This window comes from Knoellia aerolata DSM 18566 (assembly GCF_000768695.1).
GTDB lineage: Bacteria > Actinomycetota > Actinomycetes > Actinomycetales > Dermatophilaceae > Knoellia > Knoellia aerolata.
The window spans coordinates 1-57,671 of record NZ_AVPL01000020.1; the positions used below are offsets into that span (position 1 = coordinate 1).

The window sequence follows — 57,671 nt, forward strand, 5'->3', positions numbered from 1 at the left end:
GGGGGCGGGGGGGCGGGCGTATGCCGGTCAGCGGCGGTGACGGAGCCAGTCCGACAGGATGTGCTCGGGGATCGGTCGCTCGACCTCGGCGTCCCACGGCTCGGCAAGGCCCGCGAGGTCGAGGACCGCACCGAGCAGCATCGCGGTGAAGCCCCAGACGAAGAGGCCGCTGGCCTCGAACCCGGGCCCGCTGTAGCCCGACGGGTGGACCACGGTGAAGCGCCGCGCCGGGTCGACGAGCTCGGTCAGGCGAACCCGCTCGACCTGCGCCACCTCGGCCGGGTCGACGACTCGCACGCTGCCGGGCGTCGGCCACCAGCCGAGCACCGGGGTGACCGCGTTGCCGCTCGGCGTGAGGAACAGCGGCGGCATCGACCCGACGACGTCGACGCTCGCGGGTTCGATGCCGACCTCCTCGTGCGCCTCGCGCAGGGCCGCCTCGACCGGACCCGCGTCGGTCGGGTCGACCCGGCCACCGGGGAACGAGACCTGGCCGGGGTGCGCGCGCAGGTCCCGCGACCGCGCGGTGAGCACGACGTCGACGCCACCGTCGTCGGTGGGACCGAAGAGCACGAGCACCGCCGAACGGCGCTCCGGGTCGACCGGGGGAGCGAAGATCTCGAAGGCCTCCGGCTGCTCACGCTCGACCTCGGACATGACGCGTTCCAGCCAGGCCGGGCGGGCAGCGGTCACGACGACTCCCCGCGCTGCTCGCCGGGCAGCGGTCCCGGGGGCGGGTCGGGCAGCTCGGCGCCGGGGGCCAGCTCGTACTTGAGCAGCGTGAGCGCCACCCGGGGGTCGGTCTCGCCCTCGCCGTAGGACGGGCAGAGCCGCGCCACCGGGCACGCCCCACAGGCGGGGCGCCGGGCGTGGCACGTGCGCCGCCCGTGGAAGATGAGGACGTGGCTGAGCATGACCCAGTCCTTGCGCGGGAACAGCGCACCGACCTCGTGCTCGACCTTGACCGGGTCGGTCTCCTCGGTCCAGCCGAACCGTCGCGCCAGCCGGCCGAAGTGGGTGTCGACGGTGATGCCGGGCACCCCGAAGGCGTTGCCGAGGACGACGTTCGCGGTCTTGCGCCCGACACCGGGCAGGGTGACGAGGTCCTTGAGCCGCGGCGGCACCTCTCCCCCGAACCGGTCGACGAGGGCCTGGCTGAGCGTGATGACGGAGTTCGTCTTGGCGCGGAAGAAGCCGGTCGGCTTGAGGACCTCCTCCATCTGGGCCCGGTCGGCGGCGGCGAGCGCCTGCGCGGACGGCCACCGGGAGAAGACCTCGGGCGTCACCTTGTTGACGGTGACGTCGGTCGTCTGCGCCGAGAGCACGGTGGCGACGAGGAGCTGCAGCGGGGACGCGAAGTCGAGCTCGGCGTGCGCGTAGGGGTAGCGCTCGACCAGCGCGCGGTAGATCCGGCGGGCCCGGCGCGTGCGCGCGACCGGTGACTCTGCGGCATACGCGGTGGTGGTGACAGGCACGCCCGCCAGACTACGACCCGGCACCGACGGGCTTCCGGCGACACCGGCGGCGGCGTGACCGCGCATGGCACACTGTGCGCGTGGACCACGACGTCGTGCGCAAAGCCCCGCTCTTCGCCGCCCTCGATGACGAGACGGCCGAGAGCCTCATCGCCTCGATGACCCTTCAGCACATGGAGCGCGGTGACGTCCTGTTCCACGAGGGCGACGCCGGCGACCGGCTCTACGTCATCGGGGAGGGCAAGATCAAGCTCGGCCGCTCCTCCGCGGACGGCCGCGAGAACCTCCTCGCGATCCTCGGCCCGGGCGAGATGTTCGGCGAGCTCAGCCTCTTCGACCCCGGCGCCCGCACCGCCACCGCGACGGCGGTGGCCGAGACCCAGGTCGTCGGGCTGACCCACGAGCAGCTCAAGGCGTTCCTCACCGACCGCCCCGACGCCGCCTCGACGCTGCTCGCCGCGCTCGCGCGCCGGCTGCGCCGCACCAACGAGTCCCTCGCCGACCTCGTCTTCACCGACGTCCCCGGCCGGGTGGCCAAGGCGCTCATCGACCTCGCCGGTCGCTTCGGCCGGCCGGTCGACGGCGGTGTCATGGTGAGCCACGACCTCACCCAGGAGGAGCTCGCCCAGCTCGTCGGCGCCTCCCGTGAGACGGTCAACAAGGCGCTCGCGGACTTCGCGACCCGGGGGTGGCTGCGGCTCGAGGCGCGGGCCGTCCTCGTGCAGGACATGGAGCGGCTCCAGCGCCGAGCCCGCTGACCCGCCCGTGCGTCAGTGGCGCGCGCCCAGGTGGGCGAGCTGCGCGCGGATGCTCATCCGTGCCGCCGGCCACACCTCGCGCGGCACCTCGGCGTAGACCCGGGTGAGCACACCCTCGACCGGGTCGGCCTCCGTGGCCGCGCCGTCGGCGAGGGCCTGGCGGACCTGCTCGAGCCGCTCCTGCCGGTGCGTGCGGTAGTACGCCACCATCGCCGAGGCGTCCGGCACCACGGGGCCGTGGCCCGGCAGGATCGCGCTCACCTCGCCGTTGCCGGTGAGGTCGGCGATGCGCTCCAACGACGCGAGGTATGCCGCGAGCTCACCGTCGGGGTGCGCGACCACCGTGGTGCCCCGGCCGAGCACGGTGTCGCCGGTGAGGAGCGCGTGGTCCGCGGCGAGGGCGAACGAGACGGAGTCGGACGTGTGGCCGGGGGTCGCGACGACCCGCAGCTCCAGCGACCCGGCTCGGAGGACGTCACCGTCGGCGAGGTCGTCGTGCCCGCGGCCGACCGCGCGGACGCGTGAGCCGGTGAGCTCGGCGAACCGCGGCGCCGCCTCGGCGTGGTCGAGGTGACCGTGCGTGAGGATCGTCTCCGTGACCCGCGCCCCGGCGTCGGCGACCACGCGGCACACCCGCTGGAGGTGACCCTCGTCCAGCGGCCCGGGGTCGATGACGAGCGCCTCGGTCGACCCCGGCTCGAGCAGGACCCACGTGTTGGTGCCGTCGAGCGTCATCGGACCGGGGTTCGGCGCGAGGACGCAGTGCGCCCGCGTCGTGACCTGCCCGCCCGTCCATGCCGCCATGCGCCCACCCTGCCACCCCGCGCCTGTGGTTGACCCGACGGCCACGGAAGGTCCGGGCGTCAGGGGAGGTTAGAGCGCATGACGAGGCGGTCGCCGAGGTCGACGAGGACGGGCTCGATCCGCGTGATCGATGGCCGGTCGGCGAGGAAGTCGGCGACCGACCCGAACTCGGCCAGCTGCTCCAGCGCCACCACCGTCGGCGGCAGCATCACCGCCCGACCCTCGGCGTATGCCGCGAGGAGACGGCGCGGGAGGACCCACGCGTCGAGGTCGGTCTCGCTCGTCGTCCCGAGCGCCTCCTGCCCCTGCGGGAGAGGGGCCGCGAAGAACCACGTGTCGTAGCGCCGCTTCTCGAACGGCGGCGTGACCCAGTGCGCCCGGGGCACGAGGTCGGCGACGGACAGTCGCAGGCCGCACTCCTCCTCGACCTCGCGGACGGCCGCGGCGACCAGCGGGAGGGCGGTCGCGACGTCGAGTGCCATGAGGTGGGCCAGCGCCTCGATCGCGACCGGGTCGAGCTCGGCGGTGGCGTCCTCGTCGTCGACCCCGCCACCGGGGAAGACGTACATCGAGGGCGCGAAGGCCATCGTCGGCACGCGGCGCTGCACGAAGACCGACGGACCCTCAGGGGTGTCGCGGACGACGAGCACGGTCGCCGCACCTCGCGGCACCAGCCCGTCGTGGGGCTCGGCCAGCCAGGCGCGCGCCGTCTCCTCCCAGGAGGCCGAGCGCGGGGCAGCGAACTCGCGGGACGGCATACGGGGTCGTCAGTCGGCGACGTGGACGATGACCTCGACCTCGACGGGTGCGTCGAGGGGGAGGACCGCGACGCCGACGGCGGACCGGGCGTGGACGCCCTTGTCCCCGAAGGCGTGGCCGAACAGCTCGCTGGCTCCGTTGATGACGCCGGGCTGGCCGGTGAACGCCGGGTCGGAGGCGACGAAGCCGACGACCTTGACGACCCGCTCGACCTTGTCGAGGTCACCGACGACCGACTTCACCGCGGCGATCGCGTTGAGGGCACAGATCTGGGCGAGCTCCTTGGCACGCTCGGGCGACACGTGGCCGTCGCCCGTGCCGACCTTGCCGGTGTCGGCGAGCGCCCCGGCCACCATGGGCAGCTGGCCGGAGGTGAAGACCCGCGACCCGTCCCGGACGGCCGGCACGTAGGCCGCGACGGGCGGCGCGACGTCGGGCACCGTGAGACCGAGCTCGGCGAGGCGGTCCTCGACGGCGCTCATCGTCAGGCTCCCCTCGGGCGCTTGAAGTAGGCCACGAGACCGTTGCCGTCCGGGCCGGTGAGGACCTGGACGAGCTCCCAGCCGTCCTCGCCCCACTGGTCGAGGATCTGCTTGGTCGCGTGGATCATGAGCGGCACCGTGGCGTACTCCCATTTCTGCATGCCGACCACCCTAGTGCGCGTGCATCGTAGGGTTGCCCCGTGCCCTCCCCCGTCCTCGCCGACCTCGCGGCGGCCCGACTCCACGTCGTCACCGGCAAGGGGGGAGTCGGCAAGACCACGGTCGCCGCGTCGCTCGCCCTCGCGCTGGCCAGCACCGGGAAGCGCGTCCTCGTCATCGAGGTCGAGGGCCGCCAGGGCCTGTCGCAGACGTTCGACGTCGCTCCTCTGGGCGTCGAGGAGGTGCGGCTCGTCGCCCACCACAGCGGGGGCGAGCTGTGGGGCCTCTCGATCGACGCCAAGGCCGCCCTCCTGGAGTACCTCCAGCTCTTCTACAAGCTCGGCCGCGCCGGCTCGGCCCTCGAGAAGGTCGGCGCCATCGACTTCGCCACGACCATCGCGCCCGGCGTGCGCGACGTCCTCCTCACCGGCAAGATCTACGAGGCCGCCGGTCGCCCCAGGGGCGGTCGTGGCTCCAAGCAGCGCGGCCTGCACTACGACGCGCTCGTCGTCGACGCCCCACCGACCGGGCGGGCCGTGCGCTTCCTCAACGTCAACGCCGGGCTGGCCGACGTCGCCAAGGTCGGGCCGATCCGCTCGCAGGCCGACTCGATCACCGCCATGCTCCGAGACACGCGGACCCTCGTGCACATGGTCACGCTGCTCGAGGAGATGCCGGTGCAGGAGAGCCTCGACGGGCTGCGCGATCTCGCCGCCGCCGGGCTCCACCTCGGCGCGATCGTCGTCAACCAGATCCGCGAGCCCCACCTCTCCCCCGCGCATCTCACCGCGCTCGCCGGCAGCGACGACGACCTCGACGAGACCCTGCGCACGGAGCTCACGAGCGCCGGGCTGCGCCCGACGGGCCCGATGGTCAAGGGCCTGGTGAGCGAGGGTCGCGACCACGCCCTGCGCCTCGACCTCCAGGACGACATGGCCGCGGAGATCGCGGCCGCCGGGCGGCCGGTCATCGAGCTTCCCGCCCTCACCGACGGCGTCGAGGACGGCGGCATCGCCGTCCTCGCGGACGAGCTGCTCGACCAGGGAGTGCGCTGATGACGGCCCGCAAGGACACCGAGCACCCCCGCCTCGAGGTCGACGCCCTCCTCGCCGACCCGGGCGTCGGCATCATCGTGTGCTGCGGCTCCGGCGGGGTCGGCAAGACGACCACCGCGGCCGCCCTGGGGATCCGCGCCGCCGAGGCCGGGCGCAAGGTCGTCGTCCTGACGATCGACCCGGCCCGCCGCCTGGCGCAGGCCCTCGGGCTCACCGAGCTCGACAACACCCCCCGGCCGGTCGCCGGCGTCGACCTCGCGGCCGGTGGCTCGCTCGACGCCATGATGCTCGACATGAAGCGGACCTTCGACGAGGTCGTCGAGACGCACGCGACGCCCGACAAGGCCGAGCAGATCCTCGCCAACCCGTTCTACCAGGCCGTCTCCAGCTCGTTCGCGGGCACGCAGGAGTACATGGCGATGGAGAAGCTCGGCCAGCTGCGCTCCCAGGCCGTCGCCGACGGCAGGTGGGACCTCATCGTCGTCGACACCCCGCCGTCCCGGTCCGCCCTCGACTTCCTCGACGCCCCCAAGCGACTCGGCTCGTTCCTCGACGGGCGCTTCGTCCGCCTGCTCATGGCCCCGGCCAAGGCCGGTGGCCGCGCCTACCTCAAGGTCTTCAGCGTCGGCGTCGACCTCGCCCAGCGCACCGTGAGCCGCGTCCTCGGTGGCCAGCTCCTCATGGACGTCCAGACGTTCGTCGCGGCGCTGGACACGATGTTCGGCGGCTTCCGCGAACGGGCCGACGTCACCTACGCCCTGCTCAAGGAGGACACGACGGCCTTCGTCGTCGTGGCCTCCCCGGACCGCGACGCGCTCCGCGAGGCCGCCTTCTTCGTCGACCGTCTCGGCGCGGAACGTATGCCGCTCGCCGGCGTCGTCGTCAACCGTCTCCAGGCGCTCGGCGCCAGTGCCCTCTCGGCGTCCCGCGCCGAGGACGGCGTGGAGCAGCTGATCGAGGCCGGTGAGGGCGAGAGCCTCACCGCCGGGCTCCTGGGGCTGCACGCGGACCTCGCGTCGACGGCCGCGCGCCAGCACGGCGTCGTGTCGAGGTTCGCCGCGAACCACCCCGACGTGCCGATGACGTCGGTGGCCGCCGCGGCCACCGACGTCCACGACCTCGACGGCCTGCGCGAGGTGGGCCGGCTGCTCTCCGGCTGACCCGGCACACGGCGGTCCGGCTCGATGCGGTCCGGCACACGCCGACCGGTCCGTCCCCACGCGGGACGGGACCGGTCGGGGGGTCAGGCCTGCGGGCGGCCCATGGACTTGCTGAGCACTCCCCGCCACGAGCGGACCTCGGGGTGGCGGCGCAGCAGCGCCCGGCGCTCCCGCTCGGTCATACCGCCCCAGACACCGAACTCGGTACGGTTGTCGAGAGCGTCGGAGAGGCAGTCGAGGGCGACCGGGCAACCCCGGCAGACGACCTTGGCCGCGCGCTGCTCCTTGCCCTGGACGAAGAGGGCGTCGGGGTCGGTCCCCACGCAGGTTCCCCGGGTGGACCAGTCGGACGTGCTGTAGGCGGTGGTGGTGCTGGATGGTGCTGTCGCGATCGTCATGCGTCTTGTCCCTTGGCTGAGGCCATTCCCTCCCGAATGGCGCTAAGGGGAAAACTAGGCAGTGGCTGTACGCGTCACCATGACGAAAATGGGACTAGTTACATGGCTATAAAGTACTAGTTACTGTCTGGCCATGGCAAGGGCGGACGGCCGAGGGGCCCCCGGGTGCGCCTCGGCCGAGGCCACAACTTCGCGCGTTACCCTGCTGGCATGGATGGCCGTGCCCACAATCTCGCCCACGTGCTCCGTCTGCTGACGGGGCTCGTCGTCCTGAGCGTCCTCATGGGCCTGCTCATGGCCGGCCTCGCCATTCCCGCGATCGGGGCCGGGGGCAGCGCCACGAAGAGTGGCGTCAAGGCGTTCAACGACCTCCCGAGCGAGTTCTCGGTCTCCCCGCTCGCGCAGCAGTCCCGCATCCTCGACGCCAGCGGCAAGCTCATCGCCAACCCCTACGACGAGAACCGCATCATCGTCCCGCTCAAGAACATCTCCCCGTGGATGCAGAAGGCGCAGATCGCCATCGAGGACTCCCGGTTCTACGAGCACGGCGGCCTCGACGTGCGCGGCTTCACCCGGGCGATGGTGTCGAACTTCCAGAGTGGTGACGTGCAGGGCGCCTCGACCCTCACCCAGCAGTACGTCAAGATCACGCTGCAGGAGAACGCGCTCCGCCGCGACGACAAGGACGCCGCCAAGGCCGCCGTCGCCAAGACCTACACCCGCAAGCTGCAGGAGCTCAAGTACGCCCTCGACGTGGAGCGCAACTACACCAAGGAGCAGATCCTCACCGGCTACCTCAACCTCGTCTACTACGGCGACCAGGCCTACGGCGTCGAGGCCGCGGCGCAGAACTACTTCGGCATCAGCGCCAGCAAGCTCACCTTGGTCCAGTCCGCGCTGCTCGCCGGCATCGTCCAGCAGCCGACGACCTACAACCCGGTGCAGAACCCCAAGCAGTCGCAGACCCGGCGCAACGCCGTCCTCGACCGCATGCAGGTCCTCGGCATGGCCACCGCCAAGGACGTGGCCGCCGCCAAGAAGATCCCCGTCGCGAACATGCTCGGCAACCGCAAGCCGCCCAAGGGCGTCTGCCAGCGCTCGGCCGAGCCGTTCTTCTGCGCCTACATGATGGAGTACCTCCAGAAGTCGCCGCAGATGGCCGTGCTGGGCAAGACCCCGGCCGAGCGGCTCAAGAACATCAACCAGGGTGGCCTGACGATCACGACGACCCTGGACCCCAAGCTCCAGCAGGCGACGCTGCGCGAGCTGACCAAGGCCGTGCCGATCGGCAACCGCAGCAACCTCGGGGCCGCCTCGACCGTCATCGAGCCCGGCACCGGCAAGATCCTCGCGATGGCCCAGTCGACCGACTTCGCCAAGAGCCAGCTCAACCTCAACGTGGACCAGCGCTACGGCGGCAGCCAGTTCGGCTACCAGTTCGGGTCGACCGCCAAGACCTACGCCCTCGTGGCTGCCCTCGAGTCCGGGATGCCGCTCGACGGCACGATCAACGCCCCCTCAGCCTCCCCGGAGGACCCGCACTCGTTCACCCGTGCGGAGATGAAGGGCCGCTGCAACTCCGACAAGGACTGGTCCGTCGAGAACGACTACCGCAGCGGTGGGGAGATGTCGCTGGCCCGGGCGACGGCGGAGTCGATCAACACCGCGTTCGGCCAGCTCGTCATCGACGTCGGATGCAAGAAGGTCCACGAGACCATGGGTCGGATGGGCGTCCACCAGGGAGACGGCAAGCCGATCTACGACTCGGTCGCCTCGATCACCCTCGGTGCCGGCACGATGACGCCGATGACGATCGCCGCGTCCTACGCCACCCTCGCCGCGCGCGGCAAGTACTGCGAGCCGACCCCCATCGCCTCCATCACCTCCGCCGGGGGCAAGCCCGTCGCGGTCCCCCCGACGTCGTGCAAGCAGGTCGTCCGCGCTGACATCGCCGACGGCGTCAACGCCCTGCTCCAGGGGCCGCTGCGGGATCCCCGCGGCACCGCCCGGGGCTCCTGGGACGAGAGCCGGCCCGCGGCCGGCAAGACCGGTACGACGAACAACCACAACCAGTCCTGGTTCGTCGGCTACACCCCGCAGCGCGCCGCCTCGGTCTGGGTCGGCAACGTCATCGTGGCCAAGAACGCGCGGGGTGACCTCACCACCCTCAACGGCAAGTGCTTCGGCACCTACGGCTGCAAGCGGAGTGTCTTCGGTGGGACCATCGCCGGCCCGGTCTGGGGGGAGATCATGAAGGCCGCCACCGCCGGCCTGCCCGTCGTGAACTTCACGCCGCCTTCGGCTGCGGTCCGCAACGGCAACTACGTCCCCCTGCCGGACGTGGTCGGCAACAGTGTGGGCACGGCCCGGGCCAAGCTCGAGGCTTTGGGCTTCACGGTGAGGGTCGGTGCCATGGTCGACAGCCAGGTCGACGAGGGGCGTGTCGCCCGCACCAGCCCGGGCGCGCGGGCGCCCAAGGGTGGCGTCGTCACCCTGCTCATCTCCCGGGGCTACGAGAGCACCCCGACCGCTCCGGCCCGGACGCAACCGCGCCAGACGTTCACGCAGCCGACAACTCGGGTCACGACGCCGGTCGCACCGGATCCGACGCCCGGCGTCAAGCCACCGAAGCCGCCGAAGCCGCCGAAGCCTCCGACGCGCCCGTGAGCTGGTCCGTCAGCCGGCGAGGACCTTCCTGACGATCGCGGCGACGCGTCCACCGTCGGCGCGACCGGCGATCTCGCCCTGGGACGCCTTCATCACCTGGCCCATCTGCGCCATCCCGGTCGCCCCGGTCGACGCGACGGCCGCGCGCACGATGCGCTCCAGGTCGTCGTCGCCGAGCTGCTGGGGGAGGTAGGCCTCGAGCACCGCGAGCTCGGCGTCCTCGATGGCGGCGAGCTCGGCACGGCCCGCCCCGACGTAGGCCACCGACGCCTCCTTGCGTTTCTTGGCCTCCTTGGCGATCACCTTGAGGACCTCGTCGTCGGTCAGCTCCTTGGCCTCGGTGCCCGCGACCTCGGCGTTGGTGATCGCGGTCAGCGTCATCCGCAGCGTGCCCGAGCGAACCTTGTCCTGGCTGCGGATGGCGTCGTGGAGGTCGCTCCGCAGAGTGGTCTTGACGGTCGAGTCGGTCATGGCCCCAGTCTCGCACCCAGCCGCAACCGCGATACTGGCCCGATGACGTCGACGACCGGGACCGTGCTCCGTTCCCTCGCCGCAGTGGTCGGCACGGGGGTCGCGGGCGTCGCGTACGCCGGGCTGGTCGAGCGCAACTGGTTCGCCCTGCGCGCCGCGACCGTCCCCGTCCTGCCCCCGGGATCGGCGCCGGTGCGCGTCCTGCAGGTGAGCGACCTTCACCTCCTCCCGGGGCAGGAGCGCAAGATCCAGTGGGTGCGCCGGTTGGCCGACCTGGCGCCGGACTTCGTCGTCAACTCGGGCGACAACCTCTCCCACGTCGATGCCGTGCCGGCGCTGCTGCGGGCGATGGAACCGCTCATGGACTTCCCCGGCGCCTTCGTCCTCGGCTCCAACGACCGCTACGCCCCGGTCCCGAGGAACCCGGCCCTCTATCTCACCCGCCGGCACGCCCGTCCCCCGAAGGCGGCGCGCGGGGACCTGCCCGTGGACGCGCTCGTCGGCGGGCTGCGCGCGGGCGGCTGGTCCGACCTCGACAACGCGCGCGCGACCGTGACCATGGGTCGGCACCGCGTCGAGCTCGTCGGCGTGGACGACCCGCACATCGAGCGGGACCGGTATGCCGCGGTGTCCCGTCCCGCGGCCACCGACGTCGCGCTGACGATGGGTCTCGTGCACGCGCCCTACCAGCGCGTCCTCGACGCGATGGCGGCCGACGGCGCCGGTCTGGTCCTCGCCGGGCACACCCATGGCGGGCAGCTCGCGCTCCCGGTCTTCGGCGCGATCGTCACCAACTGCGACCTCGACCGCCGCCGCGCGAAGGGGCTCTCGCGCTGGTGGCCCGGGGCCGGCTCGGCGCCGTCGTCAGCGGCGCCCGAGGGCGCGGCCTACCTCCACGTCTCGGCCGGCCTCGGGACCTCGCCCTACGCGCCCGCCCGGTTCGCCTGTCGCCCGGAGGCCACACTGCTCACGTTGGTGGGGCGCTGACCGCAGCCGGGAAGCGCTGGCGATGGGCGGCCTCCCAGCCGGCGTCGCCCCTGCCGGCATCGACGAGCTCACCCTGCGGGTGGTCGTCCCTGTGGAGCTGGAGCTCGAAACCGTGCCCCGGCGGCCGGGTCCGGTAGGTCGCGTCGACCGTCGGCCACACGAGAGCGCCGTCCGCGCCGGGCGTCAGCGCGCCGGCCACACCGGGGACCGCGACGGACACGCGCACCTCTCGCAGGCCGTCGTGGTCCTCGACGACGACCGCCCGGGAGACGACGGCGCAGCCCTCCTCACCGGCATACGTCTCCTCGATCGCCACCCAGTCCCGGACCATCGCCGGCGTCAGCGGTCCGTCGGGCGAGAAGCGGGCATAGGGGCTGGTGCCCGTCTGGTACTCGACGAGGCCCCAGGACAGCTCGCCCAGACCGCTGGCGAGCACCCAGGCGAGGGAGGCGGAGACCGGCTCGTGCGACGAGATCGAGGCGCTCACCGGCCGCGCGTCCGGCCAGGACTGCAGCCGTATGCCGCCCGGTGGCGTCCTCGAGACCGCCGTCGCCCAGCGCTCGGCGAGGCCCTTCGTCACCGCTGCGCGACCGTAGCCGAACGACGAGGTGACAAGATCGGCCTCGTCCCGGCGCGCACTCTCGTCGACGAGGACGAACTCGTCGTACTCGGTGCCGTGCTCGACCTCGTCCACCTCGCGACGGACGTCGTCGACGAGGTCCTCGACCCGGCTCGGCGCGGTGCCGGGGGCCAGGGTCACCTGGAGGCGCTGGTCGCCCGAGTTGCCGAGGCTGCGCGCGGTGAACGACGCATCGACCGCACGGACGCCGGGAAGGCGCGACACCGCCGCGCTCACGGCGGCCTCGTCGGGCGTGGCCTGGCTGCACCCGGAGAGCGACGCGACGGCCCCGAGCGCGACCGCTGCTGCCGCCGCGCGCAGCGCGTCTCGGCCGACCCCCCTGCTGGACCCCATGGGCTCAGCATGCCCGGTGGTGATCGGATTTCAGGAGGGGGGCAGGCGTCGGTTATCCTCGGGTGTCGCGGTGCCGGAAGGTGCCGCGAACTGCCGGGGTGTGGCGCAGCTTGGTAGCGCGCTTCGTTCGGGACGAAGAGGTCGCAGGTTCAAATCCTGTCACCCCGACCAGCAGTGGAAAGCCCCTGACCAGCAGAGATGCTGGTCAGGGGCTTTCGCGTCCGCTCAGGTCGTCGCCGACACCGGGAGCCGTCCGAGGCGTGCGAAGCGCTCGAGCCGCGCCTCGTGGCGAGCCGCAGGGTCGACCGCCAGCAGCGTCGCGAGCTCGTGCTGGAGGACGGACCCGAGGCGGAGGGAGAACGCCTCGGGTCCGACGGCGGCGTCCGGGAGCTCGGGGACGATGCGGTCGACGAGGCCGTGGGCGAGCAGGTCGAGCGAACGGACCCCCTGGGCCAGCGCCATCTCCGGCGCGTGGTCGGTGTCGCGGTGGACGATCGCGGACGCGCGGCCGGGTCGGTCGTCGGCGGCTACGCGGGCTCGCACCTCGGTCGCCGCCTCCCCGAGCCCGTTCTGCGGGGCCTCGTCGTCGTCGCCGGCGTCGCGGCGGCCGTCCACCTCTGGACGTGACATCGTGGCGGGGCCGTCCCCGTCACCCGTCACCAGGAGCACCGTGAACCCCGACACCCCCTCACGCACGATCGTCATCACCGGCGCCAGCGACGGCATCGGTGCGGCTGCCGCTCGCACCCTCAGTGCTGCCGGCCACCAGGTGGTCATCGTCGGCAGGTCGCCCGAGAAGACCGCCGCAGTGGCCGCGGACCTCGGGGTGCCGTTCCACGTCGCCGACTACGCCGACCTCGCCCAGGTGCGACGGCTCGCCGACGAGCTGCGGCAGGCGTACCCGCGCATCGACGTGCTGGCCAACAACGCCGGAGGGATCATGGGCGGGCGGGCCATCACGCGCGACGGGTTCGAGAAGACGTTCCAGGTGAACCATCTCGCCGGCTTCCTCCTCACCGAGCTGCTCATGCCGACGCTCAGGGCCAGCCGGGCGACGGTCATCCAGACCGCGAGTGCCGCGGCGCGGCATTTCAGCCATTTCGACATCGACGACCTGCAGAACGAGACGGCCTACTCGCCACAGAAGGCGTACGGCAACGGCAAGCTCGCGAACATCCTCTTCACCCGCGAGCTGCACCGCCGCCACGGCGCGGACGGCATCTCAGCCGTCGCCTTCCACCCCGGCGTCGTCGCGACGAACTTCGCCAGCGACACCACCCACCTCATGCGGCTGCTCTACCACACGCCCGTCCTCAACCGGCTGGTCCTCACCTCGCCCGACAAGGGTGCGGCCCAGCTCGTGTGGCTGGCCCGGTCGACCCCCGGCACCGACTGGGAGCGCGGCGCCTACTACGAGAAGCAGCGGGTCGCCGGCTCCGCCCCGGCGGCCCACGACGACACCCTCGCCGAGGCGCTGTGGGAGTCATCGGAGGGGATGACCCGGCAGTCCGCCTGAGTCGAGCCGGCGAGGGAGGTGGTCGGTGCCCCTACGAGGCTTGCTCGGTCAGCTGCCCACCGTAGGTCAGGGCATTGCTGCACGACGTGGGAGCGGGGGTCTGGTCCGGTGGAGTGCCGACCCGGTTGCACCTCACGTTGAGTTCCAGGGTCGCCCCAGCGGGTGCAACGAACGGCGTCACGAAGTGGTAGTCCGTGGTCCGGAAGCTCTCCAGCGCCTGCCGGAGCAGGACCCGGTCGGCGTCACCCGGGAGGGCCAGGGTGATCGTGAGCAGCCCGCTGTCGCCCTGCGTGTTCTCGAGAACGAAGTCGGTCAGGGTGAGGCGCCCGCCGCTCGGCACCCGGAAGGTGTCACTGTCGGCCCGACCGGCGGCTGCGCTGACCGTGAGCCGACCCGACGCCGGTTGCGTGACGAGCCGGACGGTCGGTGACGGTGCCGCTGTCGGTGCCGCGCCACCTGATGGCTTGAGCGTGTCGAGGACCTTCTTGGCCTCGCCGGCGGAGCCCGCCGCCTCAGTCTGCGCCGCACCTGCCTGGTCGGCCGCCTGCTTGGCTGCCGCCGCATCCGCCTGGGCCTGCTTGACCGGCTCCTCCACCGCACCCGCCGCCGCCGACTCGATCGTCTTCTGGAGGACGAGGAACCACAGCGCGAGCAGCAGGAGCACCAGGGCGAGCGCGGCGAGCAGCGCCTTGAGCAGCCACGTCGGCAGGGCCGGGTCCTGGACGTGGGCGGCCTCGAGCCGCACCTCCGGGCTGCCCTGCGGTGCCACGACGAGCGAGAAGGGCAGCGTTCGTGGGTTGCCGCGCCAGAGCCGCTCGGTCGACACGACCCTGAGGTCGGCGAACGCCGCCATGCCGGGGTCGACGGTCAGGGTCTCGGGGCTGGCAGTCACCTTCAGGGCATTGCTGTCCACGGTCGGCACGAGAACGACCGTCACCGGGACGTTGCCGCGGTTGTCGATCGCCACCTGGTGCTTGGCCCCGAAACGCCCGTGCGTGGTGCGCGGCACGAGTTCGGCCGTCGTGTCGAGGTAGGGCAGGACCTCCACCACGGCCTCAGGCACGACCGCCTGGTCGGGGTGTTCCGTCGGGACGACATGGACTCCGAACTGCAGCGCCCCGGCAGGCACCTCGGACGAGCGCGGTGGGTGGATGTCGACGGTGGCGTCCTGTGCGGTCCCGGGGTAGAGGGTGAAGTGGGCGGGCTCGACCGTGGTCCACGCGGACGGCACACCGACGATGTCGATGAGGTAGTCCTCCACCACCTCGCCGGTGTTCCTGACGTTGAGAGGCACCGAGACGCGGCTTCCCGCCTCCACGGTCACCGAGTCGACTTCGAGCTGCGCAACAGTGCTCACCTCACAGGTGTCCCATGGCGGCGGCGAGCCGTCACCGAACTTCGGAGCGAACTTCAGGGCACCTGATCTGCCCGTTGAGTCCTTGTTGAGTGCACGCAGAGCGTGCCCCGGCATGCTGCCAGGCGTCGTAAGGGTTGCTCGGGGGCAAGCGGGCTGGCCGGGCAGACGTCCAGAGGAGGACTCATGGAGTGCGTACCAGTCGTCGTGCACGCGCGCGACCCGATCTCGGCGGCGGGGGTCGCCAGCCAGCTGCGCCACCGCCCGGAGGTGCAGGTCCTGCGCGCCGACCAGATGGACCGGGCGCGGGTGGCGATCATCGTCGTCGACCGGATGGACGAGGACGCCATCCACCTGCTGCGGATCGTGCAGCGCCAACGGGTCTGTCGCACGGTCCTCGTCGCGAGCACGCTCGAGGACGGTGACCTCGTCTCGGCGGTCGAAGTCGGGGTCGTCGGGCTCGTCCGGCGCAGCGAGGCCACGCCCGAGCGGCTCGTCGACGTCGTCACGAGGGCCTCATCCGGAGAGGGCAGCGTGCCGCCGGACCTCCTGGGACGCCTGCTCGACCAGGTGGGCCAGCTCCAGCGACAGGTCCTCTCCCCTCGCGGGCTCACCTTCACCGGGCTGGCGACGCGTGAGCTGGAGGTGCTGCGCCTCGTCGCGGAGGGCCTGAGCACGTGCGAGATCGCGGCAGAGCTCGCGTACTCCGAGCGCACGGTCAAGAACGTGCTGCACGACGTGACCACCCGCCTGCAGCTGCGCAACCGGTCGCACGCCGTCGCGTATGCCCTGCGTCAGGGACTGATCTGACGTGGCCGCGGCCCCTGCCCGTTCGCGCGCCACCGACTGCCCCAAAGGCTGTCCGGCCGAGGTCGCGCACCGGGTCGTCGAGCAGGACCGTGGGACTGGTGCTGGAAGGGAGTGACGCATGCGCCGGTCGAGACGCCGCGGCCTTGCCGCGCTCGCGGGTGGCCTCGCGCTGTGCCTGACAGCGCTCGCGGCCTCCCCGCCGACCGCTGCGCTCGCACCGTGGTCGCGGGCGCCGTGGGCGGCGTGGGCGGCGCCCACCGCGCTCCCCGCTCTGGCTCCACCGACGGTGCACGCTCCTCGCCTCGCCTTCACCGACGACAGCGACGAGCTCGCCCACGAGTCCGGCTCCGGCTGCGCGACCGCGAAGCAGTGGGACTGCGCAGGCGACGGACGACTGCTCGCGACCGGGGCCACCCACACGGGTGAGGCGTCGTTCTCCGACGACGACCTCGTCCATGTCAGCACCTCGGACCACCCCCTCGGCGAGGTGTACCTGCGCACCGGTGGGAACGACGTCGTCTCTGCCCCCGCGCCCGGTGCGGCCCTGCTCCTCGACCGCGACCCCCGGCGGCTGACGTGCGACACCGCCACCGAGACGCACCCGGTCCTGTCCCCCGACCGGACCAAGGTCGCCTACGCCTCGGACCACGGAGGGGACTGGAACATCTGGGTGTCCTGGCTTGCCGCGGTGCCGCAGGGAAGCGATGGGCCCGGCGATCCGTTGCCCTGCGCCGACATGCCGCGGGTCAAGGTGACGGCGGGGCCGGGCCTCGATCTGTGGCCGACGTGGCTGGGTGACGACGCGCTGGCGTTCAGCCGGACGGTACCGGGGAGCGAGCCGGGTGACCCGGGCGAGCTGGGCGACCTGTATGCCGTCGCGCTGGCTGCCCGGGGGGAAGCCGTCCCGGAGAGCGCCGCGGTCAGGCTGACCGACGGACCGGCCGCCGAGACCCAGCCACGCGCCTTCTTCGTCACCGAAGGCGAGCGGGATGAGTGGCACATCGCCCTGACGACCACGCAGTACCGGAAGGACGGTTCGCTCGCGCTCATCGGACCGCTCGACATCGAGGATCCCGAGGTCCTTCCCGTGGTCTCCCTCTGGCCCGACGGGTCACCGGTCCAGAGCACGGAGGCGGTCTTCGCGGAGTCGGACGGCTCGATGCGTCTCGGGTTCACGAGCACGAGGGACGACCCGTTCGGTGACGTGTTCCGGGTGCCCCTGCAGGCCGAGTTCTCCGACTCGGGGGTGCTGAGCCTCCTCGCCGACCCCGAGACCGTGGAGCCCATCTCCGCCGAGGCCGGGAGGGCCGAGTCCCATCTCGCCCTCACGTCCGCGGCGTACGACGTCGAGACAGACGCGGTCTACACGAGGCGGGTCCACAGGGCCAACGTCAGCGACGTCGTCGCGAAGGACGGCACGGATCGGCGCGTCGTCGCGAACCAGACGGTCGAGATCGACGAGGAGAGGCTCCCTCGCGACGAGTCGTCGCCGACCTACTCGCCGGACGGGACGCGGATGGCGTACTCCCGGACCGCCGCGAGCGGGCGTGAGATCGTCACGGCCAGAGCGGACGGCAGCGATGTGCGGGCCTTGCTTCTCGCGCGCCCGCCGCAGGCCCTGGACCTCGAGCCGGCGTGGTCGCCCGACGGCACCCGGATCGCCTTCGTCCGCCAGCTCCAGCCGGAGGAGGGCCTCGCCGGCTCCCAGGTCTTCGTGGCGACGGTCGCGACCGGTGTGGCCACGCGCGTGTCGGCCGAGGTGGTGGACGCCTCGCTCTGGGACGAGAGCCCGTCGTGGTCGCCCGACGGGACGCGGCTGCTCATCGCCCGGCGGGTCGTGCCCTACCCGGACCTGTCCGTCAGGGTGGACGCACCGCCCACGGCCGTCCGCGGCACGACGTTCCTCGCGACCCTCGCGGTGACCAACGGCGGCGGGGCCTCCCGCGAGGGCGCCACGCTGCACGTCACGTCGTCGCTGCCCATCGCGACCACCGACCAGCGTTGCCGGCAGGTCCTGCCGACCAGGCTCGAGTGCGACTACGAGCCGCTGCCTCCGGGCGCGACCCCCGACGTGTCGGTCTCGGTGACCGCGGACCGGGCGGGTGCAGCGACGATCAGCGCCCAGGTCGTCACGTCCGAGGTGGAGTCGGACGACGGCAACAACCGGGCCGAGGCCGCCGTCGACGTCACCGAGCCACCGGACGTGTCGGTGTCCCTCGAGATGCCCCCGGACGTCGGCTACCGCACGACCGAGACCGTGACGGTCGCCGTCTCCAACGCCCCGACCGCGACCCGGACGGGCCCCTTCACGGTCACTCTCGTCGCTGATGCCCCAACATCATCCGGCGGACGGCTGGAGTTCCCCGACTCCGGGCTGCCCCGCGACTGCACCTGGGGCTCGGCGACCACCGTCGACTGCGCGGTCGCCCCCCTGGACCCGGACGACAGCGCCACCTTCGAGCTCACCGTCATCGGCACCAGCGGTGGCCGCGCATCCGTGACCGCGAGCGTGCCTCCCCTCCCCCTCGAGCTCGTCACGGACAACAACTCCGCCACCGGCACCACTCCGGTCCAGCCCGAGCCGCCCCCGCCTCCACCGCCACCGCCGAACGTGGCCGTGGCCCTGACTCTCCCCTCCTCCTTCTTCACCCGCACCGACGCCACGGTGACGCTCTCGAACGCTGAGGGGGCCTCCAGCACCGGCCCCTTCACCGTGCGCCTCGTCGCGGGGGCGCCGCCGTCCTCGACGGGACGGGTGGTGTTCCCGACAGGCCTTGCCGACGGCTGCCTTCAGGACACGTCTGCGACGGCCCACTGCGACGTCGCGAACCTCGCCCCCGGAGCATCCACCAGCTTTGCCGTGCCCATCGAACTGACCGAGGAGGGCCAGGTCCTCGTGAGCGCCGAAGTGCCGACGCTGCCGAGGGAGGTCGTGACGACCGACAACCGATCCGAGGACACGAGCTTCGGAAGCTTCACCGACATCGGTTCACCACCGGTGAACCGTCCCCAGCGCACGCCGCCCACCCGGCCGGCGGGCCCTGCGCTGACCATTCCGCTGGCTCCAGTGGCACCGAGCGCGATTCGTGCTCTTGACCAGGCTCCGCCGCCGTCGGCGCCGAGCCACCTCTGGGTCATCGACGCCTCGACCGGCGCCGGCTCGCACGTCGTCGTCCCTGCCGACCCCGACTGCCCCCCGACCAGGGTGTGCGTGCCCACGCCGATCGAAGGGCGCGTGCCGGCGTGGTCGCCGGACGGGCTCCGCGTGGCGTACGAGCACCTTGGCGACGTCCGGCTCGCGACCCTGACCGACGCCGACGACGACGCGGTGGCGGATCGTCCCGAGACGGTCGCGAACAGTGCTGCCGTGACCGGCTTCACCGCCGACGACAGCCCGACGCCGTCCCGACACCTGCTCTCCCGCGCGACCGACCCCGCGTGGTCTCCAGACGGGACCGAGCTGGCGGTGGCAGGTCAGCCAAGCGGCCAGCCCGACCAGAGCGGCATCTACGCCCTACGGCCGGACGGCACCGGACTGCGCACCGTCGCGCAGGACCGCGGCCCCGAGACCGAGCCCGCCTGGCAGCCGTTCGCGGACGTCGCGGTGCGGATCACGGCGACACCCGACGCCGGGGCGCCCGAGTTCGCGACGGTCCTCGACGCGACTGCCCTCAACGCCGGGCCGGCGGGCGCCACCGACGTCACCCTGCGGGTCGAGATCCCTCCGGGCCTGACGCCCGGAGACGCCCCACCCGGGTGCACCCTCTCGGGGCGCGAGTTCGCCTGCCTCGTCGACGCGCTCGCCGCGGGGGCGGAGAGGACCTTCGGCCTCCCGGCGACCGGGACGGTCACCGGGGCTCACCAGGTCATGGCCTCGGTGTCCACCTCCGTCGCAGACCGGGCGCCGGACAACAACATGGCCAGCGTCACGGTGACCGTGAGCGAGAGCGTGGCCGACCTCGCGGTGACCCTGGCGTCGAGCCCGCCCGCGGGGGTGCAGCCGCTCGACAGCGTCCTCGAGGCGGAGGTCACCAACAGCGGCCCCCAGCCGGCCCCCATCGCGGTCCTGAGCATCGAGCTGCCTCCCCTGCTGGCCTCGACCGCGACGCCGAGCGGGTGTCTCGTCTCCGGCCAGGTCCTCACCTGCGACGTCGGCCCGCTGGCCCCGGGGCAGACGGTTGTCCGGTCGTGGGCGGTCACCGGCCCGGACGTCGGCGCGCACACCGTCACGGCGCGAGTCTCCTCACCGACCGCTGACCCGGACCCCGACAACAATGTCGCGACAGCGACGGTCACCATCCGCGAGGCGGTCGCCGACCTCGCGGTGACGGTCGCGACGACCACGCCCGGCTACGTGGGCGGCGCCGGGACGACCACGGTCACGGTGCGCAACGCCGGACCGCAGCCCACCACCGGGGCGACGCTGACCCTGCGCCACCCGGAGCTTCTCGTCGCAGTGACGGCGCCGCGGCCGTGCCTCACGGGGACCGGTTCATGTCCGGTCGGCCCCCTCACCCCGGGCCAGTCGGTCACCTTCACCGCGGGGACCCGCTTCGTCGCCGCAGGAGTGGGAGAGGTGACGGCCACGGTGACGGGCGCCCCGCGGGACCCCGTCCCGGGCAACGACCGCGCGACGGCGGCGCTCACGGTCCGTCAACCGGCACTCCGCCTCTCGCCGAACGTCGCCACGCCCAACGGTGTCACCGTGGCGACCGGCACCGACTTCCCCCCAGGGGCCAAGGTCGTCCTGAGCTGGGACGTCGGGATCATGCAGCGGATGGCACCGGCGACGGTCGCCGCCGACGGAACGATCCCGCACGTGCAGATCATCGTCTTCCGCCGGGACCGGCTGGGCGTACGACGCCTCGTCGCCACCGGCGTCCTCGCCGACCAGTTCGAGCCGGTCGAGGTGGAGCTGCTCGTCGCTCCCCGCAGCGTCGCGCCACCCTCCTTCATCGAGAGGAACTGACGATGATCTCCGCGATCGACGAGGCCCTGCGCGGCCTCATCCGCTCCGACGTCCTCGACGGCTCCGACGTGGAGGTCGTCCTCGACGCGCCGACCAAGGACTGGGCGGCCCGGCGCAACGCCCCGACGATCGACGTCTACCTCTACGACATCCGTGAGGACCTCCGGCGGCGCGAGCGGGGTTGGGTCGACGTTCGCGGGCCGGACGGGTCGGTCGTCCGGAGGCGGCCGGCGCCCCGGCACTTCAAGATGTCCTACCTCGTCACCGCGTGGACACAGCGGCCCGAGGACGAGCACCGGCTCCTGTCGTCCCTGCTGCGCTGCTTCCTCAAGTACGACGCGCTCCCCCCGGAGCTCGTCGTCGGGCCCATCGCCGAGGCGGGCCTCCCGGTGCCCGTCTCGGTCGGTCTGCCGCCACCCGAGGATCGTGGCTTCGCGGACGTGTGGTCCTCGCTCGGCGGAGAGCTGAAGCCCTCGCTCGACCTCGTCGTCATCGCGCCGGTCGAGATCGGCATCGACTTCCCGGCCGGTCCACCGGTGCAGGAGGGTCCGATCGTCGACCTCGCCGACCGCTCCGGCGGTGGCCGGGACCCACGACGCCAGAAGCACGTCGCACCTCCACGTGGCGCGCACGGTGCCGAGGCACACGACGGGACCGGTTCTCGGCCCATCACGGTCAAGGGGGCGGCGGGGCAGCCGCCCAGGTCGCGGCCCCGGCGAGGTGCGAGATGACCGGCTCGTCGGACGTCGCCGAGCTCCTGACCCGGCTCCGAAGGCTGGAGGAGCACCTGCGAGCGCTGGTCGCGCTCAAGCGGTCCACCGACCCGGCTCCGGACGACCCGTTCCGCGGCCTCTACCTCAGCGACGACGCCATCGACCGTGTGCTCGACGGCGAGCCGGAGTCACTGCTGCGGCTCGTCGAGCGGCTCCCCGCGCGCGAGACCGTCGTCTCCGAGCCGGGGTCGACGAGCCGGCTCGAGGCCCTGGCCGCCACGTGCCGGCTGTCGCCGCTCGACGTCGACCTGCTGCTCGTCGCGGTCGCCTGTGACCTCGACCCTCGCTTCGAGCAGCTCTTCGGCTACCTCAACGACGACGTGACGCGGCGGCGGCCCTCGGTCGCCGTCGCCTTGGCCGTGTGCGGCGTGGCGCTTGCCTCCGTGGCGGGTCGTGAGCGGCTCTCGTGCGGTCCGCTCATCACGTGTGGGCTCGTCGTGGTCGAGGACCTCGACCGACCGTTCCCCGGCCGGGCCCTCAGGGTGCCCGACCGCGTCCTCGCCCACCTTCTCGGCATCGACGTCCCCGACGAGCTGGTGGCCCAGATCCTGCGTCCTGTGCCGGAGGTCGACTGGGGGGACGGCACCGAGCTGGCCGACGCCCTGGCGATGGGCACGAAGCTCGTCTACCTGCGAGAGCCACCGACCGGCTCGGGCATGCTCGTGGCCGCGAACGCCCTCGCACGTCTGGGGCTCCGCTCGGTGTGTGTCGACCTCGAGGCCCTCGGCCGCCATTCCGATGCCGCGGCGGCAGCACGTTGTGTGGCCCGCGAGGCCCGCCTGACCCGCGCGGGTGTGCTCGCCGGGCCCGTGTCGGAGAAAGGGATGAGTGCCGAGTTGCTCTCCGCCCTCAGCCCTCTTCCGCTGCCTGTGCTGCTCGTGGGTTCGTGCTCGTGGGACCCCGCCTGGTCAGCGGCAGTGCCGCTGCTCGTCGACGTGCCGAAGAGCACCCTGTCCGAGCGTGGATCCCTGTGGCGCGAGGTCCTGGCCGACGCCGATGTCGACTTCGACGCCGGCGACGCCACGTCTCAGTTCCTCATGCGCCCGACCCAGGTCGCGCGTGCGGCGGAGGCAGCGAGGCTCCAGGCCCGGATCGCCGACGACCGCCGGGTCACCGTCGAGCACGTGCGAGCCGGTGCCCGGGGAGAGAACGGCAGCGCCCTGCAGCGACTCGCACGCCGTGTCGAGCCGGCCGTCGGCTGGACCGACCTCGCCCTGCCGGTGTCGACGATGACTGCGCTGCAGGAGGTCGCGGCCCGCGCCCGCCACCGCGAGCGCGTTCTCGGCGACTGGGCGATGCGCCCGGGAGGCGGGCGGGGGTTCGGTGTCGCGGCCCTCTTCGCCGGGGACTCGGGGACGGGCAAGACGATGTCCGCCGAGGTCGTCGCGGGTGAGCTGGGGCTCGATCTCTACGTCGTGGACCTCGCCACGGTGGTCGACAAGTACGTCGGGGAGACCGAGAAGAACCTCGACCGGATCTTCGACGCGGCAGCCGGCGTCAACGGGGTGCTCCTCTTCGACGAAGCCGACGCCGTGTTCGGGAAACGCTCGGAGGTCAAGGACGCCCATGACCGCTACGCGAACGTCGAGAGCGCGTTCCTGCTGCAGCGCATGGAGAGCTTCGACGGCCTCGCGATCCTCGCGACCAACCTCCGCGCCAACATCGACGAGGCCTTCACCCGTCGCCTCGACGTGATCGTCGACTTCCCGATGCCCGACGCGGGCCAACGACTGGTCCTCTGGCGCAACTGCCTGCGCCCCCTGCCACAGTCGGAGTCCCTCGATCTCGAGTTCTGCTCGGAGTCGTTCGAACTGAGCGGCGGGGGGATCCGCTCGGCCGCGGTCACTGCGGCCTACCTCGCGGCGAACGCCGACTCGCCGGTGACGATGGCCCAGGTGGTCATGGCGGTCCAGCGGGAGTACCGCAAGCTGGGGCGGCTCTGCGTCGAGCAGGAGTTCGGCCGCTACCACGCCATGCTCGCCTGAGTGCCCGGAAGGGCAGGGTTCGATGCCCCATGAGCCGCTCGGTCCGCCGGTCCGTGCAGCGAGGGGTGGGGGCATCGTGGACCGAGACCCATCGACGAGGAGGGGACCGCGATGCACGCCCACGACCACGAAGCGGACCACGACAGCCTTCGACCCAGGTCCAGGCGCGAGGTGGGCGCCACGGACGCGACGCTTCTGCGAGCCGCCGCGGCGGGGCGGCCCGAGGTGCTCGGCAGCCAGGGACTGCTGCGTCTTCAACGGATCGTCGGCAACGACGCGGTCCAGCGCGTGGCGGAGACCGAGGAGAACCCGGTGAGCGCCGTGCTGGGGAAGGGCGGAGGTATGCCGCTCGGCGGGCCCGTGCGCGAAGACATGGAGCGGCGCTTCGGCACGGACTTCGCCGATGTGCGCGTTCACAACGGCGAGGATGCGCACGCCTCCGCCAAGGCGGTGAACGCCCACGCCTACACGGTCGGTTCCAACATCGTCTTCCAGCGAGGCACCTACGACCCGTCGTCCCCGTCGGGCCGGACGATGCTGGCCCACGAGCTGACCCACGTCGTGCAGCAGCGGTCCGGGCCGGTGGACGGGACCGCGACGGGCGCCGGCATCAGGGTGAGCGACCCCGGGGACCGGTTCGAGCGGGAGGCGGCCGCCAACGCCGAGCGGATCGTCGCGATGTCGACGCCGACTGCGACGGCCGCGACAGTCGCGGCGACCGCGACGGCACCCGCAGTCCAACGACTCGACGCGACGGTGCAGCGCGAGGGCGACGACGAGGAGGAGGTCCAGCGCTCCGTCGAGCCCGACCGCCCCCTGCAGCGCGACGAGGCCGAGGACGAGGAGAGCGGCTGAGCCGGCGCGGAGCGGTCCGCAGAGGACTCTGAGGGCCATGACCTCGGCGCCGATCCCCGCCCTCCGGGAGGCGAGACGACGGACCCGCACCCCGGGGCCGACGCCGGCAGCGGCGCCCGCCCCGTCGGCCGCGATGCCGCGGCACGCCCTGCTCGCGCTGCAGCGAAGCGCCGGGAACGCAGCCGTCACGGCCCTGCTCGCGGCCAAGGGTCGCCCGGGTGGCAGCGAGAGGGCCGAGTTGCTCGATGCCGCGATCGGTCAGGCCAGACGGGACGACCCGGACCTTCGGGTACTCGAGGACGGCCTGCGACTGGCCAAGTCCGTCGGCGTCCCCGTCGACATCGACGGCGCAGACAGGAAGCCGCCGGCCTCGGCGCTCGCTGTCACCAAGACCGGCTTCGGTCCGGCCGCGGTAGCGCCGAAGAAGCCCACACCCCCGGCCAAGCCCGTTCCGCCGAAGTCACCGCTGGCCAAGGGAGGCCGGGCCAGACCAGCGACCCGCAGGCCCGGCGGGGGCGGCGCCCCGACAGTGAAGCCCGGCGGAGGCGGGTCGGTGGCAGCGCCCATGGCCAACGGCCCGGTCGACGTGCTCGCGCCCCCGGTCGCCCCCAGTCGGCTCCGGCCGCAGGACGATCCCGCGTTCAAGGCTGTCACCGGCGCCGTCGGGGGATATGCGAAGGCGAAGCGGGCCCACCCCCCGGCGGCGAGCAAGGCCAAGGAGGCCCAGGACGCCGCACTGCCCCCCGCCAACGACGCCTCGAGCCAGGCCGAGGCCGCCAAGCTCGACACGATGGACGCTCAGCCCGCCGGCTCCTTCGACAAGAAGGCCTTCATCGCCGCCGTCAAGGCCGCCATCGAGGCCAAGGCCCCCAAGAGCCTCGAGCAGGCCGACGAGTACAAGAAGTCCGGACAGGCCGGCGAGGTCAAGGGCGAGGTCAAGGGCCTCGTCAGCGGCAACAAGCAGCAGTCGGCCGAGGCGATCGAGACGGCGACGACGACGCCCCCGGACTCGTCGAAGGCCGTGGCGAAACCGGTCGCCCCGATGACGCCGGAGGACCCCGGGCAGGCCGCGAGCATCCCTGCGGGCGGAGCGGTGCCCAAGCCCGCTCCTGCCGAGCAACTCAACCTCGAGGCGGGGAAGCGCCAGGCCACCTCGGAGCTCGACGAGGCGGGGGTCTCGCAGGAGCAGCTCGCGCAGTCGAACGAGCCGGAGTTCACCGGCGCGCTCGCGGCGAAGCAGGAGGCGGCCGCGCATGCGGACACCGGTCCGGCGCAGTTCCGCCAGGCCGAGGCGGCGACGCTGACCCAGGCCCGAGCGGGAGCGGATGCGGAGACGAAGACCGCCGTGGCCGGCATACAGGCGGCCAAGGGGACCGCCCTCGCCCAGGTCACCGGCAGCAAGGCTGCGACGAAGTCGAAGGACGAGTCCAAGCGCGCCGAGGTGGCTGCGCACGTCCAGGCGATCTTCGCCGGCGCCGAGTCGGAGGTGAAGAAGATCCTCGACGGGATCGACGCGAAGGTCGACAAGGCGTTCGAGCAGGGTGAGCGGGGCGCCCGTGCCACGTTCGAGGCGTTCGTCGAGGCGAAGATGTCGGCCTACAAGCGCGACCGCTACGGCGGCTGGCTCGGCGGGCTGAAGTGGGCCAAGGACAAGCTCGTCGGGATGCCGTCCGCCGTCAACGAGTTCTTCGAGGCGGGCCGCGAGCTCTACCTCAAGGAGATGGAAGGGGTCATCTCGGGCGTCGCCGACATCGTCGCCACCGACCTGGGTGCGGCGAAGGCGCGCATCGCCAAGGGCAAGGCCGATGTCGCGGCCTACGTGAAGACGCTCGGTCCGGATCTGGCGAAGGTCGGCGCCGAGGCGGCGGAGCAGGTGGCGGACCAGTTCGGCAAGCTCGAGTCCGACGTCGACGACAAGCAGAACGGGCTGGTCGACAGCCTCGCGAGCAAGTACGTCGAGGCGCGGAAGGGGCTCGACGACCGGATCGAGGCGCTGCAGGCGGAGAACAAGGGCCTGGTGGACAAGGCGATCGGCGCCATCAAGGGCGTCATCGAGACGATCCTCAAGCTCAAGGACATGCTGCTGGGCGTCCTTGCCCGGGCTGCCGCCGCCGTCGGGAAGATCATCAAGGACCCGATCGGCTTCCTCGGCAACTTCGTGCGCGCGGTCAAGACCGGAATCGTCAACTTCGGCGCCAACGTCCTCGACCACCTCAAGAAGGGCCTGCAGAAGTGGCTCTTCGGGGCGCTGTCCGAGGGCGGGATCGAACTGCCGGCGAAATTCGACCTCAAGGGCGTCGTCCAGCTCGTCCTGTCGATCCTCGGCCTCACGTGGGAGCGGGTCAAGGCCCGGATCTTCGCCAAGGTCCCCGGGCTGCAGCTGGTCTGGGACAAGGTCATCGGAGCGTTCGAGGTCCTCAAGATCCTCGTGGCCGAGGGCATCGGCGGGCTGTGGAAGTGGGTCCTGGAGAAGGCCGGTGACATCAAGGAGACGATCATGGGCCAGATCCAGGAGATGGTGGCCACCCAGATCATCAAGGCTGGCATCACCTGGCTCATCTCGATGCTCAACCCCGCCGGCGCCTTCATCAAGGCCTGCAAGATGATCTACGACGTCGTCATGTTCTTCGTCGAGAAGGCCGCCCAGATCAAGGAGTTCGTCGACTCGGTGCTGGACTCGGTCGAGTCGATCGCGGCGGGCGGCGTCGGGGCCGTGGCGGACAAGATCGAGCAGACCCTCGGCAAGCTCGTCCCGATCCTCATCGGCTTCCTCGCCTCACTGCTCGGGCTCGGCGGCATCGCGGACAAGATCAAGAAGATCATCGAGACCGTCCAAAGGCCGGTCATGAAGGTCGTCGACTGGGTCGTCGGCAAGGCCGTCGCGATGGGCAAGAAGTTCCTGGGCCTCGCCAAGAGGATCGGCGGCAAGATCAAGGCCGGCGCCAAGAAGCTCACGGCCAAGGTCAAGAGGAAGCTGGGCATCAAGGAGAAGACGCCCGAGCAGATCGCCAAGGACAAGCAGGACCGCCTCGACAAGGGAGTCGCGGCCGGTGTGGCCGCCGCGAACAAGTTCGCCGGGAAGCCCGTGGCCGGGAAGCTGCTGACTCCCGTGCTCGGAGCGATCAGGCTCCGCTACCGGATGCAGTCCTTGGTGTTGGTTCCCGAGGGCAACCACTGGTCGGTCGAAGGCGCCATCAACCCCAAGAAGAAGGGCGCGACGCAAGCAAAGCAACCTCAATACGGTCCCGCCGAAATCCAAGCCATGCAGGCCTGGCTGCTGTCATCTTCCGCGACGTACTCCCTGCCCCCGTTCCACGTCACCAGCGCCCTGGCGGAACGCATTCTGAAGGCCAGGAGCGTGGAAGTGGTGGAACGTGCGCTTCTGAAGGCGACGATTCACCACCGCGACCCATCAAAGAATGAGGCCGACATCGTGCAGGACGCCAGAGTGCGGGCTTATGGAGACCGGCCGGTTCCGGGCGCCCCCGACTACGCACGAGGACATCAGTGGCACCATCCCGAGCAACAATCTGGCCTCCGGTCCGCGATCGTAAATTACAGCCCCACCGACGATCCGACTCTTGACCTCACCGAGAAGGGGCATCACGGGACATTTAAGTCCCAAGGACAGCAGCGAGGGAAGGAAGGGACTCCTGAGCGCGCTCGTTTCCTCGGGACGCTCGGCTCGTCCGCGTCGGCCGAGGCTAACCAGCAGATCGCTGTGCTTGGGCTCGCTCGACGCAAGATGACTGAGGCGGAAAGGGAGGCTCTCGCGACCCAGGCGGTCCTGGCACATCAGGCGTACCTCTTTGGGCTGACGCCCTTAAGGGGCGCGAAGGCTGCTATCGCTGCACACGACCGAGTCACCAAGCAGCGGCGCGCTTTCGCTGTGGCAGCTCTGGCACACGCCCGAGTACTGGTTCCATGACAAGCCAGCAGCTGTGGTGACGTGCCGCAGGATCTTGCGCTGTGCCGATGACGGGGCGCGACGGTGGCCGAGGTCCACGACGGTTACGGAGGCCGGTGTGCCGCTCCCAGCCATCACCCGAATACAACAGCGCCCGCTCGCAGGGACCGCGCAGCCGTCGTCGGGGCCAGTAGCTACGCCTCATCACCGTTGCCCTGGCTGTGCCCCATGGGGCATGGCGGTCTACCCGACCTGACGGCCTGACGGACGTATCGACCGTGATCGCCCGGGAGGACTCTGGCTTGATCCTGCACGATCCCGAGGAGGCGGCATGCCGAACTACCTTTCACCCGGTGTCTACGTCGAGGAGGTCGAGGCCGGCAGCCGGCCCATCGAGGGTGTGGGCACCTCGGTCGCCGCGTTCGTCGGACTGGCGCAGAAGGGCCCGATGCACGAGCCCACGCTCGTGTCGAACTGGACCCAGTTCGCCGAGACCTTCGGTGACTTCATGCCCGGCGCGTACCTGGCCCACGCCGTCTACGGCTACATGCAGAACGGCGGGAGCAACTGCTTCGTCGTCCGCGTCGGTGGCGGGAGCACGAACGGGCACCACCCGGAAGCCATCGGCTCGAAGCCGGCGGGCAAGGCCGAGGTCCCCCCCGTGGTGGACGCCCCGCGCGCCCTGCTCGGCGGCTTCACGGTCACCGCCGCCAACGCCAAGGCGACCAAGCCGATCAGCGTCGAGGTCTCCGACGGCAAGGGTGACGACCTTCCGGCCGACGTCTTCACGCTCGCCGTCGTCGTCGACGGCAAGCCGGTCGAGACCTACGAGAACGTCTCCACCAAGGAGGGCGACGCCTACGTCGTCACCAAGGTGGCACAGTCGAAGCACATCAGGATCGAGGCGACCGCGCCGGACGCCCCGCTGGTCAGGATCGACCGCGGCGCCGTCGAGCTCGCCTCGCCCGAGCCGGAGCCTGCGGGACCGGACGCGACCGAGATGGGCGCGGGCGACTACGTCGGCGACGTCGCGCAGCGGACCGGATTCAGCGGGCTCGAGGCGGTGGACGAGGTGACGATGGTCGCCGTCCCCGACCTCGTCGCGGCTCTCGAGCAGGGCTCCATCGACCTCGAGACCTTCAAGGCCGTCCAGCTGGGCATCATCAGCCACTGCGAGCTCATGGGCGACCGCGTCGCGATCCTGGACCCGCCGCCCGGGCTCAACCCGCAGCAGATCCTCAACTGGCGGGTCAACGAGGCCGGCTACGACTCGAAGTTCGCCACCCTCTACTGGCCGTACGTCAAGGTCTTCGACCCGGCGACGGGCACCAACATCCACGTGCCACCGAGCGGCCACACGGCCGGCATCTGGGCTCGCAACGACGACACCCGGGGAGTGCACAAGGCGCCGGCCAACGAGGTGGTGCGCGGCGCGATCAGCCTGCAGACGCAGATCACCAAGGCCGAGCACGACCTGCTCAACCCGGTCGGGATCAACTGCATCCGGTCCTTCCCGGGCCGGGGGCTGCGCGTCTGGGGGGCGCGGACGCTGTCGAGCGACCCGGCCTGGCGCTACCTCAACGTCCGGCGGCTGTTCAACTACCTCGAGGAGTCGATCCTCATCGGCACGCAGTGGGTCGTCTTCGAGCCGAACGACCCGCAGCTGTGGGCTCGGGTCCGGCGCACCATCAGCGCCTTCCTCGTCAACGAGTGGCGCAAGGGCGCCCTCTTCGGGTTCACGCCCGACGAGGCGTACTTCGTCAAGTGCGACTCCGAGACCAACCCCGCCGAGGGGATCGACGCGGGCCAGGTCGTGTGCCAGGTCGGGGTCGCCCCGGTGAAGCCGGCGGAGTTCGTCATCTTCCAGCTGTCCCAGTTCTCGGGCGGCGTCAGCCTCGTCAGCGAGTAGCCGGCGACCCATCACGAAAGGACCGTGCACCATGCCACTGCCCGACGAGCTCGACTCAGCCGCCGCGAACGGCTTCCGCCTCACCATCGACGGGATCGAGGTGCCCAAGGTCATCGAGGTGTCCGGTCTCACCGCCGAGGTCGACAAGATCGAGATGAAGCAGCAGACCAAGGACGGCAAGTACATCATCCGCAACGTCATCGGCCGCCCCAAGGCCGGGCAGATCGTCGTCACCCGCGGCCTGACCGACAGCAAGGCGATCACCGACTGGCTCAAGCAGGTCATGGAGGGTGACCTCCAGGGCGTGCGCAAGACGGCCGCAGTGGAGATCACCGATTTCACCGGCGCGACGATCAAGACCCTGGAGTACAAGAACGTCTGGGTCCAGAAGGTCGAGGTGAGCACCCTCAAGGCGGGCGCCACGGAGACCGCGACCGAGAAGTTCACGCTCTGCTACGACGAGACGACGGTCGCCTGATGGCACGCTCGCGCATCAACGGCTCGCTGGCGGACCTCGGGGCGGCGACCGACCTCGACCGCCCTGCCCCGTTCGTGCCCGAGCGACCCACCCTGCGAACCCAGTTCGAGTTCGAGCTTCCTCGGGGCTTCGTCGACTCCGAGGGGGTCGTGCACCGGCACGGCGTCATGCGACTCGCCACCGCGCGCGACGAGCTGCTGCCCCTCTACGACGCCCGGGTCATGGAGAACGCGGCCTTCACGAGCGTCATCCTCCTGGCCCGGGTCATCACCTCGCTGGGGACCCTCACCTCGATCACGTCCGCGGTCATCGAGAACATGTTCGCCTCCGACGTGGCCTTCCTCCAGGACTTCTACCGGCGGATCAACACCGAGGGCCACACCCGCGCCGCGGTGACCTGCCCGCAGTGCTCGCACCGGTTCGCCGTCGACCTCTCGGGTGGGCGCCTGGGGGAATCATGACGTACGCCCCCAACCGGATCTACGAGGAGGTGGCGTACGTGGCCTTCCACTTCCACTGGCCGCTCGACGACATCCTCGACCTCGAACACGGCCAGCGTCGCCGCTACGTCGGGGAGATCGCGAACCTCAACGAGCGGATCTCCGAGGGGAGATGACGGATGCGCTGGCCGTGGAACCGTCGCCAGCCTGCCGGGGCGCCCGCGCAGGCAGTCGCGACTGCGTCGCAGCAGTCGGTGCTGGACCGCCCCACCGCGGCCTGGGCGGCACTGCCCGCACTCCAGCGCACGCTGCCCACACCGGCCCTCACGACGAACCCGGTCGAGTTCGCCACCGGCCTGGCCTCTTGGCGCAGCGCCGCCCTGACAGGCGCGCTCACGCGACAGGTGGACCCGGTCATCCCGCGGGTCGGCCCGGACCCGGACGCCTGGGGACTCGGTGGACCGACACCGGGAGCAGGCGCGACGGCGATGCCGGTGGCGGCAGGGCGGGTCCCCCCGCACCAACCACAGGTACAGCGCCGCTCCACCGAACCGTCGAGCACCTTCCCGACGACCTCGTATGCCGCAGTCCCCGCCTCCCAGCCCGCCGCGGGCTCGCCGGGGCTGACGTCCGCGCCGGACGACGGCCTCCCGCTCGTGCAGCTGACGGCCGAGTCGTTGCCGCTCGATGTCGCGCTGCCGGACGAGACCGAGCCGGTCCCCGAACCAGCGGCTCCCGAGGCCGGGGATGCTTCGCCCGTCCCGTCCGCCCCCGTCGACTCCTCCCCCGACGACACTCCGCCGTCGGTGGACGAACCTCCGCCGTCGGCGGACGCACCTCCACCGACGGTGTCCTCGCCGCTCGGGACGGCACCGGGGACGACCTCCCCCGACACCGCGGTGCAGGCACCGTCACTGCCGCGGCACTCCGTGGGGTCGGCCGAGCCGGCGCCACCGAGGCAGCCCAACGGGGGCGTTCCCGAGCGACCGTGGCCGGCCCTGCCGTCACCGACGGTGCAGCGAGCTGCGTTCTCGGTGGCACGCCAGTCGCCCGAGCCCACCCGGGAACCGTCGGGCCCGGGCCACGGCACCGACGGCCCGGGGAGCGTCGCCCCAGCACCGACGACGGGTCCGGAGCCCGCCGCCTCCGCATCGACGGCGGGTCCGGAGCCTGCCGCCTCGCGGGTAGCCGACGGGACTCCCGACGACGGGACCTTGGAGGTGCAGCGGTCCACGACGGCCGTGACTCCCACGTCCCACGACGACCTGTCCGGGGGCCGGGCGTGGGGCCCGGACCACCGGGCGGGGGAAGGGACCGCCCCTGCGTGGCTCGTCGAGCCGACCACCCGACCGGACCTCCACCCGACCCAGGAGCCGACGAAGCTCCCGACGCCGCTTCCGGTGCAGCGGGCCGTCGACCCGGTCGAGGTTCCTGTTGAGCCGGAGCAGTCCCCACCGTCGCCGTCGGGTGGGGAGGACGGCGCCGACCGGCCGGAGCCACCGCAGGACGTCGACGTCGGGACACCTGCCTCGGAGGCCGAGGTGCCTGCACCGGTGGCCGGCCCGGGCGCCCCGGCTCCGCGTCGGCCGCGGCTGGGACTCGGCGAGCCCCTGCCGTCGATGCCGGATCCCGGGCCGCCAGCGCCCCCCTCGCCCGGATCGGACGAGGCCGCAGGGACTGGCGCGGTGGTGCCTGACCCCGCGCTGCCGAGACCAGGTCACCAGCCGCTGAGCCTCCCCGTTGCCCAACGCACCGAGACCACGTCGGATGCCATGCCGGCGCCGCCGGACGAGAGTCACCGCGCGCCCATCGCCGGCCAATGGTCGGCGCCCTCACTCGCCGATGAGGCGCCACCCGTCACGCCCGACGTGACGGGCCGGGACCGCGACGACCCTGCCCCGTCCTCGGCGTGGGACGACCCAGTCACGGGCGGCTCGGCGTGGGACGACCCAGTCACGGGCGGCTCGGCGTGGGCCGCCCCGGCCTTCGGAAGTGGAACTGCGGCGGTGGTCCCGAGCGAACCCTCGGGCAGCGCCCCCGTGTCGGATTCACCCGTCGTTCGGCTCCCCGACCTCCGGGCCGTTCCGCTCACCGACCAGCGGGTCGTGCCGCTCCAGGGCCTGTTCGACCAGCCCTCGTCGAACGACTCACGCGCTGTGGGGACAGCCGCGACCGGGCTCCCGCGGACCTCGACCCCTCTTGCCGCCCGCACAGGCCGACAACCGTCGGCCTCCATCACGGCCCAGCGGGCAGCCGGCGCCGACGGTGTCTGGCTGAGCTCGCCGCAGAGGGCGAGACACGACGCCGCCCCCAGGTCGCTCGAGACCGTGCAGGCCCTGCGCATCGGCAGCCACCGAGCCAGCCCGTGGCCGCCGACCACCCAGCCGCAGGTTCCCGGCCCGGCGCCGGCCATCGGGATGCCGCTCGGGAGACCGAGCCCAGCGGCATACGACCGGGTACTGGTGCGCGACCCGGCCGAGGCGCCCTCGACAGCGGTGGGCGCTGGCAGTCCTCAACCGGATCCGGATCCAGCCGAGGTGCAGGTCGGCGCGGCGCCGAGCCCATCGAGCACCGCACCCTCCGCTCAGGCAGACGCGCCCGGCGGAGGCGCGGCGACGGCGGGCTCGGCCAGCGAGGTGGACGAGCTGGCGCGCAAGCTCTACGACCCGCTCATGCTCCGGCTCCGTGCGGAGCTGCTCGTCGAGCGGGAGCGGCGCGGGCTACGGACCGACGCATGGTGACAGGAGGATGACATGAGCGTGCTGCAGGACGTCGACACCGCACTGTCGGTGGCCTTCGTCGTCAAGCTCGACGACCAGAGCCTGGGTGCCTTCACCAGCTGCGAAGGGCTGGGCTGCGAGGTCGTGCTCGAGTCCCGCGAGGAGGGCGGCAACAACGGGTTCGTCTGGCAGCTGCCCACCAAGCTGAAGTACCCGAACATCAAGCTGTCGCGACCCCTCGGCCGCGAGACGGAGACCATCGCGAAGTGGTTCGCGAGCATGGCGACCGGCTACACGCGGGGCGCGACCGGCACCATCGAGGCGATGACTGCTGGGGGCCGGGTCATCGCGACCTGGGGGCTCATCGACGTGGTCCCGGTCCGGTGGACGGGGCCGAGCATGTCCGCCGACTCCCCGAAGGTCCTCACCGAGACGGTGGAGATCGCACACCACGGCTTCCTCGTCGCCGCCCCGGCGGCGGGGCCTCGCCCCGGGACGAACTGAGCAGCCATGCCGACCCCAGTCGCGTTCTCCGCCACCGGTTCCGGGAAGACCGGCAACACTGCGACGGGTGGTCGCCCGAAGCTCGAGCACGCCTACCTGCAGCTGCACGAGCCGTCGCCGGACGGGTCCCTCTCCAAGCCGGGCGCGCAGATCGCGAAGATCGAGTTCCAGTTCAACCCCAAGGAGCTCAGCCTGAGCAAGTCGGCCAAGTGGAGCCGCGAGACCGGGAAGGGCAACAAGAAGAGCGCTCCTCCCCAGTACCAGGGCCCCCAGCCCTCGAAGCTCACCCTCGAGATGTTCTTCGATGCCTCGGACAAGCAGGACGACAGCGTCGTCAAGCGGGTCGAGCAGCTCTTCGCCTGCTGCGTGCCGACTCCCTCGTCACACACCAAGAAGAAGGGCTCGCCACCGTGGGTCCTCTTCCGATGGGGAGGGCTCACCGGGTTCCTCGCCTACATCAGCAGCGTCACGGCGAAGTACACCGTCTTCACCTCCGGAGGCATGCCGATCCGGGCGATCTGCACGGTCCAGCTCGACGAGCTCGCCGGGGAGACGCCGGGGCAGAACCCGACCTCCGGGAGCCTGGTGCCGAGGCGCGTCCACGTTCTCGTCGACGGCGACACCCTCCCCGGCATCGCCTACCAGGAGTACGGCGATGCCTCGATGTGGCGAGCGGTCGCGCACGCCAACGACATCGACGACCCCCTGCGGCTCGCAGCGGGACGGAGCATCCTGCTCCCCGCGGGAGAGGAGCTCCCCAGTGCTGGGTGAGGAGACGAGCAGCACTCCGGTCGTGCAGATCAACGGCAGACCGCTGACGGCCGAGGTGGCCGCCAAGCTGACGAGCGCGACGGTGGACGACTCGCTCGGCGTCCCCGACATGCTCGTGCTCCGCTTCCTCGACGACGGTGCGGAGGTGCTGGGTCTGGCCGGTGTCGAGATCGGCACGCCGGTCACCCTCGCGGTGCAGCAGAGCGGTGACGGCGCCCCGACGAAGCTGTTCTCGGGTGAGGTGACGGCGATGGAGGTGGAGCTGACGACCGGCGGCACGCGCACGGTCGTCAGGGGCTACGACCTCTCACACCGGCTCTACCGAGGGCGACGGGTGGAGTCGTTCGTCAACCAGAAACCGGCTGACATCGTCCGGGCCAAGGCCGGGGGCGTCGGCCTCCAGATGGGGTCGGTGGAGGCAGCAGGGGGGGTCCTCGAGCACGTCGCCCAGGCCGGTGTGAGCGACTGGGCGCTGCTGCAGCGACTGGCGGTCCGGACGGGTGCGGTGCTCGCGGTCAAGGAGGGCAAGCTCGAGTTCCGCAGGGCGACGTCCGCCTCCACGGCCCCGGGTGGGGCCAATGCGCGACGGGATCCCCTCGTCCTCGAGAAGGGGGTGAACCTCGTCTCGCTCCGCGCCTGCGTCAGCGCCGCCGACCAGGTCCCGTCCGTCGAGGTCCGGTCGTGGGACGTCAAGCAGAAGAAGGCGATCATCGGCACCGCGACGGCCGGGACCACGAGCGCCACCGTGGACGGGCTCGACCCCGGGAAGCTGGCCAAGGTCGTCAAGGCCCCGCCGCTCGTCGAGGCACGGACGACCCAGCCCGACCAGCAAGGCTGCACGACCATGGCCACAGCGATCGCGGACCGGATCGGCGGCACGCACGCAGAGCTCGAGGGCATGGCTCGCGGGAACCCCAAGCTCCGCGCGGGCGCGGCCGTGTCCCTGGCCGGAGTCGGCAAGCCGTTCAACGGCAGCTACACCCTCACGTCGACCCGCCACGAGTTCGGAGCGGACCGCGGCTACCTCACCGCCTTCACCGTGAGCAACACCTCCGACCGGACGGCATACGGACTGGCCACGGCAGGGGGCTCCGAGGCCCGGTCAGGGCGTATGCACGGGGTCGCCGTCGGCGTCGTCAGCGACGTCAAGGACAAGGAGCGGCTCGGCCGGGTCCGCGTCACCTTTCCGGCCCTCTCCGACAACTTCGTCAGCACATGGGCGCGGACCCTCCAGCCCGGCGCCGGCAAGGGGAGGGGCTGGGTGATCCTGCCCGAGGTCGGCGACGAGGTGCTCGTGGCCTTCGGCCTCGGCGACTTCGAGGAGCCGTACGTGCTCGGCGGCCTCTACAACGGCAAGGACCTCCCCACGGTGCCCATGGACAAGCACGTCGACGGCGGCACCGGCAGCATCGTCCGGCGGGCCTTCGTGTCCCGCACCGGGATGCTCCTCGAGCTGCTCGAAGAGCCCGGCAAGGAGAGCATCACCCTGTCCACCCACGACGGCAAGCAGCGCGTCACCCTGGTGCAGAAGGCCGACGCGGCGATCGAGATCGTCAGCGAAGGACCGGTCACCGTCACCGCCAAGAAGGACGTCAAGGTCGCCACCTCCGGCGGCAACATCGCCCTCGAGTCCAGCTCCGGTGACATCACCCTCAAGGGCATGAACGTCACGATCGACGCGAAGACCGACTGCGCCATCAAGGGCGTCAACGTCAAGCTGACGGCGCAGGCGGCGGGCGAGCTCACCGGCGCCACCGTCAAGGTCGCGGGGCAGGGGACGGCCGAGCTCTCGGCGAGCGGCTCGACGACGGTCAGGGGCGCGCTCGTGAAGATCAACTAGCGGCCGACGGGCGGGATCGCCCCGGCCGATCACCAGACGGACCACCATCCGGACGAACACCATGGAGGACGGACAGATGCTCCCGGCAGCGCGGGTCACCGACCAGACGGCCCATCCCGGCGTGGTCACCGGTCCCGGCGTGCCCACCGTGCTCGTCGGCAGCCTGCCCGCAGCCGTCGTCGGGGACCTGCACACCTGTGCGTTCCCCCCGCCGGCGGTTCACCCGCCCACTCCGTTCCCCAAGGGCTCGGCGACGGTGCTCATCGGCGGTCGACCAGCGCTGCGCGTCGGCGACCTGGCCGGGTGCGGAGCCCCGATCCTGCCGCCGGGTTGCCCGACCGTCCTGATCGGGGGCTGACGTGGCCGAGGAGTTCGTGGGCCAGGGCTGGGCCTTCCCCCTGCGCGCCGACGCGACCGGGGGGATCGCTCTGGCCTCGGGGGTCCGCGAGATCGAGGAGAGCATCCGGCTCATCCTCGCAACGGCCCCCGGTGAGCGTCCGATGCGGCCCGAGTTCGGCTGCGCCGTCCACGACTACGTCTTCGCACCTGCCGACGCGAGCACAGCCGGGGACATCGCGTATGCCGTGCGCGTCGCCCTCGAGCGGTGGGAGCCGCGCATCGACCTCGAGGCGGTCGACGTCCGCTTCGACGAGGTCGACCAGGGCACCCTCCACATCGACATCCGCTACGCGCTGCTCGGCACGAACGACCCGCGCAACCTCGTCTTCCCGTTCTACGTCATCCCGCCGACCGAACGGAGTGGCTCCTGATGTCGATCCCGCTGCCGAACCTCGACGACCGCCGGTTCCAGGAGCTGGTCGACGACGCGAAGAGGATGGTCCAGCAACGATGCCCCGAGTGGACCGACCACAACGTGTCCGACCCCGGTGTCACCCTCATCGAGACCTTCGCGTACATCACCGACACCCTCCTCTACCGGCTCAACCGGGTCCCGGACAAGCTCTACCTGGCCTTCCTCGAGCTCATCGGGGTGCGCCCGCATCCGCCCACCGCGGCGAGCGTCGACGTGACCTTCTGGCTCTCTGCGGCGCAGGCCGACGACGTCGTCGTGCGCGCCGGCACGCAGGTGAGCACCGTGCGGACCGAGCACGACGACGCGACGGTCTTCGAGACCTCTCGGGACCTGGTCATCCCCGTGCGGTCGATGGCTGCCGTGGCAACCCAGTCGCGGGACGAGGAGGTCGTGCCGCGGGCGGTCGAGCTGCGTGAGGCGACGGGGTTCGCCGCGTTCTCCACGACGCCGCGACCGGGCGACGCCCTCCTCGTCGGGCTCAACGAGGCCGCGCCGGGCTGCGCCGTGTCCGTGCACCTCGACTGCGAGGTGCGGGGGGTGGGTGTCAACCCCGACCATGCGCCACTGCGCTGGGAGGCATGGACGGGCACGTCGTGGCGGGTGTGCGACACCGAACGTGACGGCACCGGCGGCCTGAACCGCCCCGGCTCCGTGATCGTCCACGTCCCCGCGGGACACGTGACGTCGGTGGTGGGTGGCGTCCGCGCCGGCTGGCTGCGCTCCGTCGTCACCGAGCCGGAGCTGGACTACCCGCCGTACGTCAGCCCACCCCTCGTGCGATCGGTCGAGGTCCAGACCGTCGGCGCGACCGTCCCGGCCGTCCACGCCGAGGAGGTCGTCGACGAGGTCGTCGGCCTCTCGGAGGGCATCCCCGGGCAGCGCTTTCCCCTGGTACGGGCGCCGGTCGTCGACGACGGTCAGCCCCTTCGTCTCGAGGTGGCGGCCGGACCCGGGTGGCAGACGTGGGAGGAGGTGGCGACCTTCGCCGACCACGGAACGGACGACCTCGTGTTCCGGGTCGACCGCGCCGCCGCCATCATCGAGCTGGCCCCGGCGGTCCGGGAGCCGGACGGGACCCTCACCCGATACGGAGCGGTGCCACCCAAGGGCGCACCGCTGAGGGTGCCGGTCTACCGCTCCGGAGGCGGCCCGCGCGGCAACGTCGCCGCCCGGGCGGTGTCGATCCTGCGAACCTCTGTCCCGCTCATCGAGCGGGTCGAGAACCGCCGGCCGGCAAGCGGGGGGACGGCGGGCGAGACCCTCGAGGAGCTGCGGGTACGTGGTCCGCTCGACCTGCGGACCAGAGACCGCGCCGTCACCGCACTCGATGTCGAGATGCTCGCCCGGCGCGCGGCCCCCTCGATCGCGCGGGTCCGCTGTGTGGCGGAGGGCGACCTCGGGGCCCGGCTCCTCGTCGTGCCGAGGGCCCCGATCGAGGCGGACGGGCGGCTCTCCTTCGAGTCACTCGTGCCTGCCGAGCCGGTGCTCGAGGCGATCGCCGGCTACCTGGACGAACGGCGCGTCGTCGGGACCCGGCTGGTCATCGAGCCGCCCAGCTACCAGGGCGTCACCGTCGTGGCGCGGATCCTCGCTCGGATCCGCCAGGACCCTGACCGGCTGCGCGCCGCGGCGCTCGCCGCCCTCTACCACCACTTCAACCCACTGACCGGGGGGCCGGACGGCGACGGGTGGCCGTTCGGGCGACCTGTGCACGCGGGTGAGGTCTACGCCGTGCTGCAGGGCCTCCCCGGCACCGAGCTCGTCGAGGACGTCAAGCTGTTCGCCGCCGATCCCACGACCGCCGAGCGCGGCGACCCCACGGACCGGATCCTCATCGACCCCCACGCCCTGATCTTCTCCTTCGGGCACCAGGTCCGGGTCACGAAGGGGGGATGACGGTGCGCGGCATGGTTCCGGGGCTCGAGACCCCCCACCCGGTCCTCCACCTCCTCCCGGGGGTCTTCCATGACGGCGACTTCACGGCGCGCTTCGTGTCGGCCTTCGACGACGCGCTGGCTCCCGTGTTCGCCACCCTCGACAACCTGACCGCCTACGTCGACCCGGAGACGGCGCCGACCGACCTGCTCGCGTTCGTCGGCGCCTGGGTGGGCGCCAGCCGTGAGGCGAGCACCGACCTGTCGACCCAGCGGGTCGCCGTCCGGGAAGCGGTCGAGGCCCACCGGCGGCGGGGAACCCCGGCAGGGCTGCGCCAGGTCCTGCGGCACCTGACCGGCGGAGAGGTCGAGGTGGCCGACTCCGGCGGCACCAGCTGGTCCCTCACGCCCGGCAGCGACCCGCCTGGAACCTTCCCTGCCCACGTCCGGATCCGCATTGCACTGGACGACCCCGAGTCGGTCGACCTCGCCGTCCTCCGGTCGGTGGTCACCGACGCGACGCCTCCCCACGTGACCCACGAGATCGAGGTGATGGGCCGATGAGTGACGCGACGACCCGTGGCAGCACGGTCATCTGTACCGAGTGCGGATCCGTCAACGAGGACGGTGCGACGTTCTGCGGCGGCTGCGGGGCGTACCTCGAGTGGGAGGGTGAGCGAATCGGCCCGGCGGAGCCGGAACCGGAGGCCGAAGCCGAGCCCGTGCCCGAGGTGCCGGAGCCGTCGAGGCCGACCCTGGTCGACCGGGTCAAGGCAGGCCTGGGCCTCGAAGCGGACGCCACCCCGGCGGCCGACAGCGGACCCGTGGATCCTGCACGGACCGAGGTCGAGGCGGCGCCTGCCGCGGTCCCGGGGGACGACCCTGGTGCGCAGCGCCGGACCGTGCCCGTCCAGCCGGCACCGGTCCGGCCTGCGCCCGCCCGACCCGTGGCCGCCCGCCAGCCGGCTGCGGTCAAGCCGGGCACGGAGGCCAGCCTGTCGGGCCGGAAGAAGCCCGCCCCCGTCGAAGAGCATCGGCCCAGGCCGGGGGAGACCATCTGCGGGCACTGCGGCGCCGGCAACACCCCGGAGCGCAAGTTCTGCCGCCGGTGTGGGAAGGACCTGGCCGGAGCGGCGGTCATGCCGCCTCCTCCGTGGTGGAGGCGGCTCTTCCAACGCCGGCCAAGGAGCATCTCGGCCGGCACCCGACCGGTCCTGAAGCGCCGGTCCCGCACCCCCCGTCGTCTCTTGGTGCTCGTCGTCCTGGCCGCAGTCCTCTACGGCCTGGTCCGCGTCGGGTGGCCCTGGGTGGGCGGGGCGGTCGAGACGGTCCGTGACCGCGTCTCCGGCAAGGAACCCCACGAGCCCACCCTGGTGGTGGCCTCGTCGACGGCTCGAGGTCGGGGTGCGACCTTGGCGCGGGACGGCAGGCTCGAGACGTCGTGGGCGCCCGCTGCCCCGGGCGACGGCATCGATGAGTATCTCGAGGCAACGTTTGACGAGCCGTTCCGGCTCGTCGCGGTGCAGATCTACAACGGGTCGTCACGGGATCGAGGCAAGTATCTCCTCACTCGCCGCCCGTCAAAGGTCGAACTGTCCATCACGAACGCCGACGGAGAGGTCGAGATCCGGGAGGAGGATCTGCGCGACGATCCCCGTCAGCAGGACATCATGATCGGCGCCGATGACGTCACGGCGGTCCGGCTGACCATCAAGAGCGCTGTCGGCGAGATCCCTGGCACCCGGGTTGCCTTGGGTGAGATGGCCTTCTTCACGCGGTCCTGACCCGGGACACGCGTTGCCCGGTCACCGCCCGTGGCTGGGCCGCGACCGGGGCGGCGTGAGCCGGACCGAGCGGCATGGTGCTGATCCCCAGTGACGCGAGCACGGCGGCATACTCCTGTTTGGCCCGTTCCGACTCCGCGGGCTCACCCGCCTGTGCGTGGGCAGCGATGAGGGTCCGCCACGAGGAGTCGCGCCACGGGTCGATCTGCACGCTGCGCTGTGCTGCGGCGACGGCGGCGGCCGAATGTTCGCGGCTGAGCTCCAGCTGGGCCAGCTGGGCTGCGGCTCCGGCGGCCAGGAGACGGTAGTGCTCCCGGACCGTGACGACCCACTCGGCCGCGCCGTCGCCCGGAAGGACCTCCCCGGCGTAGAGGCCGAGGGCGGCTCGCAGCGCCTGGCCCTGACCGGTGCGCTCGCCAGCACGTCGGCAACGGCTCGCCTCGGCGAGCAGCCGGTCGAAGCGCTGCAGGTCGGTGACCGCCTCCTCGCCGGGGGCCAGCACGTACGCCTGGCCCTGCCTGGCCAACAGCTCGCGCGAGTGGCCGGGGACGAGCGTCTCGAGGCCGCGCCTCAGGTTGGAGACCGAGACGTGCAGGTTGTGCAGGGCGGGCTGCTCTCGCAGCTCGGGCCACTGCGCCTCGACGATGACGTCTCGGTGCACGGGTGAGCCGGCCTGGACGGCGAGCATTCGCAGCACGGTCAGGGCGATCGGGCGGACCCCGGCGAGCGATCCGGCACCGTCGCGTGCGGTCACCGCGAACGTACCGAAGCACCTGAGGGCAAGCCCGCCCCACGGGCCCGCCGCGGGGTGGGCCGGAGGTGCCGCGGGGAGGGCCGCACGAGCCGACGCATCCACCGCGTCGAACGCCCCCGGCGCTGCGTGCGGTCGGATCGCGGACCTGCCTGACGATGCGCCTCCCGCTGTCACTGGCCGCGACCTGTGGGCGTCCCTGACCGCAGGGGCGGGGTCACGGCTCCAGGTCCAAGGGCGGCAGGTGAGCCCGCCCTCGCGTGCCGTGGCTTGGGCGAGGGTGAGGAGCTCGGCGCGGAGGTCGGGTTTGCTCAGCGCCAGCGCCGCGTAGGCCACGGCGAGCGGCCCGGGCGCCCCGCCGGCCTGGGCGAACGCCACGGCCGACGTCGCGACGTCGCTGTCGGGGACGTCGTCCTGGGCCGAGGCGAGCGCGAGCGCGGAGCGCGCCCACGCCTCCAGCGCAGGTGCGCCGAGCAGTCGGAAGCGCTCGCACAGCCGCTCGAGAAGGTCGGCGTCCGGTCGTCCGTGGCGGAGCAGTGCCAGCGCGACCGACGACTCGATCAGCGCCGCGCCCCAGCGGTCGCCGAGGCGTTCACGTGCGGCCGCGAGGCGGAGCACCTCGGCGCAACGCTGCGGCTCGGCGGTGCAGCACCGGGCCACGGCGTGGGCGAGCCGGCGCAACCACCGCAGCCCGTGCGTGCGCAGGTGGTCGTCCACTCGCTCCAGCTCGGTGAGACCGGACGCCGGGTCGACCAGGACGTCGAGGGCGGCCAGAGCCAGCTCGGCCATGAGCCCTCCCGGCTCGTCTGCCCCACCCGCCCCCCGGGTGAGGGCCTGCTTCGCGTGCCGCGGGCCCTGCTGGGCGAGCAGCCGCAGGGCCTCGGCCCCTGGTGACCCGGGCTCCAGCGTGACGGGGATCTGGCCGGACGTGGCCCTGCGGACCACTTCAGCGGTGACCTCCGGCCGAGCCACGAGCTGGGCCGCCTGCGACACCTCCCGGCGGGCCTCGTGCGCCCGCCCCTCGTGGAGCAGGAGGTCCGCGCGGGCCAGCGCGATGGCGGGGTGCTGCCGGCTGAGCGCGGTCGTGACGAGGTCGAGCGTGCCCGGGTTCGACGTCACGCGGGAGGGGCCGTGCCGCTCGATGAGCGCAGCGAGGCCGGGGGCATCGTTGGCGCGGCAGCGCGCGGCGCCTGCCTCCCCGAGGTCGCCGAGCTCCTCGGCGACCTCGGCAGCCCTGGCGAAGAGGTGTCGCGTCCCGTCCACACCCAGCTCGTGGACCAGCTCGGATCGGAGGTTCCTGCGCAGCGCGACGTGGTAGCGGTAGTGAGGGCCGTCCGACGAGCTCGCCGAGGCGTCAACCAGGCTGACCTTCCGGGCGATCCGGGTCAGGGTGTGGTGGCAGTCCTGCCTGCCCAGCAGCAGGTCGAGCCGCTGGGCGCTCACGCAGTCGAACGCCGCGGACCTCGCCAGCAGACGCCGCGAGCCGGCGCCGAGGGCGGACAGGACCTCACGGTCGAGGTAGCCGTGCAGCAGCCCCCCGAACGCGCCCGGCTCTGCGTCCCGGTCCTCCTCCTCGTCGCGCTCGCGCAGCCGTCGTGCCAGGTGCCAGAGTCGGAGCGACGCGGCCCATCCGTCGGTACGCTCCGCGATCGTGAGCGCCTCCTCGGCACCGAGCGCGTCGCCGTAGACATCGGCGAAGAGCCCGGTGATCTCCCAGGTACGGAAGGCCAGGTCGCGGGCGGTGACGACGACCGGGTGCGGGAACTCGTGTCTGGCCAGGTTGAAGGCCGGCATGCGGCGAGCGGCCAGGATCACCGGCACGGTGGGAGCGAGCTGCTCGATGAGCCGCACGAGGCGCCCGCGGGGACGCCTCACCTGGTCGTCCGCGACGTCGTCGATGACCACCCCGCTCAGGGCACCCGGACCACCGCAGTCCCGGATCAGCGCGTCGGCGTCCGGAAGCGCCAGCGGGGTGCACCACCGCACCGTGCCCGGACGGGCGGCGCTCCACTGCCCGAGCAGGGTCGTCTTGCCGTAGCCCACCGGGGCGACCACCACGGCGAGACCATGGGTCTCGACGCCCCCGAGGCGGCCGAGCAACCTCGGACGGGCGAGAGTCCCCGGGCCGGGCGCCGCAGCGCCGCCCTCGCGCAGATTCAAAGCCGCCCCCAAACGTCTGATGTCTGGTCGAGCAATCGGTGCAAACCGAGCCGAAACAATGTCACCTGTGGGCGACTGGCGACAATTCTACTGAAACAATGCGCGGTTGTCGCAGCAATCCATGAGAGCGCAAAACCTTTGGCCGCCAGCGGCATTCGAGGAAGTGCGTCAATGGACGTGCCGCGTGGCTCCACGCGAAAAACTTTTGTGGGATTGGGGGAATTGGGGCACAGAAGTCCGCGAGAGGCTGGACTCACGGCCGGGGCGCGGGCGTCACGTCTCCGCCTGGGCCTGGGCCTCGGCCTGTGGCGGGCCGGCCGGGACCGGCGGCCGCGGTCGCGGCCGGGGCCGGGGTGACGGAGGCGTCCTCGGGCAGGCCGTCGGCCCAGAAGTCGAACGTCTGGGTCACCCAGAACGTCGCGAACGACAGCAGCAGGACGACCTCGACCCACAGCACCCACTCGTCCGGCGTGCCACCCCACCCGAGCTGGTCCATGACGGCGAGGACGATGGCGACCGCGAAGGTCATGGTCATGACGCCGGCGACGACGCCGTAGACCGCGGTGTAGGTCTTCGCCCCCGTGGCGTTCACCCCGTGGTCGCGGCGGGCTCGCGCCTTGCGGGCGTTGACGTAGGCCACGCCGGTGACAAGGGCGAACAGCGGCACCGCGGCGCCGAAGTGCGCGACGTCGAGGAACGAGTCGCGCGCGAGCCCGAACCAGGCGACGAACGCGACGAAGAGCCCTGCGGCGAGCGCCAGTCCGATCCTCGTGGCACGTGATGACTCGCGGCGCCTGAGCACGACGTAGGCGCCGAGCGCGACCCCGGCGACACCGAGCGCGATGAGGCTCTTGATGTTGTTGACGACCGCGGGGACGAACTCCGGGGGGACCGAGCATCGCCCGTCGGGGTCACACGGAGCACCTCCTGCACCGCGGGGGGTGGGGACGAAGGCGACGACCGGAGCCAGCATCCCGGCGATGTTGAGGGCGGTGTCCTCGAAGCCGCGGCGTCCGACGATCGCGACGAGGCTGATGCCGATGGCGACGAGCGCTCCGACGAAGACACTCCGCGCGGGCGTGTAGTAGTACGCGCTGATCGAGCCGAGCCGCCGGTTCGCCGCCTCACCCGTGAGCCGCTCGAGCCACACCGCGAGGAGGAGCAGCAGCACGAGCCCGACGAGGCTGAGGCGCAGGTAGCGGTAGGTGCGCACGGCGGCACTGGCACGCACGCTCGGGCTCGTGATCGTCCGGTCGGCGGGTGCGGACGGCGCCCCTGCCGCGTGGTTCGTCTCGGACATGGCGGTCTCCCTTCGTGACGTGGTCACCCCAGAGGAGGCGCCAGGCCCCGCGCAGATACATCACCCCCGCCTGCGTCTGCGTGGGTGGTGAGGTTTCTGACCATCGACGCAGACGCAAGCGCCGGGGGGTGCGGGTGGCGGTCAGGCCTGGCCGACGGAGGCGCGGAGCTCGCCGAACCAGGGCACCGAGACGTCGAACTTCTTGCCCCCGGCGATGCGGGGGAACTCGATGGTCCGCAGCTCGTCGCCGCGCTCCTCGTCCTCGCCCACGACCCCGGACTCGCCGCGCAGGGCCGCATCGACGGCGTGGTCGGTGCAGCGCCGGATGAGCTCGAGGTCCTCGGGCCCGGCCGCGGCCGAGCGGGAGAAGTAGCCGGACTTCTGCACCATGACCTTCTCGGCTCCGAGGCGCTCGGCGAACTGCTTGCCGAACCACGCCCCCGGGTTGACCTTGTCGAGCTGCACGTGGCCGAACGGGTCGACCGGGACGTCGAGACCGGCTGCCTCGAGCTCGGCGACGACCTCACCGACGCCGGCACCCTCGGACAGGAAGATGTTGACGCAGCCGATCTCGTCCATGACGGCCCTGAGCCGGGCGCTCTCCCCCGCCAGGTCGATCGGCGCCTCGGGCACGAAGACGGCGTGGACGTCCCAGCGGCGCGGGTCGAGCCCGATGCCGGGCAGCCACTCCTGCCCGGCCACCCAGGCGTGGTGGCGCCGTGCGGTCTCCGCCGTGAGCCAGCCGCAGTGGCGTCCCATGACCTCGTGGATGATGAGCATCCGCGGGTTCGAGGAGTGCTCGGCGAGCACGTTGCGCGCGAAGATCGCCGCCTGCTCCGCCGCGGTCCACGCACCGAGGGACTGCTTGATCGGAACGACGTCGTTGTCGATCGTCTTGGGCAGGCCGACGACGGTCAGCGGGTAGTCGTTCTCGGCGAGGTATGCCGCGAGGCCGGCCGCCGTGATGTTCGTGTCGTCGCCGCCGATGGTGTGCAGGACGTCGACACCGTCCGCGGTGAGCTGCTCCGCCGCGACGTGCAGCGGATCCTGCCCCTCCCGGACGAGCCCGCGCCTGACGCAGTCGGCGACGTTGGTGAGCTTGACCCGGCTGTTGCCGATCGGCGAGCCGCCGAACCGGTGCAGCAGCGCCGCGCCGGCCCGAACCTCGGGGGTCACCTCGACCGAGCGGCCGGTGAGCAGGCCGGCATACCCGTTCTGGTAGGCGATGATCCGGACGTCGGGCGCGATCGCGGTGTAGCGCTCGATGAGCCCGCCGACGGCGGACGAGAGGCACGGAGCGAGGCCGCCGGCGGTGAGCAGGGCAACGGTCTGGACAGGCATGGACGACAGCTCCTCGAACGAGGGGAACGGGCAGCAGCCAGTCTGTCAGTGTGGCCGCGGCCACGGTCATCGGCTGCCCGCCCCTCGGACGCCCCCGGACGGTCCCGGGCGCCCTGGGTCACTCGCAGGGACGCGACACGGTGGGTGGCGGGTCCTTGCGGACCGGTGCGGGGCGCGGCATCTCGGCGAGCGGCGTGACCTGCTCGAACTTGTTGCCGAGGACGACGTCGACGGTGAGGTTGTCCCTCGGGACCTCGCTCAGCGTGGCGCCGGGGATGTGCTTGGCGACGAGCGCGGCGGCGAGGTCTGCGTCGGGTCCGTGGCGGATCACGGCGACCGCGTCGGGCAGGAACGACCCGTCGGGGTCGTTGCCCTGCTTGCCGGGGGTGAAGCCGCGCTTCGTCAGCTCGGTGAGGGTCGTCTTGGCCAGGCCCGAGCGCCACGTCGTGTTGTAGACGTTGACGCTGAACTCCTTGAGCGACGGGGGCTTCGGCGGCGGGGCCGGGAGCATCGTCGTGAAGTCCGCGCCGAGGACGAACGAGATGGAGGTCCCGGAGCGCCCGTCGTTCTCGAGCTCGGCGCCGGCGACGGTCTGGGCGGCGAGGAGGGCGTGGTCGAGGCCCGCGGTGCCGTGGTAGATCCGGACCGGGGCCTTGACGTAGAGCGTGCGCGGCGCGGTGGAGGCGTCGGTGACGGTGAAGCCGCGACGGGTCAGGTCACGGGCGACGACGTGCGCGGCGCCGTTCTGGCCGGAGGTGTTCATGACCCGGATCTTGAAGGAGGCCGGGGCGGGGGCCGGCACGACGACGGGTGCGCACGTGGGTGGCGTCGACGTGTTCGTCATGAGACCCGTGCCGTATGCCGTCGCGATGCTGGCGGTGCCGAGCAGCACGGCCGGGATGGTGACGAAGGCGGCCAGGTGGCGGAACTGGTAGCGGCGCCACAGCTGGTCGTCGCTGAGCTCCTCCTGGTTGCGCGCCCGGACGAGGAACTCCTGGTGCACGGTGTCGCGGGTCAGGCCCAGCCCTCGACGGCCGAGGTCGCGGGCGGCGACGGCGGCGCGCACGGGCAGGGCCCGCCGACGGGTCCGCTCCTCGCTCACGACGTGGCCCTCCATGAGGTCGTCGACCCCACCCTCGGGTCGCTCCGACTCCGACATGCGTCCGAACACCGTTCCTCCTCACCCAGGTCGACGACGGTGGCTCTGAGCCGAATTGCACCACGAGTCACACAGGTCACAGGGGCAACACGCGCATTCCGTCATCGAACCGAGACCACACAGGTCGTCGGGAACCGGTCAGAGGGTGTCGGCGACGAGCTCGGCGGTCTGGAGCATGTTGAGCGCGGCGCCCTTGCGCAGGTTGTCGCCACACACGAAGAGGTCGATCGTGCGTGGGAAGTCGATGGCCTGGCGCATCCGGCCGACGAAGCGCGGGTCGGCACCGACGATGTCCACGGGAGTCGGGAAGTCGCCCTGGTCGGGGTCGTCCATGACGACGACCGCCGGCGCCTCGACGAGCGCCTGGCGGGCGCGGTCCACCGGGATCGAGCGGGCGAACGTCGCGTGCACGGACACCGAGTGCGTCGAGACGACGGGGACACGGACGCAGGTCGCGGACACCCTCAGGTCGGGAAGGCCGAGGATCTTGCGCGTCTCGTGGCGGATCTTGGACTCCTCGGAGCTCCACCCGTCACCGACGTGCGTTCCGACGAAGGGCAGGACGTTGAGCGCGAGCGGTCCGCCGAACAGGCTCGGCCCGAGCTCGTGCTCGATGGCGCGCCGCACGTCACCTGGCCTCATGCCGAGGTGGCGCTTGCCCCCGACCACGGCGATCTCGTCGTGCAGCCTGGACATCCCCGCCCGGCCCATGCCGGACGCCGCCTGGAAGCTCGTGACGACGAGCTCGGTGAGCTCCCACTGCGCGTGCAGGACGGCGAGCACGTCGATCATCGTCATGACCGTGGCCCCGGGACTCGCGATGATGCCCTTGGGCCGGTTGCTCACCTCCTCGGGGTTGATCTCCGGGACGACGAGCGGCACGAGCGGGTCGCGCCGGAAGGTCGGGCTGTTGTCGACGACCACGGCGCCACGCTCGACCGCGACACCGGCCCAGCCGGCCGAGATCTCTGGCGGGATGTCGACGACGGCGACGTCGACCCCGTCGAAGAACTCCGGGGTCAGGGCCTCGATGGTGAGCTCCTCGTCGGCCACCCGGCACACCGAGCCGACGTCCTCGGCTCCGGCCGCGAGGCGCACCTGCCCCCAGCGGTGGCGGTTGACGGGCAGGACGTCGCGCATGACGGTGCCGACGGCACCGGTCGCCCCGACGATGGCGAGGGTGGGTCCGAGCGTGGAGGCGGTCATCCGTGGCAGCCCCGACCCCTCAGCGGCCCGTGCCGGCGTGGACGACGGCCTCGCCGTCCTCCGAGTCCAGACCGAAGGCCGTGTGCACCGCCCGGACGGCCTCGTCGAGCAGCTCGCTGCGGGTGACGACGGAGATGCGGATCTCGGAGGTCGAGATCATCTCGATGTTGACGCCGGCGTCGGCGAGCGCCCGGAAGAAGGTTGCGGAGACCCCGGGGTTCGAGCGCATGCCCGCGCCGACGAGGGAGAGCTTGCCGATCTGGTCGTCGTACTGGAGCCCGGCGAAGCCGACCTGCGCCTGGATCGCCTGCAGGGCCTGCATCCCGCGCTGCCCGTCGGTCTTGGGCAGGGTGAAGGAGATGTCGGTCAGCCCGGTCTCGGTGGCGGAGACGTTCTGGACGATCATGTCGATGTTGATCTCGGCGACGGCGACGGCGTGGAAGATCTGCGCGGCCTTGCCGGTCTGGTCGGGCACACCGACGACGGTGATCTTGGCCTCGCTGAGGTCGTGAGCGACTCCGGCGATGATCGGGGCTTCCACGGCTTCTCCTTCGGGACCGGGGTGGTCCGAGACGATCGTGCCCTCCTTCGGCGTGAAGGAGGACCGGACATGGATGGGGATGTCGTAGCGGCGCGCGTACTCGACACTGCGCAGGTGCAGGACCTTGGAGCCGCTCGCGGCGAGCTCGAGCATCTCCTCGGCGGAGATGCGGGACAGCTTGCGGGCGGCCGGCACGATGCGGGGGTCGGCGGTGAAGACGCCGTCGACGTCCGTGTAGATCTCGCAGACCTCGGCGCCGAGCGCGGCGGCCAGCGCGACGGCGGTGGTGTCGGTGCCGCCGCGACCGAGGGTGGTGATCTCCTTGGTCGTCTGGCTCACCCCCTGGAAGCCGGCGACGATGACGACGTGCCCGTCCTCGAGCGCGCCGGTGATCCGGCCCGGGGTGACGTCGATGATCTTGGCCCGCCCGTGGACCCCGTCGGTGATGACGCCGGCCTGGCTGCCCGTGAACGAACGCGCGGTCAGCCCGAGGTCGTGGATGGCCATCGCGACGAGCGCCATGCTGATCCGCTCACCCGCGGTGAGGAGCATGTCGAGCTCACGCGGCGGCGGGAGCGGGCTGACGCCCTGGGCCAGGTCGAGCAGCTCGTCGGTCGTGTCCCCCATCGCCGACACGGCGACGACGACCTCGTGGCCGCCCTTGCGCGTCTCGGCGATCCGGCGCGCCACCCGCTTGATGCTCTCGGCATCGGCGAGGGAGGAGCCGCCGTACTTCTGGACGACGATCGGCACGAGGACTCCCATGCAGTGGGTCGCGAGCAGGTGGACGGCGCCGAGTCTAACGAGCGACCCGCGCAGCCGAACTCACGCCCGTATGCCGGTCGGGGCCCTACATTCGCGTCATGAGCTCCGACGACGCGCCCGTGCCACCCGGCGACGGACCCACCGGCGGGCCTCCCGGCGGTGCGGCAGGCATCGTCGTCACCGGGGTGCGGCGGGTCTTCGGCGACGTCGTCGCCGTCGACGACATCTCGCTGGTCGCCCGGCCCGGTGAGGTCACGGCCCTCATCGGACCCAACGGCGCCGGCAAGACGACTCTCATGCTCATGCTCGCCACCCTCCTCGTCCCGGACCGGGGGGCGATCACCATCGACGGCATCGACCCGGTCACCGACCCGCGAGCGGTCCGGCGCAGGATCGGCTGGATGCCCGACGGCTTCGGGACCTGGGACGCGCTCACGGTGCGCGAGGTGCTGCACACGATCGGTGCGGCATACGACCTGCCCGCGGCCGAGGCGAGGGCCCGCACCGAGGAGGTGCTGGCGCAGGTCCACCTCGGCGACCTCGCGGACCGGCGTGCCCGGGTCCTCTCGCGCGGCCAGAAGCAGCGGCTCGGGATGGCCCGGGCGCTCCTGCACCGACCCACGACCCTCATCCTCGACGAGCCGGCGTCCGGCCTCGACCCGCGAAGCCGGATCGAGCTGCGGGACCTGCTGCGCTCGCTCGCGGCCGCGGGGACGACGGTGCTCGTCTCGAGCCACATCCTCACCGAGCTCCAGGAGATGGCCGACCGGGCCGTCATCGTCGCCGGCGGCCGCACCATCGAGACGCAGGCCGTCGACGGCGCGCCCCGCGCCCTGCGCACGTGGCGAATTGCCGCCCAGGACCGGACGCGGCTGGTCGAGGCGCTCGACGCGGCCGCAGTGGTGTGGCGGGCGGCCGGGACGACGGTCGACGTCGACCTCGCCGGCGACGACGAGGCCGCCGAGCTGCTCGCCGGGCTCGCCGGGAGCGGCGCCCGGGTCACGGCCTACGCCCCCGTGCACGGGGCGATGGAAGCCGCCTACCTCGCCGCGACGGAGGAACGACGATGAGCCGGAAGCGTCTGTGGACGGTCGCCCGGCTCGAGCTCGTCCAGCGGGTCCGGACCTCGCGGTGGCCGGTCGTCCTCGGGGCATGGGTCGTCGTCATCGGCCTCGTGACGTTCGCCGCGTGGTGGGCGGTGCGCACCACCGACGTCGCGTCCGGTCCCTCGCTCTACGACGTGACGACGTTCTTCGTCCTCATGCTCGGGATGCTCATCGTGCCGAGCCTCACCGCGACCACCGTCAACGGTGACCGCGAGCACGGCGTCCTCGCGACGATGCAGACGACGCTGGTGACCTCGTGGGAGCTCGTGCTCGGCAAGCTGCTCGCGTCGTGGCTCGTCGCGATGTGCTTCCTCGCGACCGCTCTGCCCTTCCTCGCGTGGGCCTGGGCCGCCGGAGGCATCGGGTTCGGGCGGATCCTGCTCTCGCTGCTCGTCCTCACGGTCGTGCTCGCGGTCGTCGCGGCGGTGGGGCTGATGTTCTCGAGCCTCACGGCCCGACCGGTGGCCTCGGCGGTCCTCACCTACCTCAGCCTCGCGACGCTGGTCGTCGGGACGCTCATCGCCTTCCTCCTCGCCGCGGTGATCATGACCGAGGAGGTCACGGTGACCGTGCGCGGCGTGCCGGACAGCTACTGGAGCGCGGAGGTCACACCGCCGCTCGACGAGCCCCAGCCGGGTCTGCCCAGCGAGGGGTTCATCCCCCAGCCCACCGAGGACGACTGCACGACCTTCACCCGCCGTCAGTCCGTCGCGCACACCGAGCGGCTGTGGCCCCTGCTCGCCCTCAACCCGTTCGTCGTCGTCGCCGACGCCGCGCCGTCCCGGACGAGCGAGAGCAGCACGTTCGGTGGCGGCTTCACGCCGATGCGCTGGATCAGTGACGGCAGCCGCGACGCCCGCCACGGCGCCGGCGACCTCGACGCGGTGGTCGACGAGTGCGGCGACGTCATCGCGCGCACCGAGGCGGAGTCCGAGGACACGCAGCGGCAACGTGACGTGGCGGACCGGGAGCGCCGGGACGAGAACGCCGTCTGGCCGTGGGGGCTGGGCTTCCTCGTCGCCCTGGGCGTGGGCTCGGTCCTCGTCGCCGAGCGCCGGGTGAGGACGCCGGTCCGGCGGCTGCCGAGCGGCACCCGCATCGCCTGACAGCTCCGGACGGGCGCTCAGTAGCGACCGTGCGCGATGCGCCTGCCGAATGCCGAGCCCCAGGACTCCACCGCCGACGCTGCATCCTGCGAGCGTGCGTCGGGTGACCCGGAACGGGCGCCGGCGAGGCTCGTGACCTCCGGCTTCGAGCCGGTGAAGAGCCAGGCGTCGAAGAGGTCGTCGAGCTGCTGCCCCGAGACCGACTCCGCCAGCGCGATGAACTGAGCGGTCGTGCCCGTGCCGCCGCTGCGCTGCGACGCCCACTGCTTCGCGATCTCGAAGAAGTCCGCGTCGCCGACCCGGTTGCGCAGCACCTGCAGGGTCAGTCCACCACGCAGGTAGACCGGCTCGCCGAAGAGGTCGTCGGCGGGTGGCTCCCCGATGACGAACGCCCAGAAGGGGTCGTCGTCGGGAATCACTGCGAGGTAGAAGTCGAGGGCGTCCTGTGGCGTGAAGAAGCCCTCGTGCTCAGCCCACAGCCACTCGGCGTAGGTGGCCCAGCCCTCATTGAGCCAGATGTCCTGCCACTGCTCGAGGGCGACGTCGTCGCCGTACCACTGGTGGGCGAGCTCGTGAGCGACGACCGCGTCGCCGCCGTCCGGCCAGAAGTACTTGGAGTACACCGGGCGGGTCTGGGTCTCGAGCGCGAAGAACAGGTCGTCCTGGTCGTCGACGATGGCGCCGACCGTGGAGAACGGGTACGGGCCGAAGGCGGCGGACAGCACGTCGAGGACCTCACCCTGACGGGACAACGAGCTGTCGATGGCCGGGCCCAGCACCGGATCGTCGAGGAGGTCCGGGTCCACGGCGTCGTAGACGGGGAGGCCGGACGGGGTGCTCCACTGCCGCACGTCCCACTCCCCGATGTCGATCGTCGCGAGGTAGCTCGCCATCGGCTCGGGAGCGTCCCAGTCGAAGGTCGTCCGACCGTTCGCGGACCGCTCGCCCACGAGGAACCCGTTGGCGACGACACCGAGGCCGTCGGGAACGGTGACGTGGAAGGTGTATGCCGCCTTGTCCCGCGGGTGGTCGTTGACCGGGAACCATCCGGCTGCGACGTCCGGCTGCCCGGCCACGGTGGCGCCGTCATCGGTCGCCATGAAACCCGTCCGCAGCTCGAAACCCTCGAGCGGGATGACGAACTCCTTGGGTACACCGGAGTACGACGTGACGATCGTCATCGGCGAGCCGGCCCGCACCTTCTGCCGTGGGACGACGACGAGCTCGGCGCCGTCCCTGGTCCACCCGGCAGGCTTGCCGCCGACGGTGAGGCTCGTGATCGTCATGCCGTCGAAGTCGAGGTTGAAGCGGTAGAGGTCTGCGGTCGCCACGGCCTCGATCGTCGAGGTGGCTGACCACACGTCGGTGGCCGGGTCGTAGCTCCCGGCGATGTCGTAGTGCCGGACGTCGTACCCGCCGTTCCCGGCGAGGGGGTAGTAGACGTCACCGACGCCGGGGGTCCCGGCGGTGAACCGTCCGTTCTTCCCGCCGGAGTCATCGGCGCCGGCGAGGGGGGCGCCGACCGCGAGGGCTGCGGTGACAGCGGTGGCGGCCACCGCGGACAACAGGGATCTGGTGTGTTCTGCCATGAGATGACCTCTCCGATGAGGTCGCGCCGGGTGGCGCGGCGGCACTCAACGCTACTCGCGTCCGCGGCCGCGCACGGGCGGTTCAGGGCAGATCCGAGACCGTTCGTCAGGGGTGGAGCGCGTCGAACTCGGCCTCGGCGACGGCGTCCGCGTCGGCGTCGAGCCGGATGTGCGCGAGCAGAGCCTGGATGACGCGCAGCGCACTCGCCGCGCGCTCGCCCCAGTCGGAGAGGTAGCTGAACTGCCACCACCACAGCGCCTCGAGCACCCGGCCCTCCTCGTGGTGGCGCAGCCCGTGGGCGAGCGCCGACGCGACGACGGTGAGGTCGTTGGCGAGCGAGCCCCGCGTGAGCTCGGGGTCTGTCACGGGGTCGACGACGTCGGCATAGTCGTCGAGACCCTCGAAGAGGTTGGTGAGGCTCTCGCGCAACGGGTCCAGCTCGACGTCCGGCCCGGGGTCCACCTCGTAGCGGTCCTCCGGGATGACGTCCTCGATCGCACCGAGCCGGGCCCCCATGACGAGGACCTGCGAGAGCGCCAGCAGGCTGAGCGGCAGGGCAGCCGACGGGTTGGCGCCGGACGCGATGTCGGTGACCGTCGCGAGGTAGGTGCGCGACTCGTCGGCCGAGTCGTCTGCGAGCGCGCGCAGGTCCGCCAGCCGGTCGTCGACCTCCTGGTCAGGCATCGAGCAACCTCCGTCCCTCGAACGCGCGGCCGAGCGTGACCTCGTCGGCGTACTCGAGGTCGCCGCCGACGGGCAGGCCCGACGCGAGCCGGGTGACGCGGATGTTCATCCCCTTGAGGAAGCGTGCGAGGTAGCTCGCCGTCGCCTCGCCCTCGAGGTTGGGGTCGGTCGCGATGATGACCTCGGTGACCTCGCTGCTCGCGAGGCGGGCCATCAGCTCACGGAAGGTGAGGTCGTCCGGGCCGATGCCGTCGATGGGGCTGATCGCGCCGCCGAGCACGTGGTAGCGCCCACGGAACTCCCGGGTGCGCTCGATGGCGACGACGTCCTTGGGCTCCTCGACGACGCAGATGCTGCTGAGGTCGCGGCGGCTGTCGGCACAGATCCGGCACTGCTCGGACTCGGCGATGTTGAAGCAGATCGTGCAGAAGCGGACCTTGGCCTTGACCTGGGTGAGCGCGTCGGTGAGGCGCTGCACGTCCACGGCGTCGGACTGGAGCAGGTGGAAGGCGATGCGCTGGGCGCTCTTGGGACCGACGCCCGGGAGTCGGCCGAGTTCGTCGATGAGGTCCTGCACTGCGCCTTCGTACACACCCCGAGCCTAGGCCACCGATCGCTCGGCAGGCTCCACCCGCGGGGAGGGATCGCGTGCGACCAGGAGTCCGGCGGAGCCGAGCACGAGGAGGGCCACCGACGGCAGCAGCAGCGGGGACCTCCACGGCTCGAAGGCGCCGTAGCCCTGCACGGCGACCGCCACCGCGGCGGCGAGCGGGATTCCTGTCGCGATCTCGACGAGGGCCAAGACGCGCCACTCGGAGAGCGGACGACCGCTGCCCAGGTGTCGCAGCGCCCGAAGTGCCCTCCGGGTGAAGGCCAGGGCTGCCAGTCCCAGCACCACCCCGGGCAGCGCGACCACTCCCCCGAGGCCGGCATAGGGGCGCGTCCCTGCATGGATCATCACGGCTGCGACCACCAGGGCCCCCGCGCCAGCGACCACGTGGCCCAGGCCGACCAGCCGCACCACGGTCGCGCGCTGACGCCGTTCGGCAGGTCTCATGCCCTCAGTGAAGCGGAGGACGGACGGTGCCGCCATGAGCGCTCGGCCCCAGATCGGGGCGATCGTGCGCTCAGTCGTCGGGGTCGGCGCTCGGCGGGCGCTCGTTGTAGGTGTCGGCCCGCTCCTGACCGGTGAGGGCGGCGATCGCGTCCATGACGTCGTCGGTCAGCTGGCGACGGGCGCGACCGGCGGGCAGGCCGGCATACGCCGACGGCTGGATCGGGGTCCCGAAGGCGACCGTCACGTCCGCGAGCCGCAGGCCACGCGCCCCGACGGGCTGGACCTTGTCGGTGCCGATGAGCCCCACGGGCACGACGGGGACCCCGGCGGTGAGGGCGAGGAACGCGACCCCGGTGCGGCCGCGGTAGAGACGGCCGTCACGTGAGCGGGTGCCCTCGGGGTAGACGCCGAAGGCCTTGCCGGCGCGCAGCACCTCGAGCGCCAGGTCGAGCGAGGCCTGGGCACCGCGCGAGTCGTCACGGTCGAGCGGGATCGCGTCACCGGCCTCCATGAAGCCCCGGACGAAACGGCCGCGGAGCCCGGTTCCGGTGAAGTACTCCTGCTTGGCGAGGAAGGAGACCTTGCGGGGGGCGGCCACCGGGATCGCGAAGCTGTCGATGAAGGAGAGGTGGTTGCTCGCGAGGAGGACGCCACCCTCTCTGGGGACGTTGTCCTTGCCGAGGATCGTCGGCCGCCACACCGCGTGGGCGAGCGACATCGTGAGGGTGCGCCCGACCCAGTAGTAGGTGCTCATGCGTCCTCTTCGTGGATGACCTTCCCGCCGAGGACACGTTCGACGACGGGGACACCGATCTCGCCCAGGCCCTCGATGTCCTCATCATCCTCGCTGATCGCGGAGTCGTCGGCGACCGGCGTCTCATCCGGGTCGGGCTCGGCGGCGACGGCCACCTTGGCGCGCGCGAACGGGCTCGTCGGCTCGGTCGGCCCGCTCGTCTCGGCGGTCGCCCAGGCGGGGGCGGTGGGTCCGCCGCCGCTGCCGCCCCACTCCGCCTGCGTCGTGGGCGGCTGGCTCGGGACGTATGCCGCCTGCTCGCCTCCGCGACCCGGCTCGCCGTCCCGGTCCGGCTGGCCCTGGGAGCGAGGGTCCTGGCCCGCGCCGGAAGGTCGCTGGCTCGACGGCGCGCGTGAGGGCGGGGTGGCCGGCTCGGGGGTCGGGGCGGGGCGGTTGGGGTCGATCGTCTGGACGCCGGCGGGTCCGCCGAGCGAGGAGCCGTCGGCGGGCACCCCCTCGACCCGGGCGTCGATGCCGAGGACGTCGATGAGCGCCTGCTGGACGTAGGTCGCGTGCGGGCCGCGGCGGAAGGTGTTGGCCAGCCCGGTCGTGGCGATGCCGAGGAGGAGCCGCTCGCCGTCGTAGTCGAGCACCTGTGCGTGCTCGGAGACGAACGTCCAGGTCGTGCGCCGCAGCTCGAAGACCTTCGCGAGGACGTCGG

At 72.0% G+C, this 57,671-nt stretch carries 49 protein-coding genes, 1 tRNA gene and 1 pseudogene (1 of these 51 running past the window's edge); 28 read left to right on the forward strand and 23 right to left on the reverse strand.

What is annotated here, in order from left to right:
* Positions 1-27: 27 nt before the first annotated feature.
* On the reverse strand, positions 28-693 hold the full coding sequence (locus tag N801_RS09220; protein WP_342666915.1) for an NUDIX hydrolase: 666 nt from the start codon (positions 691-693) through the stop codon (positions 28-30).
* The gene (gene nth, locus N801_RS09225) at positions 690-1,475 is read right to left on the reverse strand and encodes an endonuclease III (protein WP_035936785.1); all 786 of its coding nucleotides are present in this window, start codon (positions 1,473-1,475) and stop codon (positions 690-692) included. Before nth ends, N801_RS09220 begins: the two co-directional genes overlap by 4 nt.
* Positions 1,476-1,555: 80 nt before the next feature.
* On the opposite strand from nth, the gene N801_RS09230 reads away from it, so the two are divergent.
* Positions 1,556-2,233 carry a Crp/Fnr family transcriptional regulator gene (locus tag N801_RS09230; RefSeq protein ID WP_035936696.1) on the forward strand — a complete coding sequence of 226 codons (678 nt, stop codon included), beginning with the start codon at positions 1,556-1,558 and terminating at the stop codon, positions 2,231-2,233.
* A gap of 12 nt (positions 2,234-2,245) precedes the next feature.
* Here N801_RS09230 and N801_RS09235 read toward each other — a convergent pair whose 3' ends face one another.
* The 4 genes from N801_RS09235 to sp36 are packed head-to-tail and all read right to left on the reverse strand — an operon-like array spanning position 2,246 to position 4,439.
* Entirely contained in the window at positions 2,246-3,037 is a 792-nt protein-coding gene (locus N801_RS09235; RefSeq protein ID WP_035936697.1) for an MBL fold metallo-hydrolase, read from the reverse strand.
* A 59-nt stretch (positions 3,038-3,096) separates the two neighbouring features.
* A complete protein-coding gene (locus N801_RS09240) occupies positions 3,097-3,795 on the reverse strand; it encodes an NUDIX hydrolase (RefSeq protein ID WP_035936699.1) in 699 nt (232 codons plus the stop codon).
* Between the two features lie 9 nt (positions 3,796-3,804).
* Positions 3,805-4,278 carry a RidA family protein gene (locus tag N801_RS09245; protein ID WP_035936700.1) on the reverse strand — a complete coding sequence of 158 codons (474 nt, stop codon included), beginning with the start codon at positions 4,276-4,278 and terminating at the stop codon, positions 3,805-3,807.
* 2 nt (positions 4,279-4,280) lie between these two features.
* A complete protein-coding gene (sp36, locus tag N801_RS20685; RefSeq protein ID WP_156996655.1) occupies positions 4,281-4,439 on the reverse strand; it encodes a Sp36 family protein in 159 nt (52 codons plus the stop codon).
* Between the two features lie 39 nt (positions 4,440-4,478).
* Here sp36 and bagA point away from each other — a divergent pair, with 39 nt between their 5' ends.
* A complete protein-coding gene (gene bagA / locus N801_RS09250) occupies positions 4,479-5,492 on the forward strand; it encodes an ATPase BagA (RefSeq protein ID WP_035936702.1) in 1,014 nt (337 codons plus the stop codon).
* On the forward strand, positions 5,492-6,652 hold the full coding sequence (gene bagB / locus N801_RS09255) for an ArsA family ATPase (RefSeq protein WP_035936705.1): 1,161 nt from the start codon (positions 5,492-5,494) through the stop codon (positions 6,650-6,652). The genes bagA and bagB overlap by 1 nt, the downstream gene beginning before the upstream one ends.
* Before the next feature lie 83 nt (positions 6,653-6,735).
* Here the strand turns inward: bagB and N801_RS09260 are convergent, their stop codons facing one another.
* Positions 6,736-7,050: a WhiB family transcriptional regulator gene (locus N801_RS09260; RefSeq protein WP_052112797.1), complete on the reverse strand. Its 315-nt coding sequence runs from the start codon at positions 7,048-7,050 to the stop codon at positions 6,736-6,738.
* A gap of 210 nt (positions 7,051-7,260) precedes the next feature.
* Between N801_RS09260 and N801_RS09265 the strand changes: the two genes are divergently transcribed.
* Positions 7,261-9,717 carry a penicillin-binding protein gene (locus N801_RS09265; protein WP_035936708.1) on the forward strand — a complete coding sequence of 819 codons (2,457 nt, stop codon included), beginning with the start codon at positions 7,261-7,263 and terminating at the stop codon, positions 9,715-9,717.
* 9 nt (positions 9,718-9,726) lie between these two features.
* On the opposite strand, the gene N801_RS09270 is transcribed toward N801_RS09265, so the two are convergent.
* Positions 9,727-10,188, reverse strand: coding sequence for a GatB/YqeY domain-containing protein (locus N801_RS09270; protein WP_035936711.1), 462 nt, complete (start codon positions 10,186-10,188; stop codon positions 9,727-9,729).
* A 42-nt stretch (positions 10,189-10,230) separates the two neighbouring features.
* On the opposite strand from N801_RS09270, the gene N801_RS09275 reads away from it, so the two are divergent.
* Positions 10,231-11,175 (forward strand): metallophosphoesterase, encoded by a 945-nt coding sequence (locus tag N801_RS09275; protein ID WP_035936713.1) that lies wholly within the window; start codon positions 10,231-10,233, stop codon positions 11,173-11,175.
* Here N801_RS09275 and N801_RS09280 read toward each other — a convergent pair.
* A complete protein-coding gene (locus N801_RS09280) occupies positions 11,156-12,148 on the reverse strand; it encodes a hypothetical protein (RefSeq protein WP_035936716.1) in 993 nt (330 codons plus the stop codon). The genes N801_RS09275 and N801_RS09280 overlap by 20 nt on opposite strands.
* A gap of 94 nt (positions 12,149-12,242) precedes the next feature.
* Between N801_RS09280 and N801_RS09285 the strand changes: the two genes are divergently transcribed.
* Positions 12,243-12,319 (forward strand) — tRNA-Pro (locus N801_RS09285).
* 54 nt (positions 12,320-12,373) lie between these two features.
* Here the strand turns inward: N801_RS09285 and N801_RS21355 are convergent.
* Positions 12,374-12,808, reverse strand: coding sequence for a hypothetical protein (locus tag N801_RS21355; protein WP_211254699.1), 435 nt, complete (start codon positions 12,806-12,808; stop codon positions 12,374-12,376).
* A 10-nt stretch (positions 12,809-12,818) separates the two neighbouring features.
* Between N801_RS21355 and N801_RS09295 the strand changes: the two genes are divergently transcribed.
* Positions 12,819-13,664: an SDR family NAD(P)-dependent oxidoreductase gene (locus N801_RS09295; protein WP_035936723.1), complete on the forward strand. Its 846-nt coding sequence runs from the start codon at positions 12,819-12,821 to the stop codon at positions 13,662-13,664.
* A 31-nt stretch (positions 13,665-13,695) separates the two neighbouring features.
* Here the strand turns inward: N801_RS09295 and N801_RS09300 are convergent, their stop codons facing one another.
* Positions 13,696-15,021 (reverse strand): COG1470 family protein, encoded by a 1,326-nt coding sequence (locus tag N801_RS09300; RefSeq protein WP_035936727.1) that lies wholly within the window; start codon positions 15,019-15,021, stop codon positions 13,696-13,698.
* Positions 15,022-15,204: 183 nt separating this feature from the next.
* Here N801_RS09300 and N801_RS09305 point away from each other — a divergent pair, with 183 nt between their 5' ends.
* The 19 genes from N801_RS09305 to N801_RS19710 all read left to right on the forward strand — a co-directional run bounded on the left by N801_RS09305 (position 15,205) and on the right by N801_RS19710 (position 41,451).
* On the forward strand, positions 15,205-15,828 hold the full coding sequence (locus N801_RS09305; RefSeq protein WP_035936731.1) for a response regulator transcription factor: 624 nt from the start codon (positions 15,205-15,207) through the stop codon (positions 15,826-15,828).
* 118 nt (positions 15,829-15,946) lie between these two features.
* Positions 15,947-20,797, forward strand: a complete 4,851-nt coding sequence (locus N801_RS09310) for a DUF11 domain-containing protein (RefSeq protein WP_035936734.1) — start codon at positions 15,947-15,949, stop codon at positions 20,795-20,797.
* A 2-nt stretch (positions 20,798-20,799) separates the two neighbouring features.
* Complete coding sequence (locus N801_RS09315) at positions 20,800-21,528, forward strand: Pvc16 family protein (RefSeq protein ID WP_084108580.1); 729 nt, start codon at positions 20,800-20,802, stop codon at positions 21,526-21,528.
* Positions 21,525-23,555, forward strand: a complete 2,031-nt coding sequence (locus N801_RS09320) for an AAA family ATPase (protein ID WP_035936737.1) — start codon at positions 21,525-21,527, stop codon at positions 23,553-23,555. Before N801_RS09315 ends, N801_RS09320 begins: the two co-directional genes overlap by 4 nt.
* 171 nt (positions 23,556-23,726) lie before the next feature.
* The gene (locus N801_RS09325; protein ID WP_245618331.1) at positions 23,727-24,410 is read left to right on the forward strand and encodes an eCIS core domain-containing protein; all 684 of its coding nucleotides are present in this window, start codon (positions 23,727-23,729) and stop codon (positions 24,408-24,410) included.
* 37 nt (positions 24,411-24,447) lie between these two features.
* On the forward strand, positions 24,448-28,338 hold the full coding sequence (locus N801_RS19705) for a phage tail protein (protein WP_052112799.1): 3,891 nt from the start codon (positions 24,448-24,450) through the stop codon (positions 28,336-28,338).
* A gap of 310 nt (positions 28,339-28,648) precedes the next feature.
* The gene (locus tag N801_RS09335; protein WP_035936744.1) at positions 28,649-30,226 is read left to right on the forward strand and encodes a phage tail sheath family protein; all 1,578 of its coding nucleotides are present in this window, start codon (positions 28,649-28,651) and stop codon (positions 30,224-30,226) included.
* A 31-nt stretch (positions 30,227-30,257) separates the two neighbouring features.
* Positions 30,258-30,704, forward strand: a complete 447-nt coding sequence (locus N801_RS09340) for a phage tail protein (RefSeq protein WP_035936747.1) — start codon at positions 30,258-30,260, stop codon at positions 30,702-30,704.
* On the forward strand, positions 30,704-31,165 hold the full coding sequence (locus N801_RS09345; RefSeq protein ID WP_035936750.1) for a hypothetical protein: 462 nt from the start codon (positions 30,704-30,706) through the stop codon (positions 31,163-31,165). The genes N801_RS09340 and N801_RS09345 overlap by 1 nt, the downstream gene beginning before the upstream one ends.
* Positions 31,162-31,320 (forward strand): DUF6760 family protein, encoded by a 159-nt coding sequence (locus tag N801_RS21015; protein WP_169744239.1) that lies wholly within the window; start codon positions 31,162-31,164, stop codon positions 31,318-31,320. Before N801_RS09345 ends, N801_RS21015 begins: the two co-directional genes overlap by 4 nt.
* A 3-nt stretch (positions 31,321-31,323) precedes the next feature.
* Positions 31,324-33,885 (forward strand): hypothetical protein, encoded by a 2,562-nt coding sequence (locus N801_RS09350; protein ID WP_035936753.1) that lies wholly within the window; start codon positions 31,324-31,326, stop codon positions 33,883-33,885.
* Between the two features lie 12 nt (positions 33,886-33,897).
* Entirely contained in the window at positions 33,898-34,368 is a 471-nt protein-coding gene (locus tag N801_RS09355; protein ID WP_052112800.1) for a phage tail protein, read from the forward strand.
* A 6-nt stretch (positions 34,369-34,374) separates the two neighbouring features.
* Positions 34,375-35,139: a CIS tube protein gene (locus N801_RS09360; protein WP_035936755.1), complete on the forward strand. Its 765-nt coding sequence runs from the start codon at positions 34,375-34,377 to the stop codon at positions 35,137-35,139.
* Positions 35,129-36,979 (forward strand): VgrG-related protein, encoded by a 1,851-nt coding sequence (locus N801_RS09365; protein WP_052112801.1) that lies wholly within the window; start codon positions 35,129-35,131, stop codon positions 36,977-36,979. Before N801_RS09360 ends, N801_RS09365 begins: the two co-directional genes overlap by 11 nt.
* Before the next feature lie 61 nt (positions 36,980-37,040).
* Positions 37,041-37,337: a PAAR domain-containing protein gene (locus N801_RS09370; RefSeq protein WP_245618332.1), complete on the forward strand. Its 297-nt coding sequence runs from the start codon at positions 37,041-37,043 to the stop codon at positions 37,335-37,337.
* Between the two features lies 1 nt (position 37,338).
* A complete protein-coding gene (locus N801_RS09375; protein WP_035936759.1) occupies positions 37,339-37,749 on the forward strand; it encodes a GPW/gp25 family protein in 411 nt (136 codons plus the stop codon).
* Complete coding sequence (locus tag N801_RS09380) at positions 37,749-39,689, forward strand: putative baseplate assembly protein (protein ID WP_035936761.1); 1,941 nt, start codon at positions 37,749-37,751, stop codon at positions 39,687-39,689. Before N801_RS09375 ends, N801_RS09380 begins: the two co-directional genes overlap by 1 nt.
* Positions 39,686-40,231, forward strand: a complete 546-nt coding sequence (locus N801_RS09385) for a phage tail protein (RefSeq protein ID WP_052112802.1) — start codon at positions 39,686-39,688, stop codon at positions 40,229-40,231. The genes N801_RS09380 and N801_RS09385 overlap by 4 nt, the downstream gene beginning before the upstream one ends.
* Positions 40,228-41,451: a zinc ribbon domain-containing protein gene (locus tag N801_RS19710; protein WP_052112803.1), complete on the forward strand. Its 1,224-nt coding sequence runs from the start codon at positions 40,228-40,230 to the stop codon at positions 41,449-41,451. The genes N801_RS09385 and N801_RS19710 overlap by 4 nt, the downstream gene beginning before the upstream one ends.
* Here the strand turns inward: N801_RS19710 and N801_RS09395 are convergent.
* The 6 genes from N801_RS09395 to N801_RS09420 all read right to left on the reverse strand — a co-directional run bounded on the left by N801_RS09395 (position 41,438) and on the right by N801_RS09420 (position 50,662).
* Positions 41,438-44,260 carry an AfsR/SARP family transcriptional regulator gene (locus N801_RS09395; protein ID WP_156996659.1) on the reverse strand — a complete coding sequence of 941 codons (2,823 nt, stop codon included), beginning with the start codon at positions 44,258-44,260 and terminating at the stop codon, positions 41,438-41,440. The two genes, N801_RS19710 and N801_RS09395, sit on opposite strands and share 14 nt — an antisense overlap.
* A 355-nt stretch (positions 44,261-44,615) precedes the next feature.
* Positions 44,616-45,662: a hypothetical protein gene (locus N801_RS09400; RefSeq protein ID WP_035936766.1), complete on the reverse strand. Its 1,047-nt coding sequence runs from the start codon at positions 45,660-45,662 to the stop codon at positions 44,616-44,618.
* A gap of 141 nt (positions 45,663-45,803) precedes the next feature.
* Positions 45,804-47,003: a pyrophosphate--fructose-6-phosphate 1-phosphotransferase gene (locus N801_RS09405; RefSeq protein ID WP_035936768.1), complete on the reverse strand. Its 1,200-nt coding sequence runs from the start codon at positions 47,001-47,003 to the stop codon at positions 45,804-45,806.
* A gap of 118 nt (positions 47,004-47,121) precedes the next feature.
* On the reverse strand, positions 47,122-48,174 hold the full coding sequence (locus tag N801_RS19715; protein WP_052112804.1) for a LytR C-terminal domain-containing protein: 1,053 nt from the start codon (positions 48,172-48,174) through the stop codon (positions 47,122-47,124).
* A gap of 126 nt (positions 48,175-48,300) precedes the next feature.
* Positions 48,301-49,368, reverse strand: coding sequence for an aspartate-semialdehyde dehydrogenase (locus N801_RS09415; RefSeq protein ID WP_035936770.1), 1,068 nt, complete (start codon positions 49,366-49,368; stop codon positions 48,301-48,303).
* 19 nt (positions 49,369-49,387) lie between these two features.
* On the reverse strand, positions 49,388-50,662 hold the full coding sequence (locus N801_RS09420) for an aspartate kinase (RefSeq protein WP_035936808.1): 1,275 nt from the start codon (positions 50,660-50,662) through the stop codon (positions 49,388-49,390).
* Between the two features lie 110 nt (positions 50,663-50,772).
* Here N801_RS09420 and N801_RS09425 point away from each other — a divergent pair, with 110 nt between their 5' ends.
* Positions 50,773-51,744 carry an ABC transporter ATP-binding protein gene (locus tag N801_RS09425; RefSeq protein WP_084108586.1) on the forward strand — a complete coding sequence of 324 codons (972 nt, stop codon included), beginning with the start codon at positions 50,773-50,775 and terminating at the stop codon, positions 51,742-51,744.
* Positions 51,741-52,886: an ABC transporter permease gene (locus N801_RS09430; RefSeq protein WP_052112805.1), complete on the forward strand. Its 1,146-nt coding sequence runs from the start codon at positions 51,741-51,743 to the stop codon at positions 52,884-52,886. Before N801_RS09425 ends, N801_RS09430 begins: the two co-directional genes overlap by 4 nt.
* A 17-nt stretch (positions 52,887-52,903) precedes the next feature.
* Here N801_RS09430 and N801_RS09435 read toward each other — a convergent pair whose 3' ends face one another.
* The 6 genes and pseudogenes from N801_RS09435 to N801_RS21020 form a co-directional block, all read right to left on the reverse strand.
* A complete protein-coding gene (locus N801_RS09435) occupies positions 52,904-54,475 on the reverse strand; it encodes a M1 family metallopeptidase (RefSeq protein WP_084108588.1) in 1,572 nt (523 codons plus the stop codon).
* Positions 54,476-54,581: 106 nt separating this feature from the next.
* Positions 54,582-55,160 carry a DUF5063 domain-containing protein gene (locus N801_RS09440; RefSeq protein WP_035936773.1) on the reverse strand — a complete coding sequence of 193 codons (579 nt, stop codon included), beginning with the start codon at positions 55,158-55,160 and terminating at the stop codon, positions 54,582-54,584.
* Positions 55,153-55,752, reverse strand: coding sequence for a recombination mediator RecR (recR, locus tag N801_RS09445; RefSeq protein ID WP_035936775.1), 600 nt, complete (start codon positions 55,750-55,752; stop codon positions 55,153-55,155). The genes N801_RS09440 and recR overlap by 8 nt, the downstream gene beginning before the upstream one ends.
* A gap of 9 nt (positions 55,753-55,761) precedes the next feature.
* Positions 55,762-56,217, reverse strand: coding sequence for a hypothetical protein (locus N801_RS09450; RefSeq protein ID WP_156996661.1), 456 nt, complete (start codon positions 56,215-56,217; stop codon positions 55,762-55,764).
* Positions 56,218-56,287: 70 nt separating this feature from the next.
* The gene (locus tag N801_RS09455; RefSeq protein WP_035936781.1) at positions 56,288-56,971 is read right to left on the reverse strand and encodes a lysophospholipid acyltransferase family protein; all 684 of its coding nucleotides are present in this window, start codon (positions 56,969-56,971) and stop codon (positions 56,288-56,290) included.
* A pseudogene (locus N801_RS21020) lies at positions 56,968-57,671 on the reverse strand (DNA polymerase III subunit gamma and tau); its annotated part runs 118 nt beyond the window's last position; the annotation flags it as partial. The pseudogene N801_RS21020 and the gene N801_RS09455, both read right to left, overlap by 4 nt.

Coding starts and splice junctions, on each gene's coding strand:
- N801_RS09435 (WP_084108588.1), bottom strand. CDS start 54,475: ATGGCAGAACACACCAGATCCCTGTTGTCCGCGGTGGCCGCCACCGCT.
- N801_RS21015 (WP_169744239.1), top strand. CDS start 31,162: ATGACGTACGCCCCCAACCGGATCTACGAGGAGGTGGCGTACGTGGCC.
- N801_RS09350 (WP_035936753.1), top strand. CDS start 31,324: ATGCGCTGGCCGTGGAACCGTCGCCAGCCTGCCGGGGCGCCCGCGCAG.
- N801_RS09235 (WP_035936697.1), bottom strand. CDS start 3,037: ATGGCGGCATGGACGGGCGGGCAGGTCACGACGCGGGCGCACTGCGTC.
- N801_RS09380 (WP_035936761.1), top strand. CDS start 37,749: ATGTCGATCCCGCTGCCGAACCTCGACGACCGCCGGTTCCAGGAGCTG.
- bagB (WP_035936705.1), top strand. CDS start 5,492: ATGACGGCCCGCAAGGACACCGAGCACCCCCGCCTCGAGGTCGACGCC.
- N801_RS09265 (WP_035936708.1), top strand. CDS start 7,261: ATGGATGGCCGTGCCCACAATCTCGCCCACGTGCTCCGTCTGCTGACG.
- N801_RS09440 (WP_035936773.1), bottom strand. CDS start 55,160: ATGCCTGACCAGGAGGTCGACGACCGGCTGGCGGACCTGCGCGCGCTC.
- N801_RS09335 (WP_035936744.1), top strand. CDS start 28,649: ATGCCGAACTACCTTTCACCCGGTGTCTACGTCGAGGAGGTCGAGGCC.
- N801_RS09305 (WP_035936731.1), top strand. CDS start 15,205: ATGGAGTGCGTACCAGTCGTCGTGCACGCGCGCGACCCGATCTCGGCG.
- N801_RS09320 (WP_035936737.1), top strand. CDS start 21,525: ATGACCGGCTCGTCGGACGTCGCCGAGCTCCTGACCCGGCTCCGAAGG.
- sp36 (WP_156996655.1), bottom strand. CDS start 4,439: ATGCAGAAATGGGAGTACGCCACGGTGCCGCTCATGATCCACGCGACC.
- N801_RS09345 (WP_035936750.1), top strand. CDS start 30,704: ATGGCACGCTCGCGCATCAACGGCTCGCTGGCGGACCTCGGGGCGGCG.
- N801_RS09360 (WP_035936755.1), top strand. CDS start 34,375: ATGCCGACCCCAGTCGCGTTCTCCGCCACCGGTTCCGGGAAGACCGGC.
- N801_RS09310 (WP_035936734.1), top strand. CDS start 15,947: ATGCGCCGGTCGAGACGCCGCGGCCTTGCCGCGCTCGCGGGTGGCCTC.
- N801_RS09240 (WP_035936699.1), bottom strand. CDS start 3,795: ATGCCGTCCCGCGAGTTCGCTGCCCCGCGCTCGGCCTCCTGGGAGGAG.
- N801_RS09260 (WP_052112797.1), bottom strand. CDS start 7,050: ATGACGATCGCGACAGCACCATCCAGCACCACCACCGCCTACAGCACG.
- N801_RS09430 (WP_052112805.1), top strand. CDS start 51,741: ATGAGCCGGAAGCGTCTGTGGACGGTCGCCCGGCTCGAGCTCGTCCAG.
- N801_RS09340 (WP_035936747.1), top strand. CDS start 30,258: ATGCCACTGCCCGACGAGCTCGACTCAGCCGCCGCGAACGGCTTCCGC.
- N801_RS09270 (WP_035936711.1), bottom strand. CDS start 10,188: ATGACCGACTCGACCGTCAAGACCACTCTGCGGAGCGACCTCCACGAC.
- N801_RS09385 (WP_052112802.1), top strand. CDS start 39,686: ATGACGGTGCGCGGCATGGTTCCGGGGCTCGAGACCCCCCACCCGGTC.
- N801_RS09355 (WP_052112800.1), top strand. CDS start 33,898: ATGAGCGTGCTGCAGGACGTCGACACCGCACTGTCGGTGGCCTTCGTC.
- N801_RS09455 (WP_035936781.1), bottom strand. CDS start 56,971: ATGAGCACCTACTACTGGGTCGGGCGCACCCTCACGATGTCGCTCGCC.
- N801_RS09405 (WP_035936768.1), bottom strand. CDS start 47,003: ATGCCTGTCCAGACCGTTGCCCTGCTCACCGCCGGCGGCCTCGCTCCG.
- N801_RS09245 (WP_035936700.1), bottom strand. CDS start 4,278: ATGAGCGCCGTCGAGGACCGCCTCGCCGAGCTCGGTCTCACGGTGCCC.
- N801_RS09450 (WP_156996661.1), bottom strand. CDS start 56,217: ATGAGACCTGCCGAACGGCGTCAGCGCGCGACCGTGGTGCGGCTGGTC.
- N801_RS09275 (WP_035936713.1), top strand. CDS start 10,231: ATGACGTCGACGACCGGGACCGTGCTCCGTTCCCTCGCCGCAGTGGTC.
- N801_RS09315 (WP_084108580.1), top strand. CDS start 20,800: ATGATCTCCGCGATCGACGAGGCCCTGCGCGGCCTCATCCGCTCCGAC.
- N801_RS19710 (WP_052112803.1), top strand. CDS start 40,228: ATGAGTGACGCGACGACCCGTGGCAGCACGGTCATCTGTACCGAGTGC.
- N801_RS09370 (WP_245618332.1), top strand. CDS start 37,041: ATGGAGGACGGACAGATGCTCCCGGCAGCGCGGGTCACCGACCAGACG.
- N801_RS09280 (WP_035936716.1), bottom strand. CDS start 12,148: ATGGGGTCCAGCAGGGGGGTCGGCCGAGACGCGCTGCGCGCGGCGGCA.
- N801_RS19705 (WP_052112799.1), top strand. CDS start 24,448: ATGACCTCGGCGCCGATCCCCGCCCTCCGGGAGGCGAGACGACGGACC.
- N801_RS09415 (WP_035936770.1), bottom strand. CDS start 49,368: ATGACCGCCTCCACGCTCGGACCCACCCTCGCCATCGTCGGGGCGACC.
- N801_RS09400 (WP_035936766.1), bottom strand. CDS start 45,662: ATGTCCGAGACGAACCACGCGGCAGGGGCGCCGTCCGCACCCGCCGAC.
- N801_RS09425 (WP_084108586.1), top strand. CDS start 50,773: ATGAGCTCCGACGACGCGCCCGTGCCACCCGGCGACGGACCCACCGGC.